Genomic DNA, 55218 nt, shown 5'->3' on the forward strand with positions numbered 1-55218 from the left:
CATCGTGTTCGTCGCTGTCATCTCCTGGCTGTACAAGCACACGCAGCGGATCGCGGCCACGGATACTCGATAGCCGACCGGCACTCGCAGTTCAGGCGCATAATGAGAGCCCGAGCCGAGAGGAATCGAATGCCGATACGTGCCAATCGAGTCATCGCCCGGACCGCCGCGATCGCCATCGCCATCGGCGGTGCCGCCCTCTTCGGTGCGGCCGGCCACGCCTCCGCCGACATCCCTCCCGGCACCTACACGTCGACGACACTGGCGGGTGGCGTGGTACTGCTGCAGCGCGACGCGCATGTCGACGGCAACCAGCTCGTCCTCATCGGGCGCTACCCCATTCATCCGACGCCGACCGGCGGTTACGTGGACCTCTTCCCCGGCCACCGCGTCATCCTGAACAGCGACGGGCATGGCGGATACACCGGCCCCGCGTATTTCGGCGGAACGGTGATCGGCTCCATCAGCCTGCTGCCCCACCGCTGACCCGCTGACGCCACGTGTCAGCGGGCCGCGACGTCACGGGGTCCAGGATCATGTGGTCCAGGTCGGTGGACGCTTCTCCAAGAACGCCGACATGCCTTCCTGCGCATCACCGGTCATCGCGTTGGCTGCCATGACCTGCGTCATCAACTCGTATGCGTCGGGCTCGGTGCGATCGATCTGGTCGTAGAACGCCCTCTTGCCGATGGCGAGCGTGTCGGCGCTCGAATCGGCTATGCGGGAAGCCAATTCGATCACCGTCGACGCGAGCTCCGCGGCCGGTACCGCCTGGTTGATCAGCCCCCAGTCCACGGCGGTTCGAGCGTCGATCATGTCGCCGGTCATCAGCATGTGCATCGCCCGTTTGCGGCCGACCGCCCGCGTGAGCGCAACCATCGGCGTCGAACAGAACAGCCCGATCTTCACCCCGGGGGTGCTGAATCGTGCGGTGTCGGCAGCGACCGCGAGATCGCAGGTGGCGACCAGCTGACAGCCCGCCGCCAGAGCCATGCCCTGCACCTGAGCGATCACCGGCGGGCGCACCTCATGGATGGTGGCCATCAGCTCGCTGCAGGCTTCGAAGATCACCCGTTCGTCGTCGATCATGCGGTCCACCATTTCGGACAGATCGTGCCCCGCAGAGAACGCCGGGCCGTGCGCCTCGATGACGATCACGCGCACCGACGGATCGTCCGACAGTTGTCGGAGTATCCGGGTGGTGCTCCGCATGGTGCTGAGTGACAGCGGGTTTCGGCGGTCAGGTGCGCTCAGCGTAACCAGACCGATGGGACCACGAACGTTCATATCGACCGATGTCTCACTCATCGAAACAACGATATTCCCGTACCACCCATCGGCGGTAGCGTGCTTCGCATGTCTCGTTTCAGTGTTTCCGGCGCCGAGCTCGATATCGACATCACGGGGGAAAGCGGCTTCCCCGTGGTCCAGCTGCACGGCCTCACGTCCTGCGTGGCGGCTGATCGGCTCGACCTGGCACACGACGTGCACGGCGCACGGGTCATCCGCTACGACGCACGCGGCCACGGGAAGTCCACCGGACGCAAGGTCCCCGAGGACTATCGCTGGGAAGCGCTCGCCGACGACCTGCTGCAGGTGCTCGACCACTACTTCCCCGGCGAGCAGGTGTACGGCATCGGCACATCGATGGGCACCGGGACGCTGCTGCACGCCGCGCTCGTCGACCGGAACCGCTTCTGCGGGCTGACGCTGTCGGCCCCGCCCACTGCGTGGGAGACCCGGGCGATGCAGGGCGACTTCTATCGAGATACCGCCGCTCTCATCGAATCTCAGGGTGTCGACGCATTCATCGCATTGGCCAAGGACGCTCCCCGGCCTCCGGCCCTGGCCGACTATCCGTTCACCGAACCCGGTGTCGCCGAGGATGTGTTCCCGTCGGTGTTCCGCGGCGCGGCGCTCACCGATCTTCCCGATCGCGAGGACATCGCGCAGATCACCGTGCCGGCCCTGGTGCTGCCGTGGAGCGACGACCCCGGACATCCGCTGTCAACGGCGGAGTCGCTGACGAGCATCATGCCCAACGCCACGATGTCCGTGGCGCACAACCCGACTGAGCGGGACGCGTGGCGTGGGCTCGTCCGCGACCACGTCGCCCGCGTTACTGTCGCCGGCTGATTCCGTCAGCGGAGACGTCGCACACCAGCAGATGGAACGCGCCGGAATCCGCGCTCAGACGGCGGTCCTCGACGTCGGCGAATCCAGCCTGGCGGAGTACGCCGATGACCTCCTCGATCGGTCGCAGGCGAAATCCGTGCTGGGTGAACGGCATCTTCGTCATCTGCGCGGGATCGCCGACGCCGAGCACCAACCGGCCGGTCGGCCGCAGCACCCGAACGATCTCGCCGACAGCGGCGGCGAGGTCCTCGATGAAGTAGATCGTGTTCGTCGAGATGATCGCGTCCACCGATGCGTCATCCAGTGGAAGGCTCTCCATCCGCGCGTCATGAAGCACCAGGTGACCGGTCGCGATGTCGTCGGAGAATCGCCGTCGCGCGTCCGCGAGCATGGTCGCCGACAGTTCGACCCCGTGCACCGAGCCGGCGGCGTCGACGCGGCGGAGCAGCAGATCAAGCCCAACACCGCCGCCGAAGCCGATATCGGCGACCACCACACCGGGCGCCGCGGTGTCGATGGCCTCGACCGCCGCGGTCACGATCGATCGGTTACCGCGATTGAGCAGCCGCCCCACCACGCCGCCCACGACACCGGACGGCTCGCCGAGCTGACCCGCAAGGCCGGACATCGCGCGATCGATAAGCCACATGACTACATTCAAACAGGAAAGCGACACATCGGACGCCCCCGCGTCACTCCCGCTTCGGGCCGACCCACACCTGCTGCGCATTGACGAATTCGTGGATGCCGGCCTTGCCCAGCTCCCGCCCATAGCCCGACCGGCCGACGCCGCCGCTCGGCAGCCGGGGGTCGGTCTTGACGATGCCGTTGACCGCCACCTGTCCGGCCACGATCTCGCGCGCCAACGCCTCGCCACGTTCCGGCGTGCTCCAGACGCTGGCGGCCAGTCCGTAGCGAGTGTCGTTCGCGAGCAGGACCGCATGCTCGGAATCGACCGCGCGCATCACGACGGCCACCGGCCCGAACGTCTCCTCGACGCACGCCGTCATCCCCGTTCGTACCTCAGTCAGCAACGTCACCGGGTAGAAGAACCCTGCGCCCGTGGGGATTTCACCGCCCAATAGACAGTGGGCGCCCGCTGCCACCGTCTCCGTCACCTGCCTGTGCAGCTGGTCTCGAAGGTCTCCGCGGGCGATCGGCCCGACCTGCGTCGACGCGTCCCGCGGGTCGCCGACCACCAAGGCTGCCAACCGTTCCCCGAGCAGTGCCACGAATTCGTCATGCACCGCGGATTCGACGATGACGCGCTTGGCGGCGATACATGACTGCCCCGCATTGATGATTCGCGACAGCGCCACGACATCGGCCGCCTGCTCGAGATCGGCGTCGGCAAGGACGATGCACGGATCCGAGCCGCCGAGCTCCAGTACCGACGGCTTGATCTCGCTCCCTGCTATCGCCGCGACCGCGGAGCCGCCGCGGTCGGAGCCGGTGAACGAGACCGCCCGGATCCGGGGGTGACGAATCGCTCGCTCCACATCTGCGGTGGCCGCCGGTAACGATGCGAAAACCCCTTCCGGGGCTCCGGATTCGCGAAAGACGCGGTCGATCGCAGCAGCGCAGCCGGGGACGTGCGGGTCGTGCTTCATGACGCAGGTATTGCCGGCCATCAGGGCCGGCGCACAGAATCGGAAAGCCAGCCAGAAGGGGGCATTCCACGGCAGGATGCCGAGGACCGGCCCCAGCGGCAAATACTGCACGTAGCTGCGCGCGGCATCCGATTCGATGACGTCGTCGGCAAGATAGTCGGCTCCGTGCTCGGCGTAGTGATCTGCCGCCCAGGCGGCCTTCTCCACCTCGCCGCGGGCCTCGCCGATCGGCTTGCCCATCTCCTCGGTCATCAGCATCGCGTACTCGTCGCCGCCGGCCCGCAGACGTCCGGCCACCTCGCGCAGCAGGTCGGCCCGATCGGCGAATGCTGTTCTGTGCCAGCCGTCGTACGCCTGTCCGGCCCGGCCGATGATGCCGTCGATGTCCCCGGCAGTGGCGGCCGGTATCTCGCGAATCACCTCACCGCTGGTGGGATCGGTCGCGATCAGGGATGTCATTGCGTCACCTCCTGGGTGGCGACGAGCTGGGGCGCGGCGTCGTGCACCGTGAAGTCCTCGTCGAGCGTGAAGAACGACTCGCAGCCGTCGTCGGTGACCCTGATCGTGTCGGAGATCCCGACGGTCTTGTCCCCATCCACACCCCACATCCACGGGATGACGTGGAATGTCATCCCCGGCTCCAGCGCGGTGAAGTCGCCCGGATTGAGGCTGAGGATGTACCCCTCGTCCCAGGATGGCGGGAAGGCGATCCCAATCGAGTAGCCGGATCTGGTGACGAGCCGCGCGCCGACCGTGTTGTCGGAGATCACCCGGCGCACAATGGAATCCGCGTCCGATACGGTCAGACCCGGCCGCATCACCGATTTGAGCTCTGCCAGTGCGAGTTTCATCCGTTCCTGAGCCGCGTGCATCGAATCGGTGAGCTGGCCCGCGACCACCGTACGCATCAGCGCGGTGTGGTAGCGGCGGTAGCAGCCGCCGACTTCCAGGAACACGTGTTCGCCGGGCTCGATCGTGCGGCCCTCCCACGTCGCATGACCGATCATGCTGCGCGGCCCGGATGCGACATACGGCATTACGGCGGGGAATTCGCCACCCGCGCGGAACATCGCCGCGCTGATCTCCGCCGCGACCTCGTTCTCAGTGACGCCGGGCACCGCGGCCGCCAGTCCCGCTGCCATGCCGGCCTCCGCAGCACGCGCGGCCTTGCGCATGATGTCGATCTCGACGTCGGACTTGCATGCCCGCCCCGCTTCGACGATGCCGAAACAGTCCATCAGGACTCCCTGCTGGAACGAGGTATGCACGCGGTCTTGCTGATACGCCGGGAAGAAGTAGCTATTGCGTTCGTAGCCAACACGTTTCGTTCCCAGGCCCGACTGGTTCAGGGCGAGCACCAGTTCTTGGATCGCGTCGCCGGTGTCGGGATAGGGGCGGGTGCGCTCGACCCAGGTGCGGGCGATCACGTTCGACTCCTCCATGGCGCGCGTGATCATCACCGGCTCGTCATCGAGCGGCACCACCAGCGCCTGGAAGAACGAATAACCGGTGGTCTGATAGTCGGTGAGATACATCAGGTTCTCGGGATCGGTGATCACCACCGCGTCAAGATGCCTGCGCTCCATGCGTTCTCGGAGATCGCCGAGACGGCGCTCGTATTCGGCGATCGGGAATGTCATGTCGTCGCGGGCCCTCATCGCAGCGCCTCCGCCACCGCATCGGCCAGGATGTCGAGGCCTTCGGCGAGGTCGTCGTCACCGATGGTGAGCGGTGGAATCGCCTTGAGGACACGACCGCCGGAGCCGCACGGTCCGATCAACAGCCCGCGGTCGAACGCCGCCGACTGCACTCGTTTGGCAAGCTCGCCGTCGGCGACATCGAGGCCCTGCAGCATCCCCCGTCCCCGTACTTCCCAGTCCCGCTCGGGATATTCGGCCGCGATCGCGACCAGCCGCTCCCCCATCACCTCGCCCTTGCGCGCGACGTCGCCCATCAACTCGTCGTCGGTGAAGTAGTCGAGCGCCACGGCCCCGGCGACCAACGACAGTCCCTGCCCACGGAACGTCCCCGTATGCGCCCCCGGGCTCCAATGCTGGTCGACCTCAGGCTTGTTCAGGTTCATCGCGATCGGCGTGCCATAGCCGCCCAGACCCTTTGCGAGCGTGATGATATCCGGATCGAGGTCGAAGCCGTCGAAGCTGAAATAGCTTCCGGTACGGCCGCATCCGGCCTGAATGTCGTCAATGATGAACAAGGCGTCGACGTCGCGCGCCAGTTGCTGGACGTCCCGCAGCCACTGCGCGCTGGCCACGTTCACCCCGCCCTCCGCTTGCACCGCTTCGACCAGGATTGCGGCCGGCGCCGCGATACCGCTGGAGGAGTCGGCGAGCGCGGCGGCGTAGTCGCTGAGAGCCGTCTTGCCGCCCGGCGCGGTCTCGTAGGGCAGTCGATGGATATCGCGCAGCGGCACGCCGGCCCACTTGCGGAAAGCGTCGTTCGCGGTCGCGGCCAGCGATCCCAGCGTCATCCCGTGGAAACCGTGGCTGAATGCCACCACCTCTCGCCGCCCGGTGACGAGTCGTGCCAGCTTCAAGGCGGCTTCGACGGCATTGGTGCCGGTGGGTCCGGTGAACTGCATCCGGTGTTCCATCCCGCGCGGCGCCAGGATGACGTCGTGGAACTTGCTGATGAAGTCGCGTTTGGTGGTCGTGTACATGTCGAGGCTGTGCGCGATTCCGTCGGCCTCGAGGAAGTCGATCATCGCGCGCTTCATCCGCGGATTGTTGTGACCGAAGTTGAGGACGCCGGCGCCGGCGAAGAAGTCGATATATGACCGGCCCTCCTCGTCGATCTGCCTGGCGTTCGACGCCGATTGGAAGACGGTCGGAAACGAGCGGCTGTACGCCCGGACTTCCGACTCCCATTGCTCGAATGCTGCGGTGTCCATCGTGACGGTCTCCTTCTCGTTGGATGTAATGCGGCTCTTTCCCTTTCAGGCGATGCGGGCCGGTTCGGCAACGCCGGCCAGTCCGATCAGGATGCGCGCGACCGGGTCGATCAGTCGGTCGTCGAAGTCGTAGCGGGCGCTGTGCAGTGGAACCCCGGCGTCCTCCGGTGAGCCCCCGATCAGCGCGAATGCGCCCGGAATGCGCTGCAGGTAGTAGCTGAAGTCCTCCGACGCCATCACCGGCGCGACCGAGTCGTGACGCGACCAGCCATCACCGAATTCGGCCGCCAGTCGGCCACGCAGCTCAGCGGCCGGTTCCGGATGGTTCACCGTGGCGCCGTAGCGGGCGGTGGTTTCGACGGCGGCGTCCACGCCATGCGCCGCGGCGACGGCGGTGGATATCTCGGCAATGAGATCGAAAACATGATCGCGCACATGGTCATTCGCCACGCGGACGCTGCCCGCGAGCTCGGCGTCGTCCGGTGTGACGGTGGCGGCCGCCTCCGCTCGCAGCGAGGTCACCGCCACCACCGCCGACGACTGCGGCGACAGCCGGCGTGCCACGATCTGTTGCAGCGCAACGGTGATCGCCGCGGCGGCCAGCACGGGGTCGCGGGTGGCCTCGGGCTGCGAGGCATGTCCGCCCTGCCCGCGGACGCCTATCTGGAAAGTTCCGTTCGCAGACATGACCGGACCATTCGGGCAGATCGCCTGGCCCAGCGGCAGACCCGGCCAGTTGTGCCAGCCGAACACCGCCTCGACCGGCCGCACGTCGGGAGCGCCGGCAAGGCAGCCGTCGGCGATCATTTCCCGCGCACCGTGGCCGCCCTCCTCGGCGGGTTGGAACAGCAACGTCACCGGCCCCGGTAGGTCGGCCTCGTGCAGTTTCAGCCAGCGAGCAACGGCGAGCAACGTCGCCGTATGCCCGTCGTGTCCGCAGGCATGCATCACGCCGGGTTGCTGCGACCGGTAGGCATGATCGGCATCCTCGGCGATGGGCATGGCGTCTAGATCGGCGCGAAGAGCGATATGGCGGCCATCGGCACCGGCCGCGAGTTGCGCGACGGTCCCGGTGCCGGCGCACGGGCGATACTCGATGCCCATGTCGTCGAGCGCGGCGCGAACGGTGTGGGCAGTATCGACTTCAGCCCATGCGAGTTCCGGGCGTTGGTGCAGATCGTGGCGGAGTCGCTTGGCCCCGGCCACGACCGTGGGCCATTCATCTCGCATGCGACTTCCTCGGTCGACGCCCGTCTCGGTCGGTTCCAACGTACCTTGAATCAAGAAGGGCCGCATCCGATAGGCGATGACGGACGAAATACCTTATCGCCGAATAGTATTCAGCAAAGTTGTCGCTGACAGAGCGGTGTCGACGACGATCGAGTTTCGATGTGCAATGCGCGTGATACGCAGCACGATTCGGCCCGATCGGCTGGTTGACCGACCCTCGCATCCGTGATCGGATCATGCGATGAGGATCGAACGCATCGCACCCATCTTGACCGTCAACGACGTTGCGACCGCGATTCAAGAGCACACCGGAGTGCTCGGAATGCACGTCGTGATGGACATGGGTTGGATCGCGTTCCTCGCCAACGACAGCGGCCTCCAGATCGGCCTGATGACCAGCGATGCGACCGCCCCCGTCAACCCGGATGTCTCCGTCTTCGTCGACGATGTGGAGGCAGCCCACAATGCGGCACTCGAGTCCGGCGTGGAGATCGTGCACCCCCTGTCGTCCGAGGAATGGGGTGTGCGCCGATTCTTCTATCGGGACTCGTCCGGTCGGGTGATCAACGTCGGCACTCATATCTGATGGCCGGTCCGATGCTCGACGTGCTGGTCATCGGGGCGGGCCCCACCGGGCTCGCCGCGGCACTCGAGCTCGCGCGGCGGGACGTCGCCGTGCGCATCATCGACGCCGCCGACCGACCGTTCGGCGGGTCACGCGGCAAGGGGGTCACTGCGCGCACCCAGGAGATCTTCGATGATCTGGGAGTCATCGACGATCTGGAACGGGTCGGATGGCGGCATCAACCGCGACGGGTCACGGTCGGCGGCAAGGTGGTCAGTGATTCGGCGCCGGATGCGGGTGCCGAGCCGACGCCCGACCGGCCCTATCCGTCGGGCCTGATACTGCCGCAGTGGAGAACCGAAGAGATACTGCGAAACCGGCTGCGCGAGAGCGACATCCAGGTCGACTATGGCGTTCGCGCGATCTCCGCCGACGTGGTCGATGATCACGTGCAGGTGACCACGGAACGCGATTCACTGCGCGCTCGGTACGTCATCGGCTGCGATGGCGGCCACAGCGGGGTACGCGAGTGGATCGGCGCCCGGTTCGACGGCCACGGCGGAATGCAGGCGATGTATGTCGGCGACGTCGAGGTGGCCGGCCTCGCGCCTGATCGCTGGTACCAATGGACCGATCCCACAGCGGGATTCGCGGCCCTCTGCCCGTTCCGCGACTCGGCCACGTGGCAGTTCCAGGGGGTCCAGTTCGCCGCCTTCGACAACGACGGCGAGTTTGCCGAACCATCGCTGGACACCCTGCAGCAGACGCTGAACGCAGTGACCGGAGAGCGGGCGATACAGCTGTCCGCGCCGACCTGGATGTCACGATGGCGAGTCAACGTCCGACTGTCCGACCGGTTCCGCGAGGGCCGGATGTTCCTCGCGGGCGATGCCGCACATGTTCACTCCCCGGCGGGCGGACTGGGCATGAACACCGGCATCCAGGACGCCTACAACCTGGGTTGGAAGCTCGCCGCCGTCCTCGATGGCCGGGCCGACGAGCGACTACTGGAAACTTATGCGACCGAACGGGTCCCGATCGCCGAATGGACACTGGGCGTCAGCACCGCCGGACTCGAGAAGATGACCGCTGCCATGCAGGATTCGACGGCCACCACGCTGATCCCGGCGACCGAGGACGGACAGCAGCTCGGCCTGGGCTATCGCTGGAGTTCCTTGTCACATCAGACCGATGCCTACGAAACACGTTCGGGCGGAGTGCAAGCCGGCGACCGTGCTCCCGATGGACGCTGCACCGGCCCGGACGGCAACATCATTCGGCTCTTCGACGCGTTCCGCGGAACGCACGCGGCAGTGCTCGGGATCGGCGACGCCGCCGAAGCGGCTCAGGCACTGACATTGCGTGTGAACGTCGGACACACCCGCACGGTGACAAGCGACATCGATCAGACGCGAAATATTTACTGCGGCAGCAGTACTGGTGGACTGTATGTCGTTCGTCCGGACGGCTATATCGGCTTCGCCGGCACGGCGGACGACGACGGAGAGGCGGCGGCCTATCTGCACCTCATCGGCGCCGCCGACTAGGCTCCTAGCGGTGCGGCGCCTCGGTCAGGCCGCGCGCGACCCCTACTCCTGCACCGATTCCCGCACCGATCGCGGTCACCGGGGCGGCGGTGACGGCAGCACCGATGGCGGCTCCCAGAACCGGACCGATCGCGAGACCGATCGGCAGGAACGGCACGCCGGCGATCAGCCCGGCCACTCCGCCGACCAATCCGCCCGCGGCAGCCAACGGGGCTCCGACGGTTACCGTCGCGATCGCCCCGCCACGGACGGAGTCACCGACGGTGTCGGCGGCCACCTGGTCTGCACGCGCCGGATCGAGGCCCATGCTCCGGCCTGTGCGAGCGACCTCGGCTTCCGCGCCCGCCGCAGCGCCATTGATCTGCTGCGTCTGCTGCGTCGACAGCCAATCGGGCGCCGGCACCTGGAGGTCACCGGCGCGAACGGTCGCCGGCGGCGGGACCGCGGCGGCCGGATGCGGTGCCACGACCGCCGCTATCGCCGGCGCAGGCGCATTGTCGTGCGTCGGTGGCGTGGCCGCCGCGACACCCGCGACGGATGCCGCCAGCATCAACGGCGTAGATCCAGCAGCAACGAGCGTTGCCAGGCGGCGATGGTCACGGGGAGCGCGGTGACGCCCGGGCGTGCGAGTGCTCATGGTTTCAGTCTCCAGCTTCGAATTGACTAGCGGTCGCTAATCGATGATTCGCGTGAGACTGGTCTGCGGATTGGTCGCAGTGCCCGAATTTTCGAAACCCCGGCGATCGGTTGTCGATCGCCGGGGCTCCGCCTGCTAGGCCGGCTCGCGCATCACACCGGCATGCCGGACGGTTCCGGACAGGCCCGGTAGCTCTTTGAGCGCCGACCAGGTGCGCAGCCCGTCCGTGCTGTCGGCGTAGAAGTACTTCCCACGGGTGTACGCGTCCAAGTAGATCCGCCAGGTGCCGTTCGGCAGCTGAACGACGGCCGGACCCTCCAACATCGAGCCCCAATTCGCGGTGATCGGCACCGGTGTGTAAGGACCGGTCAGCGTCGGCGCGGTCCAGTGCTCAATGACCTTCTTGGTCTCGTTCTTGGTGATGGCGTGGTATGTCCCACCGATCTTCACGATGGTGGTGTCGATGTGATCGGCCTGGATTCCCAACGGAACCGGGAAGCTCCACACCCGCAGGCCCGGATCGAGCGCGGTCATCACATACGGCACGAAGCCGCCGCCGGTCGACATCGAGAAGACGATGTTCACCCGGCCGTTGTCGACGAACCAGTCGGGCGCCCAGGCCTTGGTGGTGAATGGCGAGAGTGAGGGCAAGCCCCTGCCCGCATCCGAGCCCGAGGAGCTGCCCAGGTTGCCCCAGCCTTTGCCGTCACCGGTGCCCGGAAGCAGGAAGCAGCACAACGGGACCGGCCAGTTCTCCATGAACGTCCAGTGGACGCGGTCGCGGCTACTGGCGAGGCCGATATTCGACGGGTCGCCTGTGGTGTAGGTGACGTAGTACGTCCCGTCGGTGTTCCGGAAGATGCTCGGGTCGCGCACCAGTCCGGTCGGCGGCGTATACGCTCCCCGCTGCAGCACCTGGTAATCGGTGCCATCCGTCGACTGGTAGACGTCCATGGTGCGGTCGCTGGCATTGCTGAACGCCACCATCGTGTACCGCCAACCGGCCGCCGATGCGGCACCGTTGAGCCCCGGGATCGCAACGAGCAGCCCCACGACCAACAGCAGTGCCGCCGACGCGGCCGAGAAAGTTCGCTTGCTGTGCATCACCGATGCAGTATCGACGAACGCGGACACGTTGTACATATGCCTGCCCACAGCGGCGGAAAATCGTTACCAACGGCCGCGGTGACAGAGCCCGCGGTGGTGGTCCCGGCACGCACTACAGTGACGGTGTCTGACCTCGCACAATCCAGGAGTTTCCGTTGGCGATCAAAAGCCTGAATCACGCTGTCCTCTTCGTCTCCGACGTGGAAGTCAGCGCGCAGTTCTACTGCGATGTGCTGGGCTTCGAGCGGCTCCCGTTCGACTTTCCGGGTGGTGCATTTCTGCGCGGGTCGGCGTCGGCGAACGACCACGACCTGGGCCTGTTCCAGGCCAGCAGTCCGCGTGCGGGGGACGGTGCGGTCGGGCTGTATCACCTCGCGTGGGAGGTGGGGACGCTGGCGGAGATGGCGACCACCAAGGACCGGCTGCTGGCCGCCGGCGCGCTGCGCGGGATGTCGAACCACGCCGGCACGAAGGCGCTGTACGCCCGCGATCCCGACGGCATCGAATTCGAGGTCACCTGGCTGGTGCCCGACGCCCTGCTCGCCGACGAGTTCGGCCCCGGCTTTTCGGCGACCAGCCCGCTCGACCTGGACGCCGAGATCGAGCGGTACGGCGCCGACACTCCCGGTGGGCCGCGGACCGATCGGGCGCTGATGGCGGCGCTGATGGGGCGGATCTCGGGTACGCCTTAGGTTTTCGGCGTCGCGCCGCTGTTTGATCGCCGCGCCACTGTTTGAACGCGGGCCTCGCAGTCAAACCGAGGCGCGACCAATCACTGGAGCCCATCACCGCAAGCCGCAGCCGCGCGGTGCGGTCACCAATGGTGACGCGCACGGCCGCCCGCTTGCCACCGCCCAGTTCCGCGACGTGGGCATCGGTCAGCTCGATGGCCGTGGCCGACCCATGTGGCGTCAGAGTGGTGGTGACGTTCAGCGACATATGGCCATACTCCCCGACCGACGATCCCATTGGAGCACTTTGCTATTCGCCGTCATGGTCCTTCTCGTGGAGGGCGCGCAACTCGTCCTTGGCCAGGTCCAGCACCTCGCGGCGTTCCTTGCTCAGGCCGTCACCGGCGCGATTGATGTAGAAGGTCAGCATCGACATCGCCGATCGATAGGGCGATGTGGCCTTGCGCCGATTCGAATCTTCCGCTGACTCGAGCAGCGATCGCGCGATCCGCTTGGGATCGGACCAGGTGAAGACACCGTCATCCAGATCGAGCGCATCGGAATGCTCGGTGACATCTTGCGACCACTTCTCCTTCTTCTCGGCCATGCCCCGATTGTCGGCCGATCATCGGCCTAACGAAAGGGCACACTCGATATCGCAGGAGCGGCGCGCCCGAGCGCCACCTACGGTCACACTGCGCGGACCACACCCATGCAGCGGCCGACATCAACTTTGTTCGGTGAGATCGATCGGGGCCGAAAATCGCTGCGAACGGTTGGGAGATTTGGCGGTTCTGGACCGACAAGCCGGAATACCGGCGACGATTAGGTATGCCAAACGTAAGAGTATGGCCCAAAGCCGTCGAGGCCGGCGATGTCATCGATCACGACGGCGTCGAGGTCACCGTGGAGTCGGTGGTCGTGAACACGGCGACGGTCACCTACGTCTGTCATACCAATGACGGCGACGAGGTTGAGTTCGATTGGGATCTCGACGACTGGGTCGGGGTGCGGCGCGACGAGCGTTGACGATTCACCCCCCCCCGACCAGGGTCCGACACCGTCTGATCCTCTCGGACGGAGTCGCTGTGATCATCTGACAAACGTCAGTCCATCCCGCGTTTGCCTGGCGTCCAGAACGGTTTGGTGACGATGCTGCGGCGGTTCCAGCCGCGATCGCGCACCAGGTAGGTGCGCACCAACTGGATCGTTCGGGCCTCGCCCGCGAGGTAGGCCACACCACCGTCGACATCAGGCAGGTCGAGGGCGGCGACCGCGTCCACCATGTCGGCGCTCGAAGCCGCGGAACGACCGTCCCGGGTCACGCGCGTCAGTTCTCGTGGCAGTTCGATGTGGTCGCCGACGGAGTTCGCCTGATGGACGCCGACGACCGGCACCTCCGGGTCGATCTCGCGCAGTAGCGACCCGAATGCAGGTGCCGCCGTCTCCTCTCCGGCGAACAGGTACCAGGTGGCGTCGGGCCGGCGCTTCAATCCGCGCGTGTCACGGAAGAATGCGGCGTAGTCGCCTGTCTTCACCGTGTTCAGCCACTGCAGACCGGGGCCGTCGGGCGACTTTCGGTCGTAGACGATGATGTCGAGCCAACCTTGCACTGGGTCACTGTCCCAGATGCTGTAACACCGCAATGTCATGATTGATGACATCCGCACACGGATGTGATCTCCAACGTTCCATTCGTAGCCGACGAGTTTCGGCCCCTCCATCCGGATACGCGTGGATGTCGGCGTGAGGCGTTCGATATGGGTGACGTGGCCGCCGCTGAGCAGCATTCGCCCGAGATCGAACCGCGAGCCGGTATCAACAGTGGCCATGAGTCGTCTCCTCGAAAGTTAGGTTTACCTAAGGCTAAAGTGTCCCAAATGCGCATGGCGGACCATCGATGCCCCGAAACGGCCACCGATCTCGGTGGCTCGCCGATCCTGAGCATCGGGCACGGGATGGTCGCGCCGGCGATGGCTCTGCCGGCCGCTCACTCTCATCCCGAGCCGTTGCTCATGGGAGCGGCGACCGCGACGGTCACGGTGACGACCGGCGGGCGGGACTGGCTGGTACCTCCGGGTTACGGCCTGTGGATCCCGGGCGGTGTCGAGCATTCGGGTGAGGTACTGCGGCGCGGTGAGGGTTTCACACTCGTTTTCGCAGCCGACCGCTCCCCGATCGACTGGCCGGAGCCGACCGGTGTGGCCGTCGGCCCCCTTCTGCGTGAGCTCATCGTTCACCTGCAGCGAACCGAGCACGACGATCCGACACGGCCGGCCGCCGAGACCCTGCTGTTCACACTGCTCAGGCCGGCACCATCGCATGACTTGCGACTCGTCATGCCGACCGATCCGCGGATCAGACCGATCGCCGACCAACTCGTCGCCGACCCGTCCGACGATCGAGGCGTCGACGCGTGGGCCGACGAGGTGCACGTCGGCGTGCGCACCCTGTCCCGGTTATTCGCCGCCGAGACGGGTCTACCTTTTGCTCGGTGGCGTATCCATGCTCGCGTCCATGCAGCCATCGGGCTGCTCGCCGGCGGCGTACCTGTCGACGCCGTCGCCCGCGCGGTCGGCTATCGCAAGACCAGCGCATTCATCGCCGCGTTCAGTCGGGTGACCGGCCAGACTCCCGGCACCTACCGGGACGCGAACCGACCGGAACTGCATTAAACGTTGAAGCGGAACTCCACCACGTCCCCGTCGGCCATGATGTAGTCCTTGCCCTCCATGCGCACCTTGCCGGCAGCTTTGGCGTCGGCCATCGATCCGGCGGCGTCGAGGTCGGCGAAGGAGACGATCTCGGCCTTGATGAAGCCCTTTTCGAAGTCGGTGTGAATGACGCCAGCCGCCTTGGGGGCGGTGTCGCCCTGGTGAATCGTCCACGCGCGCGATTCTTTTGGTCCCGCCGTCAAGTAGGTCTGCAGGCCCAGGGTGTGGAAGCCGGCCCGTGCCAGCGAGGCCAATCCGGGCTCATGCTGGCCGACGGACTCGAGCAGTTCCAGGGCGTCCGCCTCGTCGAGCTCCAGCAGCTCACTCTCGACCTTGGCATCAAGGAACACGCAATCAGCAGGCGCCACAGCGGCTTTCAGCTCTTCCTTGCGCGTCTCGTCCGTCAGTACCGACTCGTCGGAGTTGAAGACGTATAGGAACGGCTTCGTCGTCATCAGGTGCAGCTCGCGCAGTAGCGACAGGTCCAGCGAATCCTGCTGCGAGAACAGGGTTTTGCCGTCGGTCAGGATCGCCTCGGCCTTCTTGGCGGCCTCTACGCTCTCGGCGAGATCCTTGTTCTTCCGCGCATCCTTCTCGAGCCGCGGGATCGCCTTCTCCAGCGTCTGCAGATCAGCCAGGATCAGCTCGGTCTCGATGATCTCGATGTCGGCCATCGGGTCCACCCGACCATCGACGTGCACCACGTCGTCGTCGGCGAACACGCGCACGACCTGACAGATGGCGTCGGCCTCGCGAATGTTGGCGAGGAACTGGTTGCCCATGCCCTCGCCCTCGGACGCACCCTTGACGATGCCGGCGATGTCGACGAACGACACGGTCGCGGGCAGGATGCGCTCACTGCCGAAGATCTCGGCGAGCCGGTTCAGCCGCGGGTCCGGCAGCTCGACGACGCCCACGTTGGGCTCAATGGTGGCGAACGGGTAGTTCGCGGCCAGCACGTCGTTGCGGGTCAGCGCGTTGAACAGGGTGGACTTGCCGACGTTGGGCAGTCCGACGATTCCGAGAGTAAGGCTCACGGCCGCTTATCTTATGTGGTCAGCGGCCGTGAGCCTCAATCAGCAAGCGATCAGGCGCCGAACCCGAGCAGCGACTTGACCTCCAGGAACTCGCTGAAGGCGTAGTCGCTCCACTCGCGGCCGTTGCCGCTCTGCTTGTAGCCGCCGAACGGGGCGGTCGGATCCAGCGGAGCCGAGTTCAGCCCGATCGATCCGGCACGCAGCTTCGAGCCGATCCGGCGCACCTCGTCGAGGTCCTTACCGGAGACATAGCCGGCCAGGCCGTACTCGGTGTCGTTGCCGATCTTGATCGCCTCGTCGACGGAGTCGTAGCCGATGATCACCAGAACCGGCCCGAACACCTCGGTCCGCGCGATCTCCATGTCGTTGGTGACGTTGGTGAACACGGTCGGCTGCACGTAGTAACCGGTCTCCAGGCCGTCCGGTCGACCGGCGCCGCCGATCACCGGGTTGGCACCGTCGGCGATGGCCCGCTCGATCAGCCCTTGAATCTTGGTGAACTGCGGCTCCGACACGACCGGCCCCAAACGCACCGACGAGTTCGGATCGCCCACGGTGATCTGCGGGCCGATCTCCTTGACGGCCTCGACCACCTCGTCCATTCGGCTGGACGGCACCAGCATTCGCGACGGCGCATTGCACGACTGACCCGAGTTCACCATCATGCTGCTGACGCCGGCGGTGACGTTCGCGATCAGATCCTCGTCGTCGAGCAGAATGTTGGGGCTCTTGCCGCCCAGTTCCTGCGCGACGCGCTTCACGGTCGGTGCCGCATTCTTGGCGACCTCGATCCCGGCCCGTGTCGAGCCGGTGAACGACACCAGGTCGACGTCCGGATGCGACGACAGCGCCGCGCCGACACCCGGCCCGTCCCCGTTGACGAGGTTGAACACGCCCGCGGGAACGCCTGCGGTGTCGAAGATTTCGGCGACGATGGCCGCCGAGAATGGCGCCACCTCAGACGGCTTGAGCACCATCGTGCAGCCGGTTGCGATGGCCGGGGCCACCTTGCACATCACCTGGTTCAGCGGCCAGTTCCATGGCGTGATGAACGCGCAGACACCGATCGGCTCCTTGACGATGCGTGACGTACCGCGATCCTCGGAGAACGAGTAGGTCTTGAGCAACTCTGCAGCGGTGGCCAGATGCGCCATGCCGATCGGCACCTGAGCAGCCTGCGCCAGCCCCGCGGGCGCACCCATCTCTTCGGTGACGGCGGCGGCCAGATCCTCGGCCCGATTCTGATACTCGGCAATGATCCTGCCCAGCAACGCAACTCGCTCGTCGACGGTCGTCTGCGACCACGTTTCGAATGCGCGGCGGGCCGCGGCGACAGCGGCGTCGACGTCGGCCTTGGAGCCGAGGGCGACATGGCCGGCGGCCTTCTCGGTCGCGGGATTGATCACGTCAAGCAGATTGAGCTCGACCGGATCGACCCACTGACCATCGATGTAGAACTGATTGATTTCGCGCACGACGCCTCCCGAAAGGACTCTTTGATTAGCACTTCCGAGTGTAGGCCGAACGCTCGCTCTGCAGGGAGCTAAATCGACTACCGGCGCCAGCGGAGAAGGCGAAGCCGCGACGACCGCGCTTCGACGAGCACATCCGCGCGGCCGGCTCGCTCGGCCTCGATCGCGTCGAGCACCTGCTGCTGGCCGTACAGGCCCATCATGACCTCGACACCCCACCCCGGAAACTCCGACAGAGCCAACTCTTTGCGGCCACGGCGTGTTACCTGCATTTCTCCCCTTCAAATAACGTGGCTAGTGATGTCCCATCCGACTCTATAGTGACGTACACCACAGTGGGTCGAAACTGTACACGCCGCAACAGGGTCATCACAGGCCGGGCTGCCGGCCTACGAATCGGCAGGTGAGCGCCGCCGTTCAGCCGCGATCGAGATGCGCCGCCGCCTCGCGGTAGCCGCCGACGGGCGGCGCCGCGTCGGGTGCATAGATCGAGTACACGACCCCGGCCGGGAACGCGTCGGAGGACAGCAGCCGCAACGGGATCGTCTCGCCGTCATCGAACAGCCGCAGCCCATGACCCACCACGATCGGGTGGATCAGCAGGTGCAGTTCGTCGACCAGACGGGCCCGGAGCAACTGGCGCACCACCGACACCGAACCGCTCAGCGCGATGTGGCCGCCGTCGGTAACCTGCGGCGATGGCCGTGTCCGAAAACCGCTAGCTCCCCCGCCTTCGTCCTGTCACGATTGTCGAGTGGCACCGATAAAGCACATCACTGCAACGGAATTGGATTTCGATTCCTGCTATCGCGCTCTGCAGGCACACGATCGCAGGTTCGATGGACAATTCTTCGCGGCGGTGCACACCACCGGAATCTATTGCCGCCCGTCGTGCCCGGTGGTCCCGCCCAAACCGCAGAACGTCTCGTTCGTGCTCACCGCCGCGACCGCGATCACAGCCGGCTATCGCGCGTGCCGACGCTGCCTTCCCGACGCGGTGCCCGGCTCGCCGCGATGGAACACCCGGGCCGACACCGCGTCGCGGGCGATGCGACTGATCCAGGACGGGTTGGTCGATCGCGGCGGCGTCACCGAACTCGCTGGCGTGCTGGGCTATTCGCCCCGGCAGCTGAATCGCATCATGACCGACGAACTCGGCGCCGGCCCGCTGGCCTTGGCGAAGGGCAACCGCACCACCACCGCGCGACTGCTGCTGCAGACAACCGAGCTATCGGTCGCCGACGTGGCGTTCGCCGCCGGCTTCGGCAGCGTCCGCCAGTTCAACGATTCGATCCGCGACACCTTCGCCTGCACCCCCACCGAGCTGCGGTCTCGGGCGCGCAATCGGCCGACTACCGACGAGCTGACGTTGAATCTGCCTGTCCGCCAGCCGTTTTCCGCATCGTGGCTGCGCCGGTTCCTGTCCGGACACGCTATCGCCGGACTCGAGGAGGTCGACGACGCGGGTCGCTACCGCCGCACGATGCGGCTGCCGCACGGCCCCGCGATCATCGAGATCGGGCTGTCCGACGACACCGTCGCCGCGACTCTCCGGCTGCACGATCTGCGAGACCTCGGGGCTGCGGTCTCCCGGATTCGGCGGCTGCTCGACCTCGACGCCGACCTTGCCGCCGCCGAAGACGCCCTCCGCGCCGACCGTCGACTGCGACCGCTGGTGGCCCGGGGTTCGGGCATCCGACTGCCCGGCAGCCACGACCCCTGGGAGCTGTTGCTGCGCACCATGATCGGCCAACAGATCTCCCTCGCCGCCGCCCGCACGCATGGCGCCCGGCTGGTGGCGGCGCTCGGCGACCAGATCGCGGACGACCGCGGCAAGCTGCATCACCTCTTCCCGACCCCCGCCCAGGTCGCCGAGCACGGCGCGGACGTATCGTCCGGGCCGCGCCGCCGCATCGACGCAATCTGCCGCGTCGCAAGCGAATTCGACGGGCTCGCCATCCATTCCGGCCGCGACTACCACGAACTCGTCGCCGATCTCCAGGAGCTGCCCGGCGTGGGCCGATGGACTGCCGAGTACGTCGCGATGCGTTCCGTCGGCCATCCCGACACCCTGCTCGACACCGACCTCGTCGTGCGCCGAAGCGCGGAACGACTGGGGCTGGACCTGCGTGACAGCGGGCGCTGGGCACCCTGGCGGTCGTATCTGACGATGCTGCTGTGGCACGACGAACTACGCCGGACCGAGCCGCTGCTCGCCGCCTGACGCCCGCCGTCCCAGTCGCGACTGACCAGCGCATCCGCCGAACTTGTCGGTGGCACAAGGCACTATCGCGGCATGGACGTGACGACAGCGGTGATGCTCATCGCCGCCGCAGCAGTGGGCGCGGCGATCGGCTGGCTCGCGCACGCGTATCGCTCCGGCGCCGAGCTGGCCCGCGCCCGCGCCGAACTGAGCGCGATCCGTCAGCATCAGGAGGTGGTCGCGCAGGCGCTCGGCACCGCGAGCGAGGACGCGGCCCGCCGGCAATCGGGCGCGATCGGCGCACAGGTCGCCGGCATCGTCGGCCCACTGCGCGAGACGCTCGATCGAATGTCGCAGGAACTGGCACGCACCGAACGCAACCGCGCGGCCGCGTACGCCGGCCTCACGGAGCAGGTCAGCCACATGAACGCGACGTCGCGGCAGCTCGGATCCCAGACCCAGCAGCTTGCGTCCGCGCTGCGCACGCCGCAACTACGCGGCCGCTGGGGCGAACTGCATCTCGAGCGAGTCGTCGAGCTAGCCGGCCTGTCGCGGCACTGCGACTTCTCGACCCAGGTCGACCGATCGACCGAGCAGACCGGCGACATCCGCCCCGACCTCGTCGTGCACCTGCCGGGCGACCGGCACATCGTGGTCGACGCCAAGGCGCCGCTGCAGGCCTATCTGGAAGCCACCACCGGTGACGACGGTCCGCGGCGAGACGACACGATGCGCGAGCACGCCCGTCAGGTCCGCTCCCACATCCAGAAGCTGTCGGCGAAGAAATACTGGGCGGCGTTCGACGCGGCGCCGGAGTTCGTCGTGCTGTTCCTGCCGGCCGACCCGATCCTGGAAGCCGCCTGCCGTGCCGACGACGACCTACTCGACTACGCGCTACGTCACAATGTGATTGTTGCCACCCCAACGAGTCTGGTCGGTCTGCTGCGCGCCGCCGCGCTCGGCTGGCGTCAGGAATCGCTGGCGCGGGATGCGCAGCGGATCCATGAACTCGGCCGCGAGCTGTATCGGCGCATCGGCACGGTCGACCGACATCTGGACAAGCTCGGCACCGCGTTGACCAGGTCGGTGGACGCGTTCAACGCGACCGTCGGCGCGATGGAGACGCGGGTCGGCGTGACCGCGCGACGGCTGGCCGAGCTGGATGCGTTCGCCGGCACCGAAAACGGACAAGATTCGCCATCGGAAATCACTCATCGCCCTCGAGAGATACGAAACGACAACATCTCGGCGTTGCCGTAGAACCGCTGCGCGGTTTTCTCAGGGTCTACCGGTACCTTTTAGGGGTGATTCTTGGTCAGCGGTCTCGTTCGAGCGTTCCACTCGACGAGCAATCAGTGCTGCCGACGACGCCGGGCATCCCGTGGTGGGGCGCGGTGCTGTTCGCCGGTGGACTGACCGCTGTCGGCGCCATGATCGATACCAGTGGCAGCACGGACCTGGGCGGAATGTTCAAGTTCCTGTTCGTCGTCGGAGTCCTCGGCGCCGTCCTGCTCGTCCGCAATCGCGCGCTGTTCACCGCGGCGGCGCAGCCGCCCCTGCTGATGGTCGTGATCGGCGGGATCGCGTTGTATTTCGCGCAGTCCGGCCAGCACAAGTCGGGCCTCAAGCAGATCGCGCTGCAGGTCGTGATCCCGATCGCCAAGATGTTCCCGATGATGGCCTGGACGTTCGTGCTCGTTGTCGCGATCGCGCTCGGTCGCTACTACCTCAGCCGCCGGACGCATCCGTTCGCCGGCGGAAGTCACGCCGACACCGGCAGCCGCAAGACCACCCGCAGCCAGGCCGCGCGCGACAAGGCCAAGGCCCGCCGCGAAGAGCGGGCCACGGCGACGCGACGCGTGCGCGACGAACCGGCCAAGGTCGGCGCTGTCACGGCGGCCGCGCCGGTCGGCGCCGGTGCCGGCGCAACCCGCCACAACACCCGCCAGCGTCCCGCGGCCGATGCGACGACGCGTCGCTCGGCCGCCGAGAAACCGCGTCGGGCAGCTCAGCCTGGCGATCGCAGTCGGGTCCCGGTCGACCGTCACGGTGAGCCGCCGGTCCGTTCTCGCTCGGCCGATGCCACACGCGCCGCCCGCCGCGAGCATCCCGCCGATCTGCCGCCGCGTTCGCGCGCGGCCGCTCCCCGACCGTCCCGCGACACCGGTCGCTACGACGTCCCCGGCCGCCGTGCCTCCGAGTCCCGGTACTCACAGCGATCAACCGAATCGCCGCGGCCCGGCCGCGAGATGCGTGATCGCGAGCCCTATGGCGACCCGCGTCGGCGTGACGATGCCCGCCGGGCCGCTTCGCGCCGGGAGGGCTTCACCGATCCCCGCGCGGGCGAGGCACGGCACCGCGACTCGGATGTGCCCGCACACCCGTCGCCGCGGGTCCGCTACCGCGACTGAATCTCAGCGATCGGTGCGCGCCGCGCGCAGCTCGCGCGGCAGGGCGAACGTCAATGTCTCATTGGCCGTATTGACGGTCTCGACGGTCCCGTAACCGCGTTCGTCGAGCCAGTCGATGACGCCACGCACCAGCACCTCCGGCACCGACGCGCCCGACGTCACGCCGACCGTCGACACATCCTCGAGCCAGCTCTCGTCGATGTCCCGGGCGTAGTCGACCAGGTATGACGAGCGGGCGCCGGCCTGCAGCGCCACCTCGACCAGCCGCTGCGAGTTCGACGAGTTCTGCGAACCCACCACGATCACCAGATCGCACTGCGGCGCCATCGCCTTCACCGCGACCTGACGGTTCTGCGTCGCGTAGCAGATGTCGTCGCTTGGCGGATCCTGCATTTCCGGGAACTTCTCACGCAGCCGGTTGACCGTCTCCATCGTCTCGTCCACCGACAGGGTGGTCTGCGACAGCCAGATCACCTTCGACTCGTCGCGCACCGACACCGATTCGACGGCATCCGGGCCGTCGACCAGCTGAACGTGCTCAGGCGCCTCACCGGCGGTCCCCTCGACCTCCTCGTGGCCCTCGTGGCCGATGAGGAGGATGTCGAAGTCGTCCCGAGCGAATCGCTTGGCCTCCTGGTGCACCTTAGTCACCAGCGGGCAGGTGGCATCGATCGTGTGCAGCGAACGCGCCGCGGCCGACTCGTGGACCATCGGCGACACCCCGTGCGCCGAGAAGACGACGACCGCGCCCTCGGGTACCTCGTCCGTCTCGTCGACGAAGATCGCGCCCCGCTCGGTCAGCGTGTCGACCACGTGACGGTTGTGCACGATCTCCTTGCGGACGTAGACCGGCGCCCCGTGCTTGTCGAGCGCGCGCTCGACGGTCTCCACGGCACGATCGACGCCGGCGCAGTAGCCGCGCGGCTCGGCGAGGAGGACTCGTTTGGTTTGGGCGACAGTCATGCCCCCAGCGTAGCGATGGTGGTGGTGATAAGGCACAGTTGACGCATGGACCGACCCCCGTATCCCGTACGCGTCGCTGCCGGCATCGTCGTCACAGTCCTGGAGGAGACGCGCAAGCTCCCGATGGCAGCCATCACGCTGCCGATGACGGCGATCAGCAACACGGTGTCGGCTGCGATGAAGCTGCAGCAGAACATCGCCGAAATGGCGATCAAGGGCGATGAGGTCTTCGACACCCTGATCCCCGCCACCGACGAGCAGCCGGCCTGGGCCACGTTCGACGAGGACGACGATCTACCCAGCGATGAGGCCGTCCTCGGACAGCTCAACGCGATGAGCGCGAAGCTCGCCGCCACCCCGAAGCCGACGCCCACGACCGAGCCCGCCGATGACTCGGCTCCGGAACCGGAAGCGCCGACCGACAAGCCTGCACCGGCGAAAAAGGCCGCCGCGAAGAAGGCCGCGCCGGCCAAGAAGGCACCCGCCAAGAAGGCTGCGGCAAAGAAAGCTGCCCCGGCCAAGAAGGCCGCATCGAAGCCCGCTGACGACGACGCCGACACGGCGTCGAGTGCCGGACCGGGCACCGGCCGCTTCGCGCTCTACAGCTCCGCGCCGGATCTTCCCGACGCCAAGCCCACCCCGGCGGCCCCGGCCGGCGACGCGCCCGAGGCCGCCCAGCTGATCGACTACGACACGCTCACCCTCGCGCAGCTGCGGGCGAAACTGAAGGCTGTTCCGGCCGACGATTACCCGGCTCTGGCCGAGTACGAGCGCCGCACCAAGAACCGGGCGCCGTTCGTCACCATGCTGGACAACCGGATCGCGGCAGCCAGCAAGAAGTGACAACAGATTCGGCGGCCGGCGGGAACTCGGCCGAGAATCCCTGGCCGGTCCGGTCGGTCAGTACCAAGATCGCCGACTGGGTGCACCGCCTCGGTCAAGTATGGGTCGAGGGTCAGCTGACGCAGATCAATCGCCGGTCGGGCACGCGCACGACATTCATGACGCTGCGCGATCCGTCGGCCGATATCTCCCTGACCATCACCTGCGATCCCCAGCTGCTCGAACGCGCCAGCGTGCCGCTCACCGAGGGCAGTCGCGTGGTGGTGCTCGGCAAGCCGAGCTTCTACACCGGGCGCGGCACGTTGTCGTTGCGGGTCACCGACATTCGCGCGGTCGGCATCGGCGAACTGCTCGCCCGACTGGAGCGCCTGCGTCAGCTGCTGCACGCCGAGGGCCTGTTCGACCCACGCCGCAAACGGCCGCTGCCGTTCCTGCCCAAGTCAATCGGGCTGATCACGGCCCGGGCCAGCGCCGCCGAACGCGACGTCCTAGCGGTCGCGCAGAGCCGTTGGCCGGCAGTTCATTTCACCGTCCGGCACGCACCGGTGCAGGGCCCCACCGCGGTGCCGACGATCCTCGGCCAGCTCGAACGCCTCGACGCCGACCCGGATGTCGAGGTCATCGTCCTGGCCCGGGGCGGCGGCAGCGTCGAGGACCTGCTGCCCTTCTCCGACGAATCACTGCTGCGCGCGGTCGCGGCCGCGACGACGCCGGTCGTCAGCGCGATCGGCCACGAACCCGATCAGCCGCTCCTCGACCTGGTCGCCGACCTGCGCGCCGCTACGCCGACCGATGCCGCCAAGCGGATCGTGCCGGATGTGGCCGCCGAGCTGGCGCAGGTGACCCAGCTGCGGGCGAGAAGTGCTCAGGCACTGCGCAATTGGGTCGTGCGCGAGGAACGCGCGCTGGCGTCGCTGCGCGATCGCCCGGCGCTGGCCGATCCGCTGCGGATGGTGAATCAACGACACGACGAGATCGACCGGGCATTGGCCGACCTGCATCGTGACATGCGCCGGCTCATCGACCGTGAGGATCAGCGGATCGAACACCTTGCGGCACAGCTGAAGTCGCTGGGCCCGGCACAGACGCTGGCTCGCGGATACGCGGTGGTGCAGCGAATACCGGGCGAGAACGCCGATCCCGAAGTGGTGCGCAGCATCGATGACATGCCGATCGGATCCCAGCTGCGGATCCGGGTGGGCGACGGGGCGACCAAGGCCGCAGTGATGGGAGTGGAGAAATGACCGACCGCACGACGGACGACGGGACTGACGTCGCGACCCTCGGATACGAGCAGGCCCGCGACGAATTGCTGTCGGTGGTACGGGTTCTCGAGGGCGGCGGACTCGACCTGGACGAGTCGCTACGCCTGTGGGAGCGGGGCGAACAGCTGGCCCGTCGCTGCGAGGAGCATCTGGCCGGCGCCCGCGAGCGCATCGAGGCCGCGCTCGACGACGACGAGGATTTCGACGACGAGGACGACTAGCCCGTCGGCATCGGGCCGACCGCCTGCTTCGAAATCGGCTGTGTCTGCACCACGATCGTCGCGAGTCGATTGAAGTCGGCATCGGATGCCTTGCCGTACAGGCCGATCCGCACGCCATCGAGATCCGTGGTCCACGCCTTGTTGCCGTTGGCGTACGCGTAGGCGACCCACTGCCGGCCGCCGGCCATGACGGGCTGCGCTTCCTCCTGCTGGGACGTGTCCAGATAACTGACGAGGTCCGGCTCGGCCGCGTTCGTCTGACTGAGCTGCAGATACATCCCGTCGCCCGTGATGTAGCCGACGTTGCTCACGGCATCGTCGCCGATGTTTCCGGTGCGCCCCGAGTTCGGCTTCCACCCCGCCGGGTACAGCGGGTCGCGGATGGGGAACGACATCGACCGGGCATCGGCGGTCAACGCCTGATGCACCTCGAAGTTCGGGACGCTGCCCTTCTTCGCGCCGAACGAAAGGTTGCCGGCGACCAGCGCGATCGCCACGCAGGCGACGAGCAGGACGACCAGCGTCAAGATCATGTCCCGGCTGTCCTGCAGGATCCTCGGCTTCTCACTCACTGCGCCGATTATTCCAGCCGCCGCGGAGACGGCCCGCAGCCGCTACTTCGTGACGGCGGCGTGCACCTCGTCGAGCTTGGCCGCCAGCGCCGGCAGCTGCTTGAGCAGCGCCAGCTCGCCCTCGAGTTCACCGAGCAGCGTCTTGACCTGACCGAGCGTCTCGGACGTCTCCGCCAGGGTCGACTTGACCTCGGTCAGCGTGCCATCGACGCTGGTCAGCGTGGAATCGACGCTGGTCAGCGTGGAATCGACGGTTGTGAGCTTCTCATCGACCGAGTGCAGCGTGCCGCTCACCTCCTCCAGGGTCCCGTCAACCCGAGTCAGCGTCTTGTCCGCATTGCCCAGCACCTTGTCGGCGCGGCCCAGCACTTCGCCCGGGTTCATCTTCGGCAGCAGGCCCATCGATTTCCTCCATTAGTTAATGGCACAGTCTTTGACGCAGCGGATCATAGCCAGTTATCCAGGCGACTGGATGGCAACCGCCGCATGAAAGAATGAGGCCCGAACTGCCGCGGGCCAAAGCCGGCGGCCAGAACAGGGAGGCACCACGAGATGTCCGTTTCGAACCCTTCAGCTCCAGACCGCAACCTGGCCATGGAACTCGTCCGGGTCACCGAGGCCGCGGCGCTGGCCGCCGGCCGCTGGGTCGGCCGCGGCGACAAGATCGGCGGCGACGGCGCTGCCGTCGACGCGATGCGTCAGCTGCTGTCGACCGTGTCGATGCAGGGCGTCGTCGTGATCGGCGAGGGCGAGAAGGACGAAGCGCCGATGCTCTACAACGGCGAAGAAGTAGGCAACGGCGAGGGCCCCGAGGTCGACGTCGCCGTCGACCCGATCGACGGCACCACTCTGATGGCCGAGGGCCGCCCCAACTCGATCGCCGTCATCGCGGTCACCGAGCGCGGCGCCATGTTCGACCCGTCCGCCGTCTTCTACATGGAGAAGATCGCGGTCGGCCCGGAGGCCGTCGGCGTCGTCGACATCGAGGCTCCGATCGCGGACAACATCAAGCGGGTCGCCAAGGCCAAGGGCAACGACGTCTCCGACACCACCGTGATGGTCCTCGACCGTCCGCGGCATGCCGATCTCATCAAGGAGATCCGCGAGGCCGGCGCCAAGGTGCGGCTGATCTCCGACGGCGACGTCGCCGGCTGCATCGCCGCGGCGCAGCCGTCCAGCGGGGTCGACATGCTGCTCGGCGTGGGCGGCACCCCCGAGGGCATCATCACCGCCGTCGCGATGAAGTGCATGGGCGGCGAGATCCAGGGCAAGCTCTGGCCGAAGGACGAGGCCGAGCGGCAGAAGGCCATCGATGCCGGCCACGACCTGGGCCGCGTGCTGACCAACGATGTGCTGGTCACCGGCGAAAACATGTTCTTCTGCGCCACCGGCGTCACCAATGGCGATCTGCTTCGCGGGGTCGACTACCGCGCGAACGGCGCCACGACCAGCTCGCTGGTGATGCGCAGCAAGTCCGGCACGATCCGTCGTATCGAAGGAATGCACCGGATGGAGAAGCTCCGCGAGTACAGCGCGGTGGACCTGTGAGCGATCCGGAGTTTCGTTATTCCGATCTGCTACCGATCGGAGCCGACGACACGCCGTACCGCCTCGTCACCACCGAGGGCGTCTCGACGATCGAGGTCGACGGGCAGACCTTTCTCAAGGTCGACCCGAAGGCGATCCAGCAGCTGACCGCCGAGGCGATGCACGACATCAGCCATTATCTGCGCCCGGCACACCTGGCACAGCTCCGCAAGATCATCGACGACCCCGAGGCGTCGGGCAACGACCGCTTCGTGGCGCTCGACCTGCTCAAGAACGTCAACATCTCCGCGGGTGGCGTGCTGCCGATGTGCCAGGACACCGGCACCGCGATCGTCATGGGCAAGAAGTCCGAGGGCGTGCTGACCGGCGTTGACGACGCCGAGGTGATCTCGCGCGGCGTGTACGACGCGTACACCAAGCTCAACCTGCGGTATTCGCAGCTCGCGCCGCTGACCACGTACGAGGAGAAGAACACCGGCACCAACCTGCCGGCGCAGGTGGAGATCTACGCGACCGAGCAGGGACCGAAGGGCCCGGAATACAAGTTCCTCTTCATGGCCAAGGGCGGCGGGTCGGCCAACAAGTCGTTTCTGTTCCAGGAGACCAAGGCCATCCTGAACCCGACCAAGATCCTCGAGTTCCTCGACGAGAAGATCCGCTCGCTCGGCACCGCGGCCTGCCCGCCGTACCATCTGGCGGTCGTCATCGGCGGCACCTCGGCCGAATTCGCTTTGAAGACAGCGAAATACGCGTCGGCGCACTACCTCGACAACCTGCCGACCGAGGGCTCGTTGTCGGCGCACGGGTTCCGCGACAAGGACCTCGAAGAAGAGGTCTTCAAGCTGACGCAGTCGTTCGGGATCGGCGCGCAGTTCGGCGGCAAGTACTTTTGCCACGACGTGCGCGTGGTCCGACTTCCCCGCCACGGTGCGTCCTGCCCGGTCGCGATCGCGGTGTCGTGTTCGGCCGACCGGCAGGCGCTTGGCAAGATCACCGCCGACGGCGTCTTCCTCGAGCAGCTGGAGACCGACCCGGCCAAGTACATGCCGGCAGCCGGTGTGGCGGAAGATATTTCGAGCGGCGAGGTCGTCGAGATCGACCTGAACCGGCCGATGTCGGAGATCCTGGCCGAGCTCAGCAAGCACCCGGTCAAGACACGCCTGTCGCTCACCGGCCCGCTGGTCGTCGCCCGCGACATCGCGCACGCCAAGATCAAGGAGCGCCTCGACGCGGGCGAGCCGATGCCGGACTACCTGCGCGACCACCCGGTGTACTACGCCGGTCCCGCGAAGACGCCCGAGGGCATGGCCTCGGGATCGTTCGGCCCGACGACGGCCGGCCGGATGGACAGCTACGTCAAGCAGTTCCAGGAGGCCGGCGGCTCGATGGTGATGCTGGCCAAGGGCAATCGGTCCAAGCAGGTGACCGAGGCCTGCGACCAGTTCGGCGGCTTCTACCTCGGTTCGATCGGCGGTCCGGCCGCGCGCCTGGCACTGGACTGCATCAAGAGCCAGGAGGTCATCGAGTACCCCGAGCTCGGCATGGAAGCGGTCTGGAAGATCGAGGTCGAGGACTTCCCCGCCTTCATCGTCGTCGACGACAAGGGCAACGACTTCTTCACCGACCCGTCCGCAGCGGTGAACGTGCCGTTGGGCGGCGTGCGGGTCCGTTCCAGGGAGCGCTGAGGGCCGGCACAACGCCGGCGGGTGGCTCTAGGCCTTCGGAAACGTCGTCAACGACAGCGTGTTGCCGTCCGGGTCGTCAAACCACGCGACCGATGCACCGGACGGCGACGTCCACACACCGTCGATGTCCTGCGCCATCCCGTCGTATCGATTGAACTGGACCCCGGCCGCGGTGAGCTCGTTGATCGCGCCCTTCATGTCGGCGACCGCCCAGCCGGCGATGGTGCCCGGCCGTGGCCGGTGGTCATCGATCGGAGTGAGGCGGAGCATCGTGCCGTTCGCATCGAGAACCAGGGCCACCGGTGATTCCTCGAGCACTCGCAGGCCGAGGAAGCCCTCGTAGAAGTCGCGCGCACGGGCGACGTCGGTGATCGGGATGAATCCTACGTACTCGGCGCCGGACAGCATGGTTGGAAGATACTCCCGATCTGGTCGGGCGGGCAGTACTTCACCGCCACTTCACGGCAGGCGGCCGAGACCGGCCGACATCGTGCGCGGACGTACGCTGGGGCGAGAGCACCCCACACGACCGGAAGCCGGAGGAACGCACGCATGACCGAATACCGAATCGAACACGACACGATGGGCGAAGTTCGCGTACCGGTCGATGCGCTGTGGCGCGCGCAGACCCAGCGCGCGGTGGAGAACTTCCCGATCTCGCACCGGCCGCTGGAGCGTACGCAGATCCGCGCGATGGGTCTGTTGAAGGCGGCCTGCGCCCAGGTGAATCTCGATCTCGGACTGCTCGACGCCACCAAGGCGGACGCGATCATCAACGCGGCCAAGGAGATCGCCGACGGCCTGCATGACGATCAGTTCCCGATCGACGTGTTCCAAACCGGCTCGGGCACCAGCTCCAACATGAACGCCAACGAGGTGATCGCATCGATCGCCGCGCAGGACGGCATCGAGGTGCATCCCAACGACGACGTGAACAAGTCGCAGTCGTCGAACGACACGTTCCCCACCGCGACCCACGTGGCGGCGACCGAGGCCGCAGTCACCGATCTGGTTCCGGCTCTGCAGCATCTACACTCGGCCTTGGCGGACAAGGCATCTCAGTGGCGCACGGTGGTCAAGTCCGGCCGCACGCATCTCATGGACGCGGTGCCGGTGACCCTGGGCCAGGAGTTCGGCGGATACGCACGGCAGATCGAGGCGGGGATCGAGCGAGTGCAGGCGACGCTCCCTCGCGTCGGCGAGCTGCCGATCGGCGGCACGGCGGTCGGCACCGGGCTCAACGCCCCGAGCGGATTCGGCACCAAGGTCGTTGCCGAACTGGTGAAACTGACCGGTGTCCAGGAACTTTCGCTCGCCAAGGACAACTTCGAGGCGCAAGCCGCCCGGGACGGGCTGGTCGAGCTGTCCGGCGCACTGAAGACCGTCGCGGTGTCGCTGACGAAGATCGCGAACGACGTGCGCTGGATGGGATCGGGCCCGCTCACCGGGCTGGGCGAAATCTCGCTGCCCGACCTGCAGCCCGGCAGTTCGATCATGCCCGGCAAGGTCAATCCCGTGCTGCCCGAGGCGGTCACTCAGGTCGCCGCGCAGGTGATCGGCAACGACGCCGCCGTCACCTGGGGCGGCGGCAACGGCGCCTTCGAACTCAACGTCTACATCCCGATGATGGCGCGGAACGTGCTCGAGTCACTCACGTTGCTGGCCAACGTGTCTCGGTTGTTCGCCGATCGCTGCATCGCCGGGCTGCAGGCGCACGAGGACCGGCTGCGGACGCTCGCCGAATCGAGCCCGTCGATCGTCACCCCCCTCAACAGCCTGATCGGCTACGAGGAGGCCGCGGTGGTCGCCAAGCAGGCCCTCAAAGAGGGCAAGACGATTCGGCAGACCGTCATCGATCGCGGCCTGATCGGCGAGGATCTGACGCTCGAGGAACTCGATCGCCGTCTCGACGTGCTGAAGATGGCGAACCTGGATCACGAACGCTAGTTCGCGCCGGTCGCCGCCCCGGTGCCGATGGCGCCGTTGATCATGCTGGAGCCGGCATTCAGCAGCGTGGGCAGCAGGCTCAGCATGCCGTCGACCAGCGTGCCGATCAGCCCGTCCTCGGTAGTCGCGGTGGGCGACGTGTCGGCCGGCGATGCCCCGGTCTGACCGGTGGTGGGCGTCGATGTGCTGGGGTTATTCGGCGTGCTGGGAGCATTCGTCGGGGCGGCTGCATTGACGCCGATGGTGATCTTCGGATTCTTCGCCGGATCGAGCCACTGCAGAATCGATTTCATCGACGCGAGATCGGTGGCCACGCAGCCCTGCGTCGGCTGATTGTTGGTGACGTGCAGGAAGACTCCGGACGCCTTGCCCGGGATGCGCTGCGGATTGTGGGCGATGTTCACCGCGTAGTCGTAGACCGAGCCGGAGTCGTAGAGATTCTCACTGTCGCCGCCGGGGCTGGCGGCCTGGTGGACGTGCGTGTTGTAGGTCGGCGACTTGGGGTTCTCGTCCCACCAATCCTGGTTCGTCGCTTGGAAGTACGGCATCTTGGTGCCCGGGTTCGCGAGCCGGCCGAAGGCCTGATCGAAGCCGAAGGTGCCCTGCGGGGTGCGCGGCACGTTGTCCTGCGGCTGCCCCATCCCGTCGGAACCGAGGAACGCCTTCACCGGACCCACCACGCTCTTCCAGGTGCCGTCGGCAGACTTCTCGAACGCCGTGAGGGTCGCGGTGGTCGAACTGGCCTGCGGCGCCGTCACGACGATCTGCTGGGAGGTGTCGCCGGTGACGGGCGTGCCGGTGGAGCCCCCCGTACCGGTGTTGGTGTTGGTGCCGGCCAGAGTGTTGAGGATGCTGTTCACGATGTCGTTGAGCGACGTCGGCGTGGTCGGCTGCGGAGTCGGCGCGGCCGATGACGCGACGGGCACCGCAAGAACGACTCCGAGGAGAACGGCTGCGACAATACTCAGACGCCTCATTAATAACTTCAGCACCAGTCCAGTGTGTCAGCGGCAACTCCCGAATTCGTCACGCGACGGTCACAGTGCGGTCTGAACCCGGTTACCATCAGCGCATGTCTGACCAACTGGTGGCGTTTCCAGAGGATTGGCACCGCGCGCTGGTGCTGGTTGCCCACCCCGACGATCCGGAATACGGGTTGGCGGCGGCCGTCGCGCAGTGGACCGCGGCCGGCAAACGGATCAGCTACGCGTTGGCGTCCAGCGGCGAAGCCGGTATCGAGGGACTCGCGCCCGACAAGGCCGGACCGATTCGCGAAGCCGAGCAGCGCGAGTCGGCGCGCATCGTGGGCGTGCACGAGGTCGAGTTCTGGGGCTACCCCGATTCCCGCATCCGCAATACCCCCAAGCTGCGCAACGAGATCGCCGACGCGATCCGTTGGCAGGCGCCCGATGTGGTGCTGACGCTGTACGGCGGCGCGGAATGGGCCCCCGGCATGCCGAACCAGCGCGACCACATGGAGTTCGCGGCCGCCGTCGAACAGGCCTATGACAGTCTCGATCGCAAGCCGCGCTGGTTGTTCTGCAACGGACCCGAGCCGACGCACGCAGTCGCGGTCAAGAATCGGTACGTCAAGCAGGCGGTGAAATCGCTTGCCGCGCATCGCGAATATCTGTCCGTGCTCGACCCGAACAAGCCGGTCGCCGAGCAGGCACAGGAGCAGGTCGACCGAATGACCGCCGCCCGTGACGATTTCGATGCCGACCACGCCGTCGCCTTCGAACTGCTGCGGCGAGCCTGAAGCGTTCGTCACCGCACCTGCTGACAGAATCCTCACGGGGAGGACAGCCACAGGTGAACCACGCGACGCAGAACCTGATCACCAGGATCACTGGCCTGATCAGCGCCATCGATACCGATGACGACACCAAGATCGAGGCCGCCGTCCTGCGCCTGAGCAGGTCCCGGCGATGGCTCGCACCGCTGGCGCTCGCCGTCAGCACGCTGGTGATGCTCTTCCACGGGTTGCGGATCGTGTTCTCGAACTGGCGGCTGGTGGCGCTGATGATGCCGCCCACGATCTGGCTGTGGCTGGCGATGTTCGATCTGCGGACCCGACTGCTGGGCAGTCGTGAGCATCACGAGTTGACGGGCGCACAGCTGTGGCTGGCGTGCTCGGCGGTCGTCGTGATCACCATCGTCGTCTACGCCTCGAATACGATCATGGTCATCGCCGTGTCCTCGCCCGCCCCGCACCCCGTGGGCCCCGCCTTCGACAGGGCCAAGCGATATTGGCGACAGATCGTCTTGATCGGGTTCGCCATCGGCGTGATCCTCGCCTTCGGCGCGCTCGTGCTGGCGCGTTGGCGGCCAACCTATTTCGTGATCACGCTCAGCATCGGGGTCGCCCTGCTCATGCTGTCGTACCTGTCCGGCCCCGCGCGCATGCTCGGGATGAAACCGCAGATGTCGCTCCGGGACAAGCTGGTGACGGCCACCGTAACCGCCGGCCTCAGCGCAATCCTCTCCGCCCCGGGTTACGCGATCGCCCGGACCGGGGTCTTTCTGATGGGCGTCCACCCGCTCTTCATCTTCGGGCTGCTGATACTGATCATCGGGGTGACACTGCATGCCGGTGCCGGCGGCGCGGTGAAGGCGGTGAAGGTGAGCGCGGTCCTGCTCACCGGCTCGGATGACGCACCGCGAGCGACTATTTGAGCCCAGGGCCCCCTACTGAGCCCAGGAACTACTGAGCCCAGGGCGGAGCCATGCGCTCGCCCGATTGTTCGATGGTCGCGGCCATCCCCAGGGTCGTCGTCACCCATGCGCGTGCAGGCCGATCGGCTGCGTTGCTGATTCGAAACAGCGCACCCACGGGCACCAGAATCGCGTCGCCCGCAGCCGCGACGAATCGCTCGGCGTCGATCTCCACGTCAAGCTCTCCATCGACGACGAACAGCACCTCCTCCTGTGACATCCGGTGTGGCACACCGGGAGTCCCTGGACTGAACTCGGCGCACCACGCCCCCAGTTCGGCCGCACCGGTAGCCGTGGCGGCGAACGATCGGAACGCGACGCCGTGCACCTCGAATTCTCGCGCCGAACCTGCAGTCAGATGTGGCATGACTTCCTCCTTAAATAGACAACCATATTGACCATAATGGTCAATCTAGTTGTCTGCAAGCTAGTGTCGGGAGATGCCCGATCTGCCGCCCGACCACAACGTGCCGTTCCTGCTGCTCGGCGCATTCAACTCGATGACCGACGAGGTGAATCGCCGGCTCGCCACCATGGGGTTCGAGGGCGTACGCAACTCGCATGGGTTTGCGATGCAAGCGATCGGCGACGGCTGCACGAGCGTGCAGCTGGGACAGCGGCTCGGCATCTCGAAACAGGCTGCCGCCAAGACCGTCCAGGGCCTGGAGTCGATGGGGTTCGTCGATCGAACACCGAACCCGGCCGACGCCAGAGAACTTCTGGTCGCCCCCACCGCACGCGGTCGAAAGATGTTGCGGCTGTCGGGGGAAGCCTTCGCCGAGATCGTCGCGGGTTGGCGCTCCGATCTCGGCGACCGAAACGTCGACGCGCTGCTCAAGACGCTGGTGCACGCCGGCAGGCCTCGAGACGTGGGTGGCCAGCACGGCTAGTGCTGATGCGCCGCTGGGATCAGCCAGGCCGGCAAGGGATCCGAGTAGCCCCGCCAGAGATCCGGACCGTCCCGCAGCTCGTCATCGGTCAGCAGCGCCTCGGTCAGCAACCGGGTCGGCGCGTACTTGTCCAATCGCACCCCGATGAACACCAGCTCCTGGCCGGGCCCGGCCGCCGGGTCGCCGGGCGGAGTCCAGTACTGCGCCGGTTCGATGGTCAGGTTCGGCCCCGCCTGCGACCAGACGGCCACGATGTCCGGGCGGCTGGCAATCCAGCAGAATCCCTTGCTGCGCACCACACCTCGAAGATCATCAAGCGCCCGGGCCAGCCGTTCCGGATGGAACGGCCGATCGGAGCGGAACGCGACGGAGGATATCCCGTACTCCTCGGTCTCCGGCACGTGATTGAACAGCACCTCGTCGTCCCAGCCGGCGATCGCCGACGCCTCCTCATGATCGAACAGCCCCGTCCCGATGACCTGCTCGAGGTCGACGCGGCCGTGATCGGTGACGATCAGCTTCGCCCGCGGGTTCAGCCGCGTGACCGTCGCCTCGACGCTGCCGCGCGCGGTCGCCGAGACCAGGTCGGTCTTGTTGAGAATTACCACGTCGGCGAACTCGACCTGATCGACGAGCAGATCGGAGATGGTGCGCTGGTCTCCGTCGGCGGCCTGCATGTCCCGGGTATCGAGCCGGTCGCCGCGGGCGAGCTCGGCCAGGAAGGTCGAGCAATCGACGACGGTGACCATGGTGTCGAGGCGCGCCAGATCGGACAGCGAGCTGCCGTCTTCGAATACCCAGTCGAAGGTGGCGGCAACGGGCATCGGCTCGGAGATTCCGGTCGACTCGATGACCAGGTGGTCGAAGCGACCGGCCTTGGCCAGTTCGCCGACGGCGTCGATCAAGTCCTCCCGCAGCGTGCAGCAGATGCAGCCGTTCGTCAGCTCGACCATCCGCTCCTCGGTGCGATCGAAGCCACCGAGTTCGACCAGGGACGCATCGATGTTGATCTCACTCATGTCGTTCACGATCACCGCTATCCGCATCCCCTCCCGGTTCGCGAGCAGCTGATTGAGCAGAGTGGTCTTGCCCGATCCGAGGAATCCGGACAAGACAGTGACGGGCAACGGGTGATCAGAAAGGGTCATTCCTTAATGATAATCATTTTCATTAAGGAATGACTAGGGGCGCAGGTCGCCGACGCCGATCGCGATCATCGGATGCGCCGCCGGATCGAGCCAACGCAGGATCCGCACCAGCTGATCCCGGCCGATCGTCACGCACCCGGCGGTCGGCTTGTTCTCGGTGACGTGCAGAAAGATCGCCGAGCCCTGCCCCGGGACGCGCAGCGGATTGCTGGCGATGTCGACGGCGTAGTCGTAGATCGGACCGGCGCCGTAGAGATTCTCGCTGTCGCCACCCGGGCTCACTCCCCGCCGCACATGCGAGTTGTAGGTCGGCGACGCGATGTTCCCATCCCACCAATCATTAGCTCCCGCTTGGAAATACGGCATCCTGGTGCCCGGATTCGGTTGGCGGCCGAAGGCCTGATCGAGCCCGAAGGTGCCGGCCGGGGTGCGGGTCGATGTCTCCGACGGCTCGCCGATCCCCTGGCTGCCGAGGTCCGCATGCATGGGACCCGCGACCACCGACCAGTGCCCGTCAGGCTGTCGCTGATAGGCGGTGAGCGTGCCCGCGGTGGCGGCCGTAGACCCGGCCGACACCGTGATCAGCTGGTCGGTCGGGGTCGACACCGGATCCGCAACGGCCGGTTCGCCGATGCCGGCGATCACAGCGACGACCGGCACCACTACCAGGACTCGACCGATCCACCGCACGCATCCGAGTATGCGTGCGGTGGACGGTGACTGCAGCGCTTTCAGGCGCCGGGGGCGAATTCCTCCAGCATGTCGGTGACCAGCGCCGCGATCGGCGACCGCTCGCTGCGGGCCAGCGTGATGTGCGCGAACAACGGATGACCCTTGAGCTTCTCGATGACCGCCGCCACGCCGTCATGCCGCCCGACCCGCAGGTTGTCGCGCTGGGCTACGTCGTGCGTCAGCACCACCCGCGACCCGGTGCCCAATCGCGACAACACGGTCAGCAGCACGTTGCGCTCCAACGACTGCGCCTCGTCGACGATCACGAAGGAGTCATGCAGCGACCGACCGCGAATATGCGTGAGCGGCAACACTTCCAGCATTCCGCGCGAGAGCACTTCCTCGATCACCTCGGTCGATGCCAGGCCCTCCAGGGTGTCGAACACCGCCTGCGCCCACGGCCCCATCTTCTCGTCGGCGCCGCCGGGCAGATAGCCGAGCTGTTGTCCGCCAACGGCATACAGCGGCCGGAACACGACCACCTTGCGCTGGGTCCGACGTTCCAGCACGGCCTCCAGGCCCGCGCACAGCGCGAGCGCCGACTTGCCCGTACCGGCCTTGCCGCCGAGCGACACGATGCCGACGCTTTCGTCGAGGAGCAGGTCGAGCGCCACTCGCTGTTCGGCCGACCGGCCGCGGAGCCCGAACGCCTCCCGGTCGCCGCGGACCAGCTGCACCTGCTTGCTCTCCGTCACCCGGCCGAGCGCGCTCGACGTGCCGCCCAGCAGCCGAACTCCGGTGTGGCACGGTAGATCTCGTGCGCCGTCGATATCGACGGCGCCGTCGGCGAAGAGCTGGTCGACGGTCTGCGGCGCCACCTCCAGCTCGTCCATGCCCGTCCAACCGGACGTCACCACATCCTGCGCGTGATACTCGTCGGCCGCCAGGCCGACCGCGCCCGCCTTGACGCGCAGCGGCGTGTCCTTGGTGACCAGTACGACGTCATTGCCCTCGGCGCGAAAGTTCAACGCGCAGGCGAGGATTCGCGAATCGTTCGTGTCGGTGCGGAATCCGGCCGGCAGCACCGTCGGATCGGTGTGGTTGAGCTCGACCTGCAGCGTCCCGCCGTCATCGCCGATCGGAATCGGCTGGTCCAGGCGGCCGTGCTCCAGTCGCAGATCGTCCAAGAGCCGCAACGCTTCCCGAGCGAACCAGCCCAGTTCCGCGTGGTGGCGTTTGCCCTCCAACTCGCTGATCACGACGAGCGGCAGGATCACCTGATGCTCGGCGAATCGGGTGACCGCCCAGGGATCGGAGAGGAGAACGGAGGTGTCGATGACGTAGGTGCGCACTGAAGGCTCCTCGCCCGGGCGGCACCCGCACGGGCACTGGTCAGGCCGTCCGAGAACGACCTAGTGGGGCGGTCGATCCGAGCAATACCGGGGCCGGTGTGTCGAACCTTCCGGACGAACCGCTTCCCCACGGCCCGTCATCGACAACGTACGCCGGGCCACGCGGTCGGGCGCGGCACCTACCCCGCGTGTCTGTGAAACTTAAGTGACAAACCGGGAACTTTCGGTAAATCGCAGGTCTCAGAGACCCGCGAGTTCACGCAGCTTGGCCGCGTTCGCCTCGGCGTCCGAGTACGCGCCGAGCAGCGCGAACTGGCTGTCGAAGTCCTGAACGTCGGCGCCGATCGCCTGCCGCTCCGCGACGGCCTTGTCGACCGCGGCCGCCACGGCATCGCGATCGTCGGCGACAGCCTTAGCCAGGAACTTCGCGAACGTCTGCGACGACACGTCGTCGTCGTGCCGGATCTTCTTCAGGATGCCCTTGAGCACGTCGTCGTCGGTGTCGACCAGCAGCTGATCGATGAAGGACACGAGCGCCAGCTCGTGCAGCGCCAGCAGTGCGAATACGTCGAGCACGCCGTACTCGAGCGCGGTCGGGTTCTGCTTGTAGCCCTGCATCACATGATGCAGGCGGCGCATCTCCAGGTCTTCCGGGTCCTGGGTGCGCGAGACGACGACGTAGTCGCGCAGCGCGATCGCGTGGCGGTTGTCCTCCGCCGTCCATCCGCCCACGACCGGGCGCCATTCCGATGCCGGCGGGCAGTGCATCGCCAGCAGCCGGTGGTACGAGGGCAGGTTGTCCTTGGTCAGCAGCAGCGCCAGCAATGCCGCGTGAACCGTCTCCGAGCCCTTGGCCTGGCCCTCGTCCCAATCCTCGCCGCCGAGGAAGGCGTAGTTCTTGCCGTCGGCCCAGGCGATCCAGTCGTGCGGGTTCCATACCTCGGCAGCCGCGTTGTGCTGCTCCATGATCTCGTCGATCGAGGCGGTCAGCACGGGCAGCAAGGCTTGCTGGCTAGAAGAAGTCACCCGGACACTGTAGCCAGTGTCACTGCTCGCGACTGAGCAACCCCCACGACTCCAGTCCGTCGTACAGCGGGAAGTCCAGAGCCAGCTGCGAGACCCGCGCCCGCAGGGCGGGGACGTCGGCATTCCGGCCGGCGGCGAGGGCGGTCCCGATGATGTCGGCGACCTCGCGGAACTGCTCTTCCCCGAATCCGCGCGTGGCGAGGGCGGGCGTGCCGATCCGCAGGCCCGAGGTCACCATCGGCGGCCTCGGGTCGAACGGCACCGCATTGCGATTCACCGTGATGCCCACCTCGTGGAGCAGATCCTCGGCCTGCTGACCATCGAGCGCGCTGTTGCGCAGATCCACCAGCACCAGGTGCACATCGGTGCCGCCGGTCAGCACCGACACGCCGGCCTTCTCCACGTCCGCACCGGTGAGCCGGTCGGCCAGGATCTTTGCGCCGTCCAGCGTGCGCTGCTGGCGCTCCTTGAACTCCTCGGTGCCGGCCACCTTGAGCGCGACCGCCTTGGCAGCGATCACGTGCATCAGCGGTCCACCCTGCTGGCCCGGGAACACGGCGGAGTTGAGCTTCTTGGCCCACTCCTGCTTGGCCAGAATGATTCCCGACCGCGGGCCGCCCAGCGTCTTGTGCACGGTGGACGAGACGACGTCGGCATGCGGCACCGGATTCGGGTGCAGCCCGGCGGCGACCAGGCCGGCGAAGTGCGCCATGTCGACCCACAGATGCGCACCGACCTCGTCGGCGATCTCGCGGAACGCGGCGAAGTCGAGGGTCCGCGGGTAGGCCGACCAGCCGGCGACGATCACCTTCGGCTTGGTGTCGAGGGCGATCTTGCGCACCTCATCCATGTCGATCCGGAAGTCTTCCTTGCTGACGCCGTAGAAGGCGTTCTCGTAGAGCTTCCCGGAGAAGTTCAGGCGCATACCGTGTGTCAGGTGGCCGCCGTGCGCGAGGTCCAGACCGAGCAGCGTCTCGCCCGGCTCCATCAATGCCTGCAGCACGGCCGCGTTGGCCTGCGCGCCCGAATGCGGCTGCACATTGGCGAAGTCGGCGCCGAACAGTGCCTTTGCGCGATCACGCGCGATGTCCTCGACGACGTCGACGTATTCGCAGCCGCCGTAGTAGCGCCGGCCCGGGTAGCCCTCGGCGTACTTGTTGGTCAGCACGCTGCCTTGCGCCTGCAGCACCGCACGCGGCACGAAGTTCTCCGACGCGATCATCTCCAGGGTGTCGCGCTGGCGCGAGAGCTCCCCGTTCATCGCCGCGGCCACATCGGGATCGAGCTCGGCGAGGCTGGCGGTGTTGACGTCTACGTGCGCAGTGGTGTCGGCCATGGCCGTCATTCTATTTGTGCTGCGTTCCGGATCAGAACCGGGATCAACCGGTCGACATCATCGAGCGGCTCGGCGCTCTTGAGCGCCCGCGACTGGACGACCGCGCCCTCCATCGCGCTCATGACGAACCGCGCCATCGACGGAGCGTCGGCGGCCGGCACCCCATAGGCGGTGAGGGCGTCACGGAGCACGCCGATCCAGTCGCCGAGCACCTGTGCCGCGATCGCCTGAACCTGCGGATCAGCCTCGTCCAGGGCTGCGGCGGCGATGGGACAGCCGGCGGCGAAGTCGCTGCGCTGCAGATCGCGTCGCCACCAGTCCGTCATCGCGGCCGCCCAGTCCTCGGGCTCGCCGGACGCCACCGCGCTGCTGATCACCTCGGCCATGTAACTGCCGGCCCGCGCGGTCGCGGCGGCGACCAGCTCCCCCTTGCCGTTCGGAAAGTGCTGATAGAGCGAGTTCCGGGACGCGTCGCTGCGTTCGAGCAGCGCGGTCAGACCGGTTCCGGCGACGCCGTATTCGCGCATCTGCGCAATCGCGCCGAGGATCAGCCGCTCGCGTGGTCCAGGTCTCATCGTCGTCCCAACTCTTGTGTGAACCGATCGGTCCATGTTGTGATCGCTGCAGCCAGTATGGACCGATCGGTACACGAAGGGAAACGATCATGACCGAGGCCGCAACGCCCGATATCTCGACCATGACCGGGCTCGAACTGCTCAGGCACGGCATGGCCACCGCCGACCGGCCGCCGACGATCGGCGACCTCCTCGGGATGCGACCCGTCGAGCTCGAGTACGGGCATGTCGTCTTCGAACTGACTACCCGCCCCGAGTTCGCCAATCCGCTCGGCACCACCCACGGCGGCATCTGCGCCACACTGCTCGACTCAGTCCTGGGCTGCGCCGTGCACACCACCCTGCCCGCCGGCGTCGGCTACACCACGCTGGAGCTGAAGGTGAACTACATCAAGGCCGTATCGACCGACAATCGGCGCCTCACGGCCACCGGCACGACAATCCACGTGGGCCGCTCCACAGCGACCGCGGAAGGGCGCGTCGTCGACGACAACGGTCGACTGGTCGCCCACGCCACCACCACCTGCATCATCTTGTCTGGCGCCAGCTGAACGCCTGGCTGCGTTATGGCGAAGGCCCGCAAGGGAAAGCGCCTTAGCGGACCTCCGCCATCCTTGCCAGATCGCCCAGCTCAACGCCGGCCAGCGATTTCGTTATGCCGCGAGTTCCGCCCGGATCGACGAGGGGATGAGCGGCTCGTCGAGCAGCCGCCCGAACCGCGCCAACCGTTGATCGGCCGGCACCGCGTCCAGCCAGGTCTGCAGCAGCCGATAGCCCTCGACGTAGGTCGAGATATAGGCCCGCCACAGCGGCGACGACAGGAACCGCAGGGTCTGCCGGGCGCGCTGCGGCGTCGAGAGCGACCACCGCTCCAGATACGCGGCGACCTCGTCGGCATCGCGGCCCCGATCGTGCAGCAACAACGCCGCATCCTGGCGCACCCCGAGCAGGCCGGCCGCCGCACGGGCGATCGCCTGCGCGCGCTCGCCGTCGAACCGCAGCCCCAGGTCGGCGTAGATCTCCTGCGCCCACAGGCCCCAGTCATCCCCAGCCGCGGCATGCAGGGCGTGGTCGGCGAGGCCCTCGGCCATCAGGCACTGCGGTGTGTTCACCAGGAAGATCGACTGCTCGCGCTCGCCGCCGCCGACCAGCAGCCGCTCCTTGCGGCAGTGTTCGGTGTGATGGCCCGGATACGCCTCGTGCGCGATGAGATGCGGCAGCGTCGACAGATGCTGGGTCAGGTCGCCGTTGATCGCGACCCGCGACCGATAGTTGCCGAGGTAATAGTTGAAGCCCGACCACGGCTTGTCCGAAACCACCTGGAAATCAACGGTTTCCGTCTCGGGCAGTGGATACTCGGCGCGCACCCGGTCACGCAGCGCGCCGGCGAACGCGTCGACGCAGGCGGTCAGCTTGTCGGCCGGGATCTCGTCACGCCGCTTGTACGACGCATAGCGTTCGCCGAGATCGCCGCTGCCGTCGAGCAATTCGTCCAGCTGCCGGTGCGCGTCCCGGTAGCGCTCCTGATCCTCCATCGCGATATCGACGTCGAAGTAGGCACGCACCTCGTCGACGAAGGAGATCTCGTCACCGGCGAACTTGCGGGCCGAACACTCCAGCGCAACAAGATGGGCGTCGATGAAGGCCTGCCTCGCGCGCGGCAACCCTGCGGCCGGCAGTTCGCTGCGCAGGCGGCGGGCAGTGCCGGCCAACGTTCGAGGATCGGGTCTGGGTCCCACGGCGACTTCTTTGCGCAGCTCCGGGTCGCCGGTGAACGCGTCGACGAAGCCGTCTTCTACGCGATCGAAAGCCAGGCCGAGCCGCAGGTAATCGTCAAGGATGCGGGGCGCGCTCACCCGCCAAACGCTACCCGCCCGTCCACGGCCGCGGGCCACCCGGAACACTGGGGACATGGCACGTGTGACCAACGAGCCGAGCCCGTATATCGAGCTGGATCGCAAGCAGTGGCGCACCCTGCGGCAGTCCATGCCTATGGTGCTCACCGAAGACGAGCTCGAACAGCTGCGTGGCCTCGGCGAACAGGTCGACCTCAACGAGGTCGCCGATGTGTATCTGCCGCTGTCGCGTCTCATCCATCTGCAGGTCACCGCCCGTCAGCGACTGTTCGCCGCCACGGCGACCTTCCTCGGCGAGCAGCACCCGTCCAAGCAGGTGCCGTTCATCATCGGCGTCGGCGGCAGCGTCGCGGTCGGCAAGTCGACGACCGCCCGCGTGCTGCAGGCGCTGCTGGCCCGCTGGGACCACCACCCCAAGGTCGACCTGATCACCACCGACGGGTTCCTCTACCCCACCGCCGAATTGCAGCGGCGAGGGATCATGCACCGCAAGGGTTTTCCCGAGTCCTACGACCGACGGGCACTGCTGCGGTTCGTCACCGAGGTCAAGTCCGGCGCCCCGGAAGTGAGCGCACCGGTCTATTCACACCTGTCGTACGACATCGTCAAGGGCGTCAAACACCATGTGCGCCAACCGGACATCCTGATCGTCGAGGGCTTGAACGTCCTGCAGACCGGGCCGCGGCTGATGGTGTCGGACCTGTTCGACTTCTCGGTCTACGTCGACGCGCGCATCGAAGACATCGAGAAGTGGTACATCCAGCGCTTCCTCGCGATGCGCTCAAACGCGTTCGCCGACCCGAATTCGTACTTCCACCACTACGCCTCACTGACCGACGAGCAGGCGACGCTCGCCGCGCGTGACATCTGGAACAGCGTCAACCGGCCGAATCTGGTGGAGAACATTCTGCCAACCCGGCCGCGCGCCACGCTGGTGCTGCGCAAGGACGCCGACCACGCCATCAACAGGGTCCGTTTGAGGAAACTCTGAGCGTCAGGATCCGTAGCGCCGCTGGCGCGCGCCGAAATCTCGCAGCGCACGCAGGAAGTCGACCCGACGGAACTCGGGCCAGTAGGCGTCGGTGAACCACATCTCCGAATACGCGCTCTGCCAGAGCAGGAAACCCGAAAGTCGTTGCTCACCAGAGGTTCTGATGACCAGATCGGGATCCGGCTGCCCCTTGGTGTAGAGATGCGCGTCGATGCCCTCGACCGTCACCGCGTCGATGAGCTGGTCGGCACTGTGGCCCGCCGCGACCTCGTCGGTCAGCAAGGACCGCACGGCGTCGACGATCTCCTGGCGCCCGCCGTAGCCGACCGCGACGTTGACATGCATCCCGCCGCGTCCCGCCGTGCGCTCCTCCGCCGACTTGAGCCGCTGGGCCACGGCCTGCGGCAACTGGTCGAGCGTGCCGACGATCTTGATGCGCCAGTTCTGGTCCGGCGCCGAGATCTCGTCGACCACATCCGGCACGATCTCCAGCAGCGCGCCGAGTTCCTCGGGATCCCGGTTCAGGTTCTCGACGGACAGCAGATAGATGGTCACCGTCTGAATCGAGAGCGTGCTGCACCAGCCGAGCATCTCGGCGATCTTCTGCGCACCCACCCGGTGGCCGTGGTTGACGTCTTCGAACCCGGCTTCGCGCGCCCAGCGCCGGTTGCCGTCGCAGATGATGGCGATGTGCCGCGGGTATCGCGACGGATCGAGGTGATCGCGCACGCGGCGTTCGTACAACTTGTACAGAGGTCCGCGAACCTGACCGGGCAGCAACTTCACGCTGACTAACGATACGCGTGTTGCCGAACACGTTCGGTGCCCGACCGCCGGAACCTACGCTACCGTAGGTTCATGACGACCACCGCCGGAGAGATGGACGCGGCAGGCCACGGCGAACTCGATCTGCTCGCGATCCTCAAGCCCCGCATGCGTGGCATCCTGCACAAATACGCCGGTTTCGTCGCGGTCATCGCCGGGATCACACTGGTCGCGGTCGCCTGGCCCCTGGTCGGCCCGGCAGCCGCCGGCGCCTGTGCCATCTACGCGCTCACCGTCTGCGGCGTGTTCGGCGTCAGCGCCACCTATCACCGGGTGAACTGGCCGACCGACCGCGCCCGCATCTGGATGAAACGCGCCGACCACTCGATGATCTTCGTGTTCATCGCCGGCAGCTATACCCCGTTCTGTGTGATGGGGCTGCCGTCACCGACGCGCTGGATCGTGCTGGCGGTCGTCTGGGGTGGCGCAGTCGCCGGCGTCACCCTCAAGGTCGCCTGGCCGACGGCGCCGCGCTGGGTCGGCGTGCCGCTATACCTGCTGCTGGGATGGACGATCGTCTTCGTCGCGCCGCAGCTGGTGCACGACGCCGGAGTCGCGGTGATGGTGCTGCTGGCCGTGGGCGGCGCGATCTACAGCATCGGCGCCATCCTCTACGCCGCGAAGTGGCCGAACCCATGGCCGGCCACGTTCGGCCACCACGAGTTCTTCCACGCCTGCACGATCGCCGCCGCCGTCGTCCATTACGTCGCAGTCTGGCTGGTTGTCTTCAGCTAGCCAGTCGCTCGTCGGTGCCCGCCACCCGGCCGGTCGCCAACGCGACCCGGTTCCACACGTTGATCATCGCGATCGCGGCAAGGAGCTGACCGGCCTCGGCAGGATCGAACTGCTCCTGGACCCGGGCGTGCAGCTCGTCGGAGACGCCGCCGTCGCCGATCCGGGTCACCGCCTCGGCGTACTGCAGGGCGGCCCGCTCGCGGTCGGTGAAGAAGTTCGGCGCCTCATGCCAGACCGCGATCATGTGCAGCTTCTCGTTGTCGATGCCCATCTCGAGGGCATCGCTGACGTGCATGTGCACGCAGTAGGCACAGCCGTTGAGCTGCGACGAGCGGATCTTGATCAGTTCGTTGATCACCGGATCGAGGCCGGCGGCCGAGGCCATCTGCAGTCCCACCATGGCCTTGTAGGCGGCCGGGCTGGTCTTTCCGAGGTATTCGCGTTGTGTCATGTCTCCAACCTAGGGAGATATTGACCCATGCCGTTAGTGCAATTGTCCGGTCAATAGTTGGGCCAATTCTCCTCGGTTCGGGTAGCGTCCGCCGCCATGGAGAACGCCTGGGCCGACCTCGCCTCCCGCCTCGGTGTCGACCTGCACCTCGATCTGCGTCCGGACGATTCACACGGACGACGACGCGGCCTCGCCGAGGCACTGCGGGCCGCCGTGCGGTCGGGGCGGCTCCGCGCCGGCGACCGGCTGCCGCCGTACCGCTCGTTGGCCGCCGACCTGGGCCTGTCGCGGGGTACGGTGGCCGCGGTCTATCAGGAGTTGATCGCCGAGGGCTGGCTGGCGGCGCGGCAGGGGTCGGGGACCATGGTCGCGGACGTGCTGCCGGATCGCAGCGCCGCAACCGGCCCGCACGCCATGGCGCGCCCGGATCCGCAGTACCGTCATGACTTTCAGCTCGGGCAGCCGACGCCCGCACTGTTCCCCCGGGCCGATTGGATCGCGGCCACCCGCCGAGCCGTCGGCGCCGCGCCGAACTCGGCGTTCGCCGCGGGCCATGCGCAGGGGTATCGACCGCTACGAGAAGCGTTGGCGCGCTATCTCGCCCGCATTCGCGGCGTCCGGACGACCGCCGACAACATCGTCGTCACCGCGTCCGTCTCACAGGCCGCCGAGCTGCTGGGCCGGACGTTGGGCGGCCCGATCGCGGTCGAGAGCTACGGGCTGCAACTTCACGGCCAGCTGTTGGAACAGGGTGGCGCGCAGACCATTCCGATCGCCATCGACGACGATGGCCTGCGGGTCGACCAGCTCTCCGACAACCTGACCGCCGTCCTCTGCACGCCGACGCACCAGTTCCCCACCGGCGTCGCGCTCGCCCCCGCCCGCCGGTCCGCGCTACTGGAGCATGCCCGCCGGACGAACATGCTGGTGCTCGAGGACGACTACGACGGCGAGCTGCGCTACGACCGCGAGCCGATCGGCGCGCTGCAGGCCCTGGCCCCGGAGCTCGTGCTCTACCTCGGAACCGCCAGCAAGAGCCTGTCCCCGGCCGTGCGGATCGCCTGGATGGCGGTGCCAGATCACTTGGTGGACACCATGATCGCTGCGAAAGGCCCGCGCGAGGGAACGGCAAGCGTCGTCGATCAGATGATCTTCGCCGACCTCATCGAGTCCGGTGCGTACGACCGGCACGTCCGCCGATCGCGGCAGTACTATCGCCGCCGCCGGGACCGGCTGCTCGAACTGCTCGGCGACGAGGCACCCGTTCGCGGTATCGCCGCCGGGTTGCATGCGGTGATCGAATTGCCCACCGGCGCCGAACAATCCGTCGTCGCCGAGGGTGATCGCCGGGGCTTCCGGATGCTCGGGCTGGACGAATACCGACATCCGGACGCGACGGACCGGGTCGCGGACGGGCTGGTGATCGGGTTCGGCAGCCCGCCGGCGAGCAAGTTCGACGACGATGTCCGAGCGCTCGCCGCGCTGCTCGTCACAGCCGGCGGGTAGCGATGATCAACGCGCCGCCGACAGCACCGCCGACACCACCTGGCCTACCGCGACGTCGAATTCGGCGGCCGCATCGAATCGCGCCAAGAACTGTGCCGCCTCCGCGACATGCGGGAAACTCGACTCCGTCAAGTCGGCCTCCCTGGCCGCGATTCCGGCGACATCGGCAGTGCCGAACGCCGGTCCCGCGCCATACTCGCGCAGCAGCATGCCAACAACCGCCGCCACCAGCAACCGCAGCTGTCGAACCGACTCGCGGGGCCCGAACCCCGCGTCGGCGAGCGACGCCAACACCGCCTCGACGGGAGCGAGCGCCTCCAAGGAGGTCAATTGTCGAGTCAGAATGAGCGGCGCGACGGCAGAATGCACGAGTGCACTCGCCCGGAACGCGTGCGCGATCGCCTTCAGATCGGCCGCGGGATCGCCGGTTCGCGAGGGCAATTCGATCGATCCCAGCACTTCTTCGGCCATGGCATCGAGCAGACCTTCTTTGCCATCGACGTGGTTGTACAGACTCTTGGCATCGACGCCGAGACGGCGCGCAACCGCCCGCAGACTGATCGCGTCGATGCCGCCCTCTGCGACCACCGCCAGCGTCGCGTCGATGATTGCCCGGCGCGACAACGGTTCCGCTCCCTTTCGCGGTCGGCCGCGCCGCATCGGAGCGTCCGGCGTCGAGCCGTGGGCGGTGGCCATGGCGCCCATCATGCCGCAGTGTTGATTTAACCCACAACGTGGACTACAACTTAATCCACACCGTGGGCTTTAGGGTGATATGGCCGGCCCGTTGAGCATGTGAGGAGCAGTGATGTCCCGATTCGCCTTGCCCAGCGAAAACATCCTCCGGGCCCGCGAGAAGCTCGTTCTCGATCACTTTCACGACGAAGTGGCCCAGGATTGGGACGCCACGCTGTCGACCTTCCCGCATCCGCACTACGAACTGATCGCCCAGATGCGCGTCCACGACGGCGACGCCGAAGTCCGCGAGTATTACGCCGACACCCGCGTGGCCTTCCCCGACCAGGACCACGAGATCATCGCGCTCCGACACAGTCTCGACGCGGTGGTCGTCGAGTTCTGGCTTCTCGGAACACATCTGGGGCCGCTCGGCGCGATACCGCCCACCGGCAGCAGGCACCGGACCCGGATGACGGCGTACTTCATCTTCGATGACAACGAACACCTGGTGACCGAACGGATCTACTTCGACCAGCTGACGATCCTCACACAGCTCATCGGCGGCCTCGACAAGCGCAATCCCCGGGATCTGCTCACGCTCGGACGCGCCGTCGTCGGCCTCCTGAGCATGGCCGGCGCCGACCCGGATCCGCGGCTGCTGAACACCACGCCGCCGGATCTATCCGACTAGCGGGCAATCACCTTCCGCCGCGTTCCGGGCCCGCGGACCGATTCAGGCCAGCTGACGCAGCAGCCGGTCGGTGGTCTCCCAGTCGATGCACTTGTCGGTGACCGACTGGCCGTAGACCAGTTCGGTCGGTGCGGCCGGATCGAGCGTCTGCGCGCCCGCGACCAGGAAGCTCTCCAGCATCACGCCGCTGACCGGCTCGCCGGCCCGCACCATCTCGGCGACCTCCATCGCGACTTCCGCCTGGCGCACATGGTCTTTGCCGGAGTTGGCGTGGCTGCAGTCGACGACCACCCGGCCTGGCAGACCCGCCTTGTCCAGTCGGGCGGCGGCCGCGCGGACGTCCTCGACCGAGTAATTCGGCCCGTGCGTGCCGCCCCGCAGAATCAGGTGGCAATCGCCGTTGCCGGCGGTCTCCACCAGCGAACCGCGGCCATGATCGTCGAGCCCGAAAAACACATGCTGCGCCGCGGCGGCCTGCACGCCGTCGACCGCCACCTGCACATTGCCGTCGGTGCCGTTCTTGAAGCCGATCGGCATCGACAGGCCCGACGCGAGCTGCCGGTGCACCTGCGACTCAGTGGTCCGCGCGCCGATCGCGCCCCAGGCGACGGCATCGGCGATGTACTGCGGGCTGCTCGGCTCGAGGAACTCGCAGCCGACCGGCAGCCCGATGTCGATGATGTCCAGCAACAGCTTTCGGGCGGTCCGCAGGCCGCGGGCGACGTCGAAGGTGTTGTCCAGACCCGGGTCGTTGATCAGGCCCTTCCAGCCGATCGTGGTGCGCGGCTTTTCGAAGTAGACGCGCATGACGACCAGCAGCTTGTCGGACAGTTCTTTGGCGATCGGGGCGAGCCGGCTCGCGTAGTCGAGGGCGGCGTCCGGGTCATGGACCGAGCAGGGTCCGACGACGACCAGCAGTCGATCGTCGCGACCGGCCAGCACGTCGGCGATCTGGTCGCGCGCGGTGGCGACCGCGACGGCGCGGCGCGGGCCTAGCGGGAATTCCGCCTGCACCTCGTGCGGGCTGGGCAGTGGGCGAATGTCGCGGATACGCCGGTCAGAAGTGCGTATCGGGACTGCGGTGTCGGTCATGGCTGGTGCCTTCCTGGTTATGCGGCACCTGCCTATCACCGGTGCCCTTGAATGACGAAAGGCAGCGACCTGACGGTCACTGCCTGGGCTCCGGGTGAACTCGCGTGTGCGCTAGATCAGCACTCCATCGACGGCCCCACCCGGAGCCTCGATAAAGCGCCAATAGGCGACTGCGGTGGTGTTCACGCCGGTCACCCTACCCGATCGATCCGGGTTACCGGCAAGTCGCATGTCGTACCGCGGCACACGTACACCGCGTCGACACCGTTCACCGGCGGCCGATCGGCCAGCAGCGGCGTCGAGTCGGCCGGTCCGCCGACGATGACCGTGCCGCCCGGCGCCACCGCCCTGACCTGCTGCAACAGCTCGTGCTCAGAACCGTCGGCCTCGGCCACGGCCACCTGCAGCGGACCGCGCAACTGCGCCTCCATGACGGCCAGCCAATGGCCCGCCGACTGCGGCACCTTCGCGGCCAGCACCGCTCCGCGGGCCAGCGTGTGCGCCGATAGCTCCGCGTAGCGGGCCGGTTCGGCGGCGAGACAGGTCGCCAGCTGCAGCGCCTCGGCCATGAGCGCAGCGCCGGACGGCGTGGCGTTGTCGACCGGATCGCGCGGGCGGGCGATGAGGCTGGTCTCGGCGGTCACGTCGAACCAGGTGCCCGGTGCCTCGGGATCGGCGAAGAGTTCGATCATGGTGTCCAGCAACGTGATCGCTTCATCGAGCCACGACGCAGATCCGGTCGCCTGATGCAGCGTCAGCATCGCCACGACCAGCCCGGCGTAATCCTCCAGCACGCCACCGGGTTCGCCGACGACGCCGCCCAACGATGCCCGCCGGACCCGACCGCCCACGACCTGGCGGTCCACGATGTCGCGAGCAACCTTGTCGGCCAATGAAATCCACTCGGGACGGCCCAACCCTGCGCCGGCCTCGGCCAGCGCGGTGATGGTCAAGGCGTTCCAGGCCGTGACGATCTTGTCGTCGCGGCCCGGCTGCGGACGCTGGGCCCGGGCGTCCGCCAGCCGGCGGCGGACCTGCGAGTAGCGATCCGCGTCGTCGGGGTCGCTGAGCAGCTGCAGCGTCGACCGCCCATGCTCGAACGTGCCGTCGTCCGTCACCGCGAAAAGCCTTGCGGCCCAAGCGGCATCGTCGGCGCCGAGCACATCGGTCAGCTCGCCGGGCGTCCAGGCGTAGGTCAGTCCCTCCACGCCCTCGGTATCGGCGTCGAGGGAGGCCGCGAATCCGTAGGGCGTACGGAGATCGGTCTGCAGGAACTCGACGAGTTCTTCGGTGATCCGCAGGGCCAGCACGTCGTCGCTGACGCGAGCCACATGCGCGTACAGCCGCAGCAGTAAGGCGTTGTCGTACAACATCTTTTCGAAATGCGGAACGACCCACGCGGCGTCGACGCTGTAGCGGGCGAATCCGCCGGCCAACTGGTCGTAGATGCCGCCACGGGCCATCGCCTCCGTGGCCCGCTGGACCGTCTGCAGCGTTGCGGGATCTCCGGTGCGCTCGTGATCGCGCAGCAATGCCTCGAGCGCCATGGCGGCCGGGAACTTCGGCGCGCCGCCGAGTCCGCCGTTCGCGGTGTCCTCATTGGCCACGATCTGCGCGGCGGCATGATCGAGCAGCTGGGCGTCGATCGCCAGGCCGGCATCCGGCAGCGCGGATGCGTTCGCGGACAGGTGATCACGGAGTTTGCGACCCACGTCGAACACTTCGTCACGCCGATCGCGCCAGGTGTCGGCCACCGCGCGCAACAGCTCCGGGAACGAATGCATCCCCGGCCGCGGCGTCGGCGGGTAGTACGTGCCGCAATAGAACGGGTCCCCGTCTGGCGTCAGGAAACAGGTCATCGGCCAGCCGCCCTGACCGGTCATCGCGACCGTCGCGTTCATGTAGATCGCATCGACGTCCGGATGCTCTTCGCGGTCGACCTTGATGCAGACGTATTCGTCGTTCATGATCGCCGCGATCATCTTGTTCTCGAACGACTCGTGCGCCATCACGTGGCACCAGTGGCAGGCCGCATAGCCGACGCTCAGCAGGATCGGCACATCGCGGCGTTTGGCCTCCGAGAACGCACCATCTCCCCACTGCCACCAGTCGACCGGGTTGTCCTTGTGCTGCTGGAGGTAGGGGCTGGTCGCCGCGCCGAGACGATTCACAGTGGCCATTGTGCCCGTAGACCGCGGCGAGATCCCAGTGGCGCGATCCGGTCAACTACTGCCGGTGTCGGGCGGCCGAACGGCCAGGGCCTGAATGACCTGCAAGTACCCCGCGGCGAAGCCGCGGAGCATGTTGGCGACCTTTGCCGGGAAGTCCGGCACGAATACGTGCAAGCCCAACTCGCTCGCCGGCCGCGACAGGAAGGCCGTCATCATCTCCGCGGTCGGCCGGGTGAGGTCGTTCCACTGCTCGATCCGGAATCCCGCCCCCGCCACCGCGGCGCGCAGTTGGTCTCCGCTCACGACGTGGCTGTCCGCGGGGTCGGTCGCCCATGGCACCGGGTAGCCGATGTGGTCGGCGTTCCCGGTGATGTCCCACATGGCCAGTCGACCGCCCGGCGCGAGAACGCGACAGGCCTCGTCATACAGGGAGCCCTTGTCAACGACATTCATCTGGACGTGCTGGCTGACGACCACATCGAATGAGCCGGCATCGAACGGCAGATCAGTGATGTCGCCTTGCACAATCGCGATGCGGTCGCTCAGGCCGGCCGACTCGTTGATCCAGCGGGCGGTGTCGCAGTACTCGTCTGTCAGATCGACGCCGGTGACGGAGCATCCATGCTCGACGGCCAAGAAGCGCGCCGAGCCGCCGATTCCCGTACCGGCGTCGAGTACCCGGTCGTTCGGTCCGATGTCCGCGAGGTGAGCGAGTTGGGCGGTGGCCAATCGACCCAGGGTGTGAAATTCCTCCAGCGCGGCAAGATCGCCCGGCTCTATCGCCGAAGGGTCCTTGCCTACGGAGCGGAGCGCTTCCTCGATGTTCGTGCGAGTCATGCCGGTGGCGTAGGCGGATAGCTGGGTCACGGCGGGGATCCCTTTCGCTGATGGGTCACGAGTTTCTCCTATGTCAAGCCGCTTGAGCGAGAACGGTTCTCGCGGCGGCGTGATCAGTGGTCAGGTGGTTGAAGACGATCCGGGCGAGGCGTCGTTTGAGGCAGCGCAACGCTTCGGGGGTCGACATGCCTTCGGATTTCTTTTTCTCGTAGTAGGTCTTGCCGAGCCCGTCGAGCCGGATTTGGGTGACAGCGATGCGGTGGATCGCGGCGTTGAGTTGTCGGTTACCGGACCTGGTGAGCCGCACCCGGCCTCGGGTGTTGCCTGACCAGACCGGGATCGGAGCGATCCCGGCATGCCGCGCGAAGGCGGCCTCGGACTTGAATCGAGTGATTCCGGCGGCTTCGCCGACGAGTTTCGCGGCGGTCAGGACACCGACTCCGGGCATCGCGAGCAGGGTGGGAGCAGCCTGCTCGACCAAGACCGCGATGCGTCGTTCCAGCTGGTTGATCCGGCCGGTCAGTTCCACGACGTCCGCGAGTTCGTCCCGCGCTAGTTCGGCCACGACCCCGTCCGCTGCGGCCAGCCGGCCGGCGAGGATCTGCTGGTGCTTGGCCAGGTCCAAGGACCGGGGCTTGGGCGCCCACGCCGGGTCGAGTTCGTGAACACGCCACAGCAGCCGGTTGATCGTGGCGGTGCGATGTTGGACCAGGTCATCGCGCCTATCGACCAACAGCTTCAACGTCCGGGACGTCTCATCGTGACAGGCCACCGGAAGATCGGGCTCGCGCAGCGCTGCCCGCGCGACCGCGGCCGCATCGATCGGGTCCGACTTCCCGCGCGTGCGGGCGATCCGGCGTTGCTCGGCCATCATCTTCGGCGGCACCCGCACCACCGACTGGCCCGCGGTCAACAAGTCACGCTCCAGGCGCGCCGACAGGTGCCGGCAGTCCTCGATCGCCCAGACCAGCTCAGTCCCGAACCGCTCACGGGCCCAGGCAATCGCCTTGCGATGACCAGCAGTGTCCGCATCGAACCTCTTGTGGCCCAACTCGCGGCCGGCCTGGTCGATCGCGACGAACGTGTGCGTCCGCTTGTGTACGTCAGCTCCAACAACAACCATGGTGGTTGCCTCCTTCACTCAGATGCGAGGAACGGTTGGGCCGGTCGGCGGACACATCTCAGTCGGGGCGACGCCACGCTCCTATCAAGTCACGCCGGCCGGTCCTTCACACCCGGTGCCGGCAAAACGCATGCACGTCAGCCGAAGGCGACACTCACGCTACGAGCCAGACACCGAGTGCTCAGGATCCAACCAGCCGCCGATAGCGGCGAGCTTCACCCTGACACTGAGACTCACGCTAGCTGCGGTAGTATAACTTTTCAACTAATTAATATTGTTTCTCTATCACCGACAGGATCTCACTATGCGGAGTTACCGCCAGTACTGCTCCATCGCCCGAGCCCTGGACCTGATCGGCGACCGCTGGACACTGCTGATCGTGCGCGAGTTGCTTCTGCGTGGCCCGAGCCGCTTCACCGATCTGCGCAACGGTCTACCGGGAGTGGCGCCCAACCTGCTGTCGACCCGCCTCAAGGAGCTGGAGGAGTCGGGCCTCACGCGACACGAATACGCCCCATCGCCGGTGGCGACCCAGCTGTACCAACTCACCGCCGACGGCCTGGCACTCGAACCCGTGCTGCGAGCCATCGGCCTGTGGGGCGTGCGCTATATGGCGGACGAACATTCCGACGATGCCTTCGACGCGAATTGGCTGGCCTACGCCCCGTCGTGGTTCACGACCGACGCGAATCCCGATGGGCCACCCGGGGTCATCCAGCTCGACGCCGACGGCGAGCGCGCTGTCATCGAACTCGGCGGTGGCACGGTCCGGACCAGTGTCGGCGACACCGACCGTGCAGACCTGACGCTGACCGGGCCCGCACGCGCGGTGCTCGGACTCCTGGTGGGCCAGGCGGATCTCCGACTCGCCGAAGCATTGGGGTTGACGGCCAGTGGTGACGTGCAGCTACTCGACCGATTACGGCCGATTCGGCTCTCCTTTGTAGCCGCCGAGAACGGCGTCCACTGATAGCGCAGCTCCGGCGACATGGGCACGAGCTTGATATCAGCGTAATGTTGATTACATGATTACAGACGAAGCATTGGAGAGGGTGCGCGGCTGGTTCACCGGCCGCCTGCCGGAGGAATGGAAAGTCGCGGCGCCCCGGATCACGATCGATCGCGAAGAAATCACCGTCCTGCTGACGATCGTCGACGCGACGGTGGACAAGGACGCGTCAGCCGCCGAAGCTGCGGAAACTCGGGCCGGACGGGCACGAGCGTTCCGTGAGGACAGCCGCGAGGCCCGGATGGAG

Annotated in this window: 61 protein-coding genes (2 of these 61 running past the window's edge); 27 read left to right on the plus strand and 34 right to left on the minus strand. The window is 67.0% G+C overall.

The features are described 5' to 3' along the window. Both G341_RS0110560 and G341_RS0110565 read left to right on the plus strand, forming a co-directional pair. Positions 1 to 73, plus strand: the final stretch of a protein-coding gene (locus G341_RS0110560; RefSeq protein ID WP_018179109.1) for an OPT family oligopeptide transporter. 1892 nt of this gene lie to the left of the window's left edge; 73 of the gene's 1965 nt are visible here — the last part of the coding sequence; the start codon falls outside the window, past its left edge; the stop codon is at positions 71 to 73. Positions 74 to 129: 56 nt separating this feature from the next. Continuing rightward, positions 130 to 486, plus strand: coding sequence for a hypothetical protein (locus G341_RS0110565; protein WP_018179110.1), 357 nt, complete (start codon positions 130 to 132; stop codon positions 484 to 486). A 48-nt stretch (positions 487 to 534) separates the two neighbouring features. Here the strand turns inward: G341_RS0110565 and G341_RS0110570 are convergent, their stop codons facing one another. Continuing rightward, on the minus strand, positions 535 to 1308 hold the full coding sequence (locus G341_RS0110570) for an enoyl-CoA hydratase (RefSeq protein ID WP_018179111.1): 774 nt from the start codon (positions 1306 to 1308) through the stop codon (positions 535 to 537). Between the two features lie 48 nt (positions 1309 to 1356). Here G341_RS0110570 and G341_RS0110575 point away from each other — a divergent pair, with 48 nt between their 5' ends. Then, positions 1357 to 2136: an alpha/beta fold hydrolase gene (locus tag G341_RS0110575; RefSeq protein WP_018179112.1), complete on the plus strand. Its 780-nt coding sequence runs from the start codon at positions 1357 to 1359 to the stop codon at positions 2134 to 2136. Here G341_RS0110575 and G341_RS0110580 read toward each other — a convergent pair. Genes G341_RS0110580 through doeB2 form a run of 5 tightly spaced genes read right to left on the minus strand, consistent with a single transcriptional unit; the run spans position 2120 to position 7884 of the window. After that, complete coding sequence (locus G341_RS0110580) at positions 2120 to 2785, minus strand: class I SAM-dependent methyltransferase (RefSeq protein ID WP_018179113.1); 666 nt, start codon at positions 2783 to 2785, stop codon at positions 2120 to 2122. The two genes, G341_RS0110575 and G341_RS0110580, sit on opposite strands and share 17 nt — an antisense overlap. Before the next feature lie 43 nt (positions 2786 to 2828). Continuing rightward, a complete protein-coding gene (locus tag G341_RS0110585; RefSeq protein ID WP_018179114.1) occupies positions 2829 to 4205 on the minus strand; it encodes an NAD-dependent succinate-semialdehyde dehydrogenase in 1377 nt (458 codons plus the stop codon). Continuing rightward, positions 4202 to 5404 (minus strand): ectoine hydrolase, encoded by a 1203-nt coding sequence (doeA, locus tag G341_RS0110590; protein ID WP_018179115.1) that lies wholly within the window; start codon positions 5402 to 5404, stop codon positions 4202 to 4204. The genes G341_RS0110585 and doeA overlap by 4 nt, the downstream gene beginning before the upstream one ends. Then, complete coding sequence (locus G341_RS0110595) at positions 5401 to 6654, minus strand: aspartate aminotransferase family protein (protein ID WP_018179116.1); 1254 nt, start codon at positions 6652 to 6654, stop codon at positions 5401 to 5403. The genes doeA and G341_RS0110595 overlap by 4 nt, the downstream gene beginning before the upstream one ends. Positions 6655 to 6699: 45 nt before the next feature. Next, positions 6700 to 7884: a N(2)-acetyl-L-2,4-diaminobutanoate deacetylase DoeB2 gene (doeB2, locus tag G341_RS0110600; RefSeq protein ID WP_018179117.1), complete on the minus strand. Its 1185-nt coding sequence runs from the start codon at positions 7882 to 7884 to the stop codon at positions 6700 to 6702. Positions 7885 to 8125: 241 nt separating this feature from the next. Between doeB2 and G341_RS0110605 the strand changes: the two genes are divergently transcribed. Both G341_RS0110605 and G341_RS0110610 read left to right on the plus strand, forming a co-directional pair. Beyond that, positions 8126 to 8470: a VOC family protein gene (locus G341_RS0110605; RefSeq protein ID WP_018179118.1), complete on the plus strand. Its 345-nt coding sequence runs from the start codon at positions 8126 to 8128 to the stop codon at positions 8468 to 8470. Next, positions 8470 to 9996 carry an FAD-dependent oxidoreductase gene (locus tag G341_RS0110610; RefSeq protein ID WP_018179119.1) on the plus strand — a complete coding sequence of 509 codons (1527 nt, stop codon included), beginning with the start codon at positions 8470 to 8472 and terminating at the stop codon, positions 9994 to 9996. Before G341_RS0110605 ends, G341_RS0110610 begins: the two co-directional genes overlap by 1 nt. Positions 9997 to 10000: 4 nt before the next feature. On the opposite strand, the gene G341_RS0110615 is transcribed toward G341_RS0110610, so the two are convergent. Continuing rightward, positions 10001 to 10633, minus strand: a complete 633-nt coding sequence (locus G341_RS0110615; protein WP_043451190.1) for a hypothetical protein — start codon at positions 10631 to 10633, stop codon at positions 10001 to 10003. 135 nt (positions 10634 to 10768) lie between these two features. Then, entirely contained in the window at positions 10769 to 11737 is a 969-nt protein-coding gene (locus G341_RS0110620; RefSeq protein WP_026303521.1) for a glycoside hydrolase family 43 protein, read from the minus strand. 158 nt (positions 11738 to 11895) lie between these two features. Between G341_RS0110620 and G341_RS0110625 the strand changes: the two genes are divergently transcribed. Then, entirely contained in the window at positions 11896 to 12432 is a 537-nt protein-coding gene (locus G341_RS0110625) for a VOC family protein (protein WP_018179122.1), read from the plus strand. Positions 12433 to 12721: 289 nt separating this feature from the next. On the opposite strand, the gene G341_RS0110630 is transcribed toward G341_RS0110625, so the two are convergent. After that, complete coding sequence (locus tag G341_RS0110630) at positions 12722 to 13018, minus strand: DUF3175 domain-containing protein (protein WP_018179123.1); 297 nt, start codon at positions 13016 to 13018, stop codon at positions 12722 to 12724. Between the two features lie 224 nt (positions 13019 to 13242). Between G341_RS0110630 and G341_RS0110635 the strand changes: the two genes are divergently transcribed. Then, the gene (locus tag G341_RS0110635) at positions 13243 to 13440 is read left to right on the plus strand and encodes a hypothetical protein (RefSeq protein ID WP_018179124.1); all 198 of its coding nucleotides are present in this window, start codon (positions 13243 to 13245) and stop codon (positions 13438 to 13440) included. A gap of 77 nt (positions 13441 to 13517) precedes the next feature. Here the strand turns inward: G341_RS0110635 and G341_RS0110640 are convergent, their stop codons facing one another. Continuing rightward, on the minus strand, positions 13518 to 14243 hold the full coding sequence (locus G341_RS0110640) for a siderophore-interacting protein (RefSeq protein WP_026303522.1): 726 nt from the start codon (positions 14241 to 14243) through the stop codon (positions 13518 to 13520). A gap of 48 nt (positions 14244 to 14291) precedes the next feature. Here G341_RS0110640 and G341_RS0110645 point away from each other — a divergent pair, with 48 nt between their 5' ends. Continuing rightward, the gene (locus tag G341_RS0110645; RefSeq protein WP_018179126.1) at positions 14292 to 15086 is read left to right on the plus strand and encodes a helix-turn-helix domain-containing protein; all 795 of its coding nucleotides are present in this window, start codon (positions 14292 to 14294) and stop codon (positions 15084 to 15086) included. Here G341_RS0110645 and ychF read toward each other — a convergent pair. The 4 genes from ychF to G341_RS21710 form a co-directional block, all read right to left on the minus strand. Continuing rightward, a complete protein-coding gene (gene ychF, locus G341_RS0110650) occupies positions 15083 to 16162 on the minus strand; it encodes a redox-regulated ATPase YchF (RefSeq protein WP_018179127.1) in 1080 nt (359 codons plus the stop codon). The two genes, G341_RS0110645 and ychF, sit on opposite strands and share 4 nt — an antisense overlap. A 50-nt stretch (positions 16163 to 16212) precedes the next feature. After that, entirely contained in the window at positions 16213 to 17637 is a 1425-nt protein-coding gene (locus G341_RS0110655) for an aldehyde dehydrogenase family protein (RefSeq protein WP_018179128.1), read from the minus strand. A 77-nt stretch (positions 17638 to 17714) separates the two neighbouring features. Further along, a complete protein-coding gene (locus tag G341_RS0110660) occupies positions 17715 to 17906 on the minus strand; it encodes a hypothetical protein (RefSeq protein ID WP_018179129.1) in 192 nt (63 codons plus the stop codon). 145 nt (positions 17907 to 18051) lie between these two features. After that, a complete protein-coding gene (locus tag G341_RS21710) occupies positions 18052 to 18306 on the minus strand; it encodes a dihydrofolate reductase family protein (RefSeq protein WP_081622503.1) in 255 nt (84 codons plus the stop codon). Positions 18307 to 18421: 115 nt separating this feature from the next. Between G341_RS21710 and G341_RS21715 the strand changes: the two genes are divergently transcribed. The 3 genes from G341_RS21715 (at position 18422) to G341_RS21725 (ending at position 22248) form a co-directional block, all read left to right on the plus strand. Next, entirely contained in the window at positions 18422 to 19858 is a 1437-nt protein-coding gene (locus G341_RS21715; RefSeq protein WP_018179131.1) for an AlkA N-terminal domain-containing protein, read from the plus strand. A gap of 72 nt (positions 19859 to 19930) precedes the next feature. Then, positions 19931 to 21097, plus strand: coding sequence for a DNA recombination protein RmuC (locus tag G341_RS21720; RefSeq protein ID WP_018179132.1), 1167 nt, complete (start codon positions 19931 to 19933; stop codon positions 21095 to 21097). Positions 21098 to 21192: 95 nt separating this feature from the next. Then, complete coding sequence (locus tag G341_RS21725) at positions 21193 to 22248, plus strand: DUF6542 domain-containing protein (protein ID WP_018179133.1); 1056 nt, start codon at positions 21193 to 21195, stop codon at positions 22246 to 22248. A 3-nt stretch (positions 22249 to 22251) separates the two neighbouring features. Here G341_RS21725 and G341_RS0110685 read toward each other — a convergent pair whose 3' ends face one another. Further along, a complete protein-coding gene (locus G341_RS0110685; RefSeq protein WP_018179134.1) occupies positions 22252 to 23211 on the minus strand; it encodes a 4-hydroxy-3-methylbut-2-enyl diphosphate reductase in 960 nt (319 codons plus the stop codon). A gap of 45 nt (positions 23212 to 23256) precedes the next feature. Between G341_RS0110685 and G341_RS0110690 the strand changes: the two genes are divergently transcribed. From G341_RS0110690 to G341_RS0110700, 3 genes are read left to right on the plus strand one after another with little or no spacing between them, the layout of a single operon-like run. After that, positions 23257 to 24054 (plus strand): lipid droplet-associated protein, encoded by a 798-nt coding sequence (locus tag G341_RS0110690; protein WP_018179135.1) that lies wholly within the window; start codon positions 23257 to 23259, stop codon positions 24052 to 24054. After that, the gene (xseA, locus tag G341_RS0110695; protein WP_018179136.1) at positions 24051 to 25298 is read left to right on the plus strand and encodes an exodeoxyribonuclease VII large subunit; all 1248 of its coding nucleotides are present in this window, start codon (positions 24051 to 24053) and stop codon (positions 25296 to 25298) included. Before G341_RS0110690 ends, xseA begins: the two co-directional genes overlap by 4 nt. Continuing rightward, a complete protein-coding gene (locus tag G341_RS0110700; protein WP_018179137.1) occupies positions 25295 to 25540 on the plus strand; it encodes an exodeoxyribonuclease VII small subunit in 246 nt (81 codons plus the stop codon). Before xseA ends, G341_RS0110700 begins: the two co-directional genes overlap by 4 nt. Here G341_RS0110700 and G341_RS0110705 read toward each other — a convergent pair. Both G341_RS0110705 and G341_RS0110710 read right to left on the minus strand, forming a co-directional pair. Next, complete coding sequence (locus tag G341_RS0110705; RefSeq protein WP_018179138.1) at positions 25537 to 26112, minus strand: DUF4245 domain-containing protein; 576 nt, start codon at positions 26110 to 26112, stop codon at positions 25537 to 25539. The genes G341_RS0110700 and G341_RS0110705 overlap by 4 nt on opposite strands. Positions 26113 to 26154: 42 nt before the next feature. Beyond that, entirely contained in the window at positions 26155 to 26514 is a 360-nt protein-coding gene (locus tag G341_RS0110710) for a hypothetical protein (RefSeq protein WP_018179139.1), read from the minus strand. Between the two features lie 150 nt (positions 26515 to 26664). On the opposite strand from G341_RS0110710, the gene glpX reads away from it, so the two are divergent. Both glpX and G341_RS0110720 read left to right on the plus strand, forming a co-directional pair. Beyond that, the gene (gene glpX, locus G341_RS0110715) at positions 26665 to 27660 is read left to right on the plus strand and encodes a class II fructose-bisphosphatase (RefSeq protein WP_026303523.1); all 996 of its coding nucleotides are present in this window, start codon (positions 26665 to 26667) and stop codon (positions 27658 to 27660) included. Continuing rightward, on the plus strand, positions 27657 to 29345 hold the full coding sequence (locus tag G341_RS0110720; RefSeq protein WP_018179141.1) for a fumarate hydratase: 1689 nt from the start codon (positions 27657 to 27659) through the stop codon (positions 29343 to 29345). The genes glpX and G341_RS0110720 overlap by 4 nt, the downstream gene beginning before the upstream one ends. Before the next feature lie 27 nt (positions 29346 to 29372). Here G341_RS0110720 and G341_RS0110725 read toward each other — a convergent pair whose 3' ends face one another. Continuing rightward, positions 29373 to 29753, minus strand: a complete 381-nt coding sequence (locus G341_RS0110725; RefSeq protein ID WP_018179142.1) for a VOC family protein — start codon at positions 29751 to 29753, stop codon at positions 29373 to 29375. Between the two features lie 144 nt (positions 29754 to 29897). Here G341_RS0110725 and G341_RS0110730 point away from each other — a divergent pair, with 144 nt between their 5' ends. Then, positions 29898 to 31292: a class II fumarate hydratase gene (locus tag G341_RS0110730; protein ID WP_018179143.1), complete on the plus strand. Its 1395-nt coding sequence runs from the start codon at positions 29898 to 29900 to the stop codon at positions 31290 to 31292. Here G341_RS0110730 and G341_RS0110735 read toward each other — a convergent pair. Next, complete coding sequence (locus G341_RS0110735) at positions 31289 to 32269, minus strand: L,D-transpeptidase family protein (protein WP_051092725.1); 981 nt, start codon at positions 32267 to 32269, stop codon at positions 31289 to 31291. The two genes, G341_RS0110730 and G341_RS0110735, sit on opposite strands and share 4 nt — an antisense overlap. 95 nt (positions 32270 to 32364) lie before the next feature. Between G341_RS0110735 and G341_RS0110740 the strand changes: the two genes are divergently transcribed. Together G341_RS0110740 and G341_RS0110745 are read left to right on the plus strand one after the other, a co-directional pair. Further along, positions 32365 to 33051, plus strand: coding sequence for a PIG-L deacetylase family protein (locus G341_RS0110740; RefSeq protein ID WP_018179145.1), 687 nt, complete (start codon positions 32365 to 32367; stop codon positions 33049 to 33051). Positions 33052 to 33104: 53 nt separating this feature from the next. Next, positions 33105 to 33968, plus strand: coding sequence for a hypothetical protein (locus G341_RS0110745; RefSeq protein WP_018179146.1), 864 nt, complete (start codon positions 33105 to 33107; stop codon positions 33966 to 33968). 28 nt (positions 33969 to 33996) lie between these two features. On the opposite strand, the gene G341_RS0110750 is transcribed toward G341_RS0110745, so the two are convergent. Beyond that, the gene (locus G341_RS0110750; RefSeq protein ID WP_018179147.1) at positions 33997 to 34374 is read right to left on the minus strand and encodes a cupin domain-containing protein; all 378 of its coding nucleotides are present in this window, start codon (positions 34372 to 34374) and stop codon (positions 33997 to 33999) included. Positions 34375 to 34447: 73 nt separating this feature from the next. On the opposite strand from G341_RS0110750, the gene G341_RS21730 reads away from it, so the two are divergent. Further along, entirely contained in the window at positions 34448 to 34897 is a 450-nt protein-coding gene (locus G341_RS21730) for a MarR family winged helix-turn-helix transcriptional regulator (RefSeq protein ID WP_018179148.1), read from the plus strand. Here G341_RS21730 and G341_RS0110760 read toward each other — a convergent pair. The 6 genes from G341_RS0110760 to G341_RS0110785 form a co-directional block, all read right to left on the minus strand. Then, on the minus strand, positions 34894 to 36045 hold the full coding sequence (locus G341_RS0110760; protein ID WP_026303524.1) for a GTP-binding protein: 1152 nt from the start codon (positions 36043 to 36045) through the stop codon (positions 34894 to 34896). The two genes, G341_RS21730 and G341_RS0110760, sit on opposite strands and share 4 nt — an antisense overlap. A gap of 33 nt (positions 36046 to 36078) precedes the next feature. Continuing rightward, the gene (locus G341_RS0110765) at positions 36079 to 36735 is read right to left on the minus strand and encodes a L,D-transpeptidase family protein (protein ID WP_222836594.1); all 657 of its coding nucleotides are present in this window, start codon (positions 36733 to 36735) and stop codon (positions 36079 to 36081) included. Between the two features lie 41 nt (positions 36736 to 36776). After that, positions 36777 to 38069, minus strand: a complete 1293-nt coding sequence (gene phoH2, locus G341_RS0110770; protein WP_018179151.1) for an RNA 5'-3' helicase PhoH2 — start codon at positions 38067 to 38069, stop codon at positions 36777 to 36779. 240 nt (positions 38070 to 38309) lie between these two features. Next, positions 38310 to 39095 carry an acyl-ACP desaturase gene (locus G341_RS21735; protein ID WP_051092727.1) on the minus strand — a complete coding sequence of 262 codons (786 nt, stop codon included), beginning with the start codon at positions 39093 to 39095 and terminating at the stop codon, positions 38310 to 38312. A 19-nt stretch (positions 39096 to 39114) separates the two neighbouring features. After that, complete coding sequence (gene glyA, locus G341_RS0110780) at positions 39115 to 40440, minus strand: serine hydroxymethyltransferase (protein WP_018179153.1); 1326 nt, start codon at positions 40438 to 40440, stop codon at positions 39115 to 39117. Further along, positions 40437 to 41006, minus strand: coding sequence for a TetR/AcrR family transcriptional regulator (locus G341_RS0110785; protein ID WP_018179154.1), 570 nt, complete (start codon positions 41004 to 41006; stop codon positions 40437 to 40439). The genes glyA and G341_RS0110785 overlap by 4 nt, the downstream gene beginning before the upstream one ends. 89 nt (positions 41007 to 41095) lie before the next feature. Between G341_RS0110785 and G341_RS0110790 the strand changes: the two genes are divergently transcribed. Next, positions 41096 to 41557 carry a PaaI family thioesterase gene (locus G341_RS0110790; protein ID WP_018179155.1) on the plus strand — a complete coding sequence of 154 codons (462 nt, stop codon included), beginning with the start codon at positions 41096 to 41098 and terminating at the stop codon, positions 41555 to 41557. A gap of 102 nt (positions 41558 to 41659) precedes the next feature. Here G341_RS0110790 and G341_RS0110795 read toward each other — a convergent pair whose 3' ends face one another. Next, complete coding sequence (locus G341_RS0110795) at positions 41660 to 42862, minus strand: hypothetical protein (RefSeq protein ID WP_018179156.1); 1203 nt, start codon at positions 42860 to 42862, stop codon at positions 41660 to 41662. A gap of 55 nt (positions 42863 to 42917) precedes the next feature. On the opposite strand from G341_RS0110795, the gene coaA reads away from it, so the two are divergent. Then, positions 42918 to 43853, plus strand: a complete 936-nt coding sequence (coaA, locus tag G341_RS0110800; protein ID WP_018179157.1) for a type I pantothenate kinase — start codon at positions 42918 to 42920, stop codon at positions 43851 to 43853. Between the two features lie 3 nt (positions 43854 to 43856). Here coaA and G341_RS0110805 read toward each other — a convergent pair whose 3' ends face one another. Continuing rightward, positions 43857 to 44639 carry an isoprenyl transferase gene (locus G341_RS0110805; RefSeq protein WP_018179158.1) on the minus strand — a complete coding sequence of 261 codons (783 nt, stop codon included), beginning with the start codon at positions 44637 to 44639 and terminating at the stop codon, positions 43857 to 43859. A gap of 93 nt (positions 44640 to 44732) precedes the next feature. On the opposite strand from G341_RS0110805, the gene trhA reads away from it, so the two are divergent. Next, the gene (gene trhA, locus G341_RS0110810) at positions 44733 to 45413 is read left to right on the plus strand and encodes a PAQR family membrane homeostasis protein TrhA (protein ID WP_026303527.1); all 681 of its coding nucleotides are present in this window, start codon (positions 44733 to 44735) and stop codon (positions 45411 to 45413) included. Here the strand turns inward: trhA and G341_RS0110815 are convergent. Beyond that, entirely contained in the window at positions 45406 to 45864 is a 459-nt protein-coding gene (locus G341_RS0110815; protein ID WP_018179160.1) for a carboxymuconolactone decarboxylase family protein, read from the minus strand. The genes trhA and G341_RS0110815 overlap by 8 nt on opposite strands. Before the next feature lie 96 nt (positions 45865 to 45960). Between G341_RS0110815 and pdxR the strand changes: the two genes are divergently transcribed. After that, on the plus strand, positions 45961 to 47370 hold the full coding sequence (pdxR, locus tag G341_RS0110820; RefSeq protein WP_018179161.1) for a MocR-like pyridoxine biosynthesis transcription factor PdxR: 1410 nt from the start codon (positions 45961 to 45963) through the stop codon (positions 47368 to 47370). Between the two features lie 6 nt (positions 47371 to 47376). Here pdxR and G341_RS0110825 read toward each other — a convergent pair whose 3' ends face one another. Further along, entirely contained in the window at positions 47377 to 48066 is a 690-nt protein-coding gene (locus tag G341_RS0110825) for a TetR family transcriptional regulator (RefSeq protein WP_245556966.1), read from the minus strand. A gap of 112 nt (positions 48067 to 48178) precedes the next feature. On the opposite strand from G341_RS0110825, the gene G341_RS0110830 reads away from it, so the two are divergent. After that, positions 48179 to 48739, plus strand: a complete 561-nt coding sequence (locus G341_RS0110830; protein WP_018179163.1) for an ester cyclase — start codon at positions 48179 to 48181, stop codon at positions 48737 to 48739. A 42-nt stretch (positions 48740 to 48781) separates the two neighbouring features. Here the strand turns inward: G341_RS0110830 and G341_RS0110835 are convergent, their stop codons facing one another. The 4 genes from G341_RS0110835 to G341_RS0110855 form a co-directional block, all read right to left on the minus strand. Then, complete coding sequence (locus G341_RS0110835) at positions 48782 to 49831, minus strand: 3-deoxy-7-phosphoheptulonate synthase (protein WP_026303529.1); 1050 nt, start codon at positions 49829 to 49831, stop codon at positions 48782 to 48784. Between the two features lie 191 nt (positions 49832 to 50022). Further along, on the minus strand, positions 50023 to 52011 hold the full coding sequence (locus G341_RS0110845; RefSeq protein ID WP_018179165.1) for a thioredoxin domain-containing protein: 1989 nt from the start codon (positions 52009 to 52011) through the stop codon (positions 50023 to 50025). Between the two features lie 42 nt (positions 52012 to 52053). Continuing rightward, on the minus strand, positions 52054 to 52869 hold the full coding sequence (locus G341_RS0110850) for a class I SAM-dependent methyltransferase (RefSeq protein ID WP_018179166.1): 816 nt from the start codon (positions 52867 to 52869) through the stop codon (positions 52054 to 52056). A gap of 43 nt (positions 52870 to 52912) precedes the next feature. Next, positions 52913 to 53980, minus strand: coding sequence for an IS110 family RNA-guided transposase (locus tag G341_RS0110855; RefSeq protein WP_018179167.1), 1068 nt, complete (start codon positions 53978 to 53980; stop codon positions 52913 to 52915). 286 nt (positions 53981 to 54266) lie between these two features. On the opposite strand from G341_RS0110855, the gene G341_RS21740 reads away from it, so the two are divergent. Further along, a complete protein-coding gene (locus tag G341_RS21740; RefSeq protein WP_018179168.1) occupies positions 54267 to 54932 on the plus strand; it encodes a winged helix-turn-helix transcriptional regulator in 666 nt (221 codons plus the stop codon). Positions 54933 to 54987: 55 nt separating this feature from the next. Further along, a protein-coding gene (locus G341_RS0110870; protein ID WP_051092728.1) for a hypothetical protein crosses the window boundary here: on the plus strand, positions 54988 to 55218 show its start. It continues 291 nt past the right edge of the window; the window shows 231 of its 522 coding nt (coding positions 1-231); the start codon lies at positions 54988 to 54990; its stop codon lies off the right edge, out of view.

Source organism: Jongsikchunia kroppenstedtii DSM 45133, assembly GCF_000380485.1.
Taxonomy (GTDB): Bacteria; Actinomycetota; Actinomycetes; order Mycobacteriales; family Mycobacteriaceae; genus Jongsikchunia; species Jongsikchunia kroppenstedtii.

Excerpts from the sequence above, each read along its gene's own strand:
- G341_RS0110565 (WP_018179110.1), top strand. The coding sequence starts at position 130 with ATGCCGATACGTGCCAATCGAGTCATCGCCCGGACCGCCGCGATCGCC.
- G341_RS0110570 (WP_018179111.1), bottom strand. The coding sequence starts at position 1,308 with ATGAGTGAGACATCGGTCGATATGAACGTTCGTGGTCCCATCGGTCTG.
- G341_RS0110575 (WP_018179112.1), top strand. The coding sequence starts at position 1,357 with ATGTCTCGTTTCAGTGTTTCCGGCGCCGAGCTCGATATCGACATCACG.
- G341_RS0110580 (WP_018179113.1), bottom strand. The coding sequence starts at position 2,785 with ATGTGGCTTATCGATCGCGCGATGTCCGGCCTTGCGGGTCAGCTCGGC.
- G341_RS0110585 (WP_018179114.1), bottom strand. The coding sequence starts at position 4,205 with ATGACATCCCTGATCGCGACCGATCCCACCAGCGGTGAGGTGATTCGC.
- doeA (WP_018179115.1), bottom strand. The coding sequence starts at position 5,404 with ATGAGGGCCCGCGACGACATGACATTCCCGATCGCCGAATACGAGCGC.
- G341_RS0110595 (WP_018179116.1), bottom strand. The coding sequence starts at position 6,654 with ATGGACACCGCAGCATTCGAGCAATGGGAGTCGGAAGTCCGGGCGTAC.
- doeB2 (WP_018179117.1), bottom strand. The coding sequence starts at position 7,884 with ATGCGAGATGAATGGCCCACGGTCGTGGCCGGGGCCAAGCGACTCCGC.
- G341_RS0110605 (WP_018179118.1), top strand. The coding sequence starts at position 8,126 with ATGAGGATCGAACGCATCGCACCCATCTTGACCGTCAACGACGTTGCG.
- G341_RS0110610 (WP_018179119.1), top strand. The coding sequence starts at position 8,470 with ATGGCCGGTCCGATGCTCGACGTGCTGGTCATCGGGGCGGGCCCCACC.
- G341_RS0110615 (WP_043451190.1), bottom strand. The coding sequence starts at position 10,633 with ATGAGCACTCGCACGCCCGGGCGTCACCGCGCTCCCCGTGACCATCGC.
- G341_RS0110620 (WP_026303521.1), bottom strand. The coding sequence starts at position 11,737 with ATGCACAGCAAGCGAACTTTCTCGGCCGCGTCGGCGGCACTGCTGTTG.
- G341_RS0110630 (WP_018179123.1), bottom strand. The coding sequence starts at position 13,018 with ATGGCCGAGAAGAAGGAGAAGTGGTCGCAAGATGTCACCGAGCATTCC.
- G341_RS0110635 (WP_018179124.1), top strand. The coding sequence starts at position 13,243 with ATGCCAAACGTAAGAGTATGGCCCAAAGCCGTCGAGGCCGGCGATGTC.
- G341_RS0110640 (WP_026303522.1), bottom strand. The coding sequence starts at position 14,243 with ATGGCCACTGTTGATACCGGCTCGCGGTTCGATCTCGGGCGAATGCTG.
- G341_RS0110645 (WP_018179126.1), top strand. The coding sequence starts at position 14,292 with ATGCGCATGGCGGACCATCGATGCCCCGAAACGGCCACCGATCTCGGT.
- G341_RS0110660 (WP_018179129.1), bottom strand. The coding sequence starts at position 17,906 with ATGCAGGTAACACGCCGTGGCCGCAAAGAGTTGGCTCTGTCGGAGTTT.
- G341_RS21720 (WP_018179132.1), top strand. The coding sequence starts at position 19,931 with ATGGACGTGACGACAGCGGTGATGCTCATCGCCGCCGCAGCAGTGGGC.
- G341_RS0110685 (WP_018179134.1), bottom strand. The coding sequence starts at position 23,211 with ATGACTGTCGCCCAAACCAAACGAGTCCTCCTCGCCGAGCCGCGCGGC.
- G341_RS0110690 (WP_018179135.1), top strand. The coding sequence starts at position 23,257 with ATGGACCGACCCCCGTATCCCGTACGCGTCGCTGCCGGCATCGTCGTC.
- G341_RS0110700 (WP_018179137.1), top strand. The coding sequence starts at position 25,295 with ATGACCGACCGCACGACGGACGACGGGACTGACGTCGCGACCCTCGGA.
- G341_RS0110710 (WP_018179139.1), bottom strand. The coding sequence starts at position 26,514 with ATGGGCCTGCTGCCGAAGATGAACCCGGGCGAAGTGCTGGGCCGCGCC.
- glpX (WP_026303523.1), top strand. The coding sequence starts at position 26,665 with ATGTCCGTTTCGAACCCTTCAGCTCCAGACCGCAACCTGGCCATGGAA.
- G341_RS0110725 (WP_018179142.1), bottom strand. The coding sequence starts at position 29,753 with ATGCTGTCCGGCGCCGAGTACGTAGGATTCATCCCGATCACCGACGTC.
- G341_RS0110730 (WP_018179143.1), top strand. The coding sequence starts at position 29,898 with ATGACCGAATACCGAATCGAACACGACACGATGGGCGAAGTTCGCGTA.
- G341_RS0110735 (WP_051092725.1), bottom strand. The coding sequence starts at position 32,269 with ATGAGGCGTCTGAGTATTGTCGCAGCCGTTCTCCTCGGAGTCGTTCTT.
- G341_RS0110740 (WP_018179145.1), top strand. The coding sequence starts at position 32,365 with ATGTCTGACCAACTGGTGGCGTTTCCAGAGGATTGGCACCGCGCGCTG.
- G341_RS0110750 (WP_018179147.1), bottom strand. The coding sequence starts at position 34,374 with ATGCCACATCTGACTGCAGGTTCGGCGCGAGAATTCGAGGTGCACGGC.
- G341_RS21730 (WP_018179148.1), top strand. The coding sequence starts at position 34,448 with ATGCCCGATCTGCCGCCCGACCACAACGTGCCGTTCCTGCTGCTCGGC.
- G341_RS0110760 (WP_026303524.1), bottom strand. The coding sequence starts at position 36,045 with ATGACCCTTTCTGATCACCCGTTGCCCGTCACTGTCTTGTCCGGATTC.
- glyA (WP_018179153.1), bottom strand. The coding sequence starts at position 40,440 with ATGACGGCCATGGCCGACACCACTGCGCACGTAGACGTCAACACCGCC.
- G341_RS0110785 (WP_018179154.1), bottom strand. The coding sequence starts at position 41,006 with ATGAGACCTGGACCACGCGAGCGGCTGATCCTCGGCGCGATTGCGCAG.
- G341_RS0110790 (WP_018179155.1), top strand. The coding sequence starts at position 41,096 with ATGACCGAGGCCGCAACGCCCGATATCTCGACCATGACCGGGCTCGAA.
- coaA (WP_018179157.1), top strand. The coding sequence starts at position 42,918 with ATGGCACGTGTGACCAACGAGCCGAGCCCGTATATCGAGCTGGATCGC.
- trhA (WP_026303527.1), top strand. The coding sequence starts at position 44,733 with ATGGACGCGGCAGGCCACGGCGAACTCGATCTGCTCGCGATCCTCAAG.
- G341_RS0110815 (WP_018179160.1), bottom strand. The coding sequence starts at position 45,864 with ATGACACAACGCGAATACCTCGGAAAGACCAGCCCGGCCGCCTACAAG.
- pdxR (WP_018179161.1), top strand. The coding sequence starts at position 45,961 with ATGGAGAACGCCTGGGCCGACCTCGCCTCCCGCCTCGGTGTCGACCTG.
- G341_RS0110825 (WP_245556966.1), bottom strand. The coding sequence starts at position 48,066 with ATGGCCACCGCCCACGGCTCGACGCCGGACGCTCCGATGCGGCGCGGC.
- G341_RS0110830 (WP_018179163.1), top strand. The coding sequence starts at position 48,179 with ATGTCCCGATTCGCCTTGCCCAGCGAAAACATCCTCCGGGCCCGCGAG.
- G341_RS0110835 (WP_026303529.1), bottom strand. The coding sequence starts at position 49,831 with ATGACCGACACCGCAGTCCCGATACGCACTTCTGACCGGCGTATCCGC.
- G341_RS0110845 (WP_018179165.1), bottom strand. The coding sequence starts at position 52,011 with ATGGCCACTGTGAATCGTCTCGGCGCGGCGACCAGCCCCTACCTCCAG.
- G341_RS21740 (WP_018179168.1), top strand. The coding sequence starts at position 54,267 with ATGCGGAGTTACCGCCAGTACTGCTCCATCGCCCGAGCCCTGGACCTG.